The 57,671-nt window shown below is 31.3% G+C and carries 38 protein-coding genes, 1 other RNA gene and 1 riboswitch (1 of these 40 running past the window's edge); of the genes, 7 read left to right on the plus strand and 32 right to left on the minus strand.

The genetic code is table 11. From position 1 onward, the window contains the following. The first annotated feature begins 6 nt into the window (after window positions 1–6). Window positions 7–105 (plus strand): IS3 family transposase, encoded by a 99-nt coding sequence (locus Q8S45_RS13920; RefSeq protein ID WP_371132950.1) that lies wholly within the window; start codon window positions 7–9, stop codon window positions 103–105. 72 nt (window positions 106–177) lie between these two features. Here Q8S45_RS13920 and Q8S45_RS00905 read toward each other — a convergent pair whose 3' ends face one another. The 6 genes from Q8S45_RS00905 to fabG form a co-directional block, all read right to left on the minus strand. Beyond that, window positions 178–1,008 (minus strand): prohibitin family protein, encoded by an 831-nt coding sequence (locus Q8S45_RS00905; protein ID WP_305600361.1) that lies wholly within the window; start codon window positions 1,006–1,008, stop codon window positions 178–180. An 84-nt stretch (window positions 1,009–1,092) separates the two neighbouring features. Beyond that, on the minus strand, window positions 1,093–2,223 hold the full coding sequence (locus tag Q8S45_RS00910; RefSeq protein WP_305600363.1) for an efflux RND transporter periplasmic adaptor subunit: 1,131 nt from the start codon (window positions 2,221–2,223) through the stop codon (window positions 1,093–1,095). Between the two features lie 9 nt (window positions 2,224–2,232). After that, window positions 2,233–6,561, minus strand: coding sequence for a CusA/CzcA family heavy metal efflux RND transporter (locus tag Q8S45_RS00915; protein ID WP_305600365.1), 4,329 nt, complete (start codon window positions 6,559–6,561; stop codon window positions 2,233–2,235). An 80-nt stretch (window positions 6,562–6,641) separates the two neighbouring features. Then, window positions 6,642–7,022 carry a hypothetical protein gene (locus Q8S45_RS00920; RefSeq protein WP_305600367.1) on the minus strand — a complete coding sequence of 127 codons (381 nt, stop codon included), beginning with the start codon at window positions 7,020–7,022 and terminating at the stop codon, window positions 6,642–6,644. 123 nt (window positions 7,023–7,145) lie between these two features. Further along, entirely contained in the window at window positions 7,146–9,176 is a 2,031-nt protein-coding gene (locus Q8S45_RS00925) for a VWA domain-containing protein (RefSeq protein ID WP_305600369.1), read from the minus strand. A 42-nt stretch (window positions 9,177–9,218) separates the two neighbouring features. Further along, on the minus strand, window positions 9,219–9,965 hold the full coding sequence (gene fabG, locus Q8S45_RS00930; RefSeq protein WP_305600371.1) for a 3-oxoacyl-[acyl-carrier-protein] reductase: 747 nt from the start codon (window positions 9,963–9,965) through the stop codon (window positions 9,219–9,221). A 285-nt stretch (window positions 9,966–10,250) separates the two neighbouring features. On the opposite strand from fabG, the gene Q8S45_RS00935 reads away from it, so the two are divergent. Both Q8S45_RS00935 and Q8S45_RS00940 read left to right on the plus strand, forming a co-directional pair. Then, complete coding sequence (locus tag Q8S45_RS00935; RefSeq protein ID WP_305600373.1) at window positions 10,251–13,133, plus strand: TonB-dependent receptor; 2,883 nt, start codon at window positions 10,251–10,253, stop codon at window positions 13,131–13,133. 340 nt (window positions 13,134–13,473) lie between these two features. Further along, on the plus strand, window positions 13,474–13,902 hold the full coding sequence (locus Q8S45_RS00940; protein ID WP_305600375.1) for an energy transducer TonB: 429 nt from the start codon (window positions 13,474–13,476) through the stop codon (window positions 13,900–13,902). A gap of 81 nt (window positions 13,903–13,983) precedes the next feature. Here the strand turns inward: Q8S45_RS00940 and Q8S45_RS00945 are convergent, their stop codons facing one another. The 15 genes from Q8S45_RS00945 to Q8S45_RS01015 all read right to left on the minus strand — a co-directional run bounded on the left by Q8S45_RS00945 (window position 13,984) and on the right by Q8S45_RS01015 (window position 34,372). After that, on the minus strand, window positions 13,984–16,398 hold the full coding sequence (locus tag Q8S45_RS00945; RefSeq protein ID WP_305600377.1) for a glycoside hydrolase family 31 protein: 2,415 nt from the start codon (window positions 16,396–16,398) through the stop codon (window positions 13,984–13,986). A gap of 132 nt (window positions 16,399–16,530) precedes the next feature. Next, a complete protein-coding gene (gene glgB / locus Q8S45_RS00950) occupies window positions 16,531–18,438 on the minus strand; it encodes a 1,4-alpha-glucan branching protein GlgB (protein ID WP_305600379.1) in 1,908 nt (635 codons plus the stop codon). 1 nt (window position 18,439) lies between these two features. Next, on the minus strand, window positions 18,440–19,702 hold the full coding sequence (locus Q8S45_RS00955; RefSeq protein WP_305600381.1) for a glucose-1-phosphate adenylyltransferase: 1,263 nt from the start codon (window positions 19,700–19,702) through the stop codon (window positions 18,440–18,442). A gap of 6 nt (window positions 19,703–19,708) precedes the next feature. Further along, the gene (locus Q8S45_RS00960; protein ID WP_305600383.1) at window positions 19,709–21,115 is read right to left on the minus strand and encodes a glycogen synthase; all 1,407 of its coding nucleotides are present in this window, start codon (window positions 21,113–21,115) and stop codon (window positions 19,709–19,711) included. 193 nt (window positions 21,116–21,308) lie between these two features. After that, a complete protein-coding gene (locus tag Q8S45_RS00965; protein ID WP_305600384.1) occupies window positions 21,309–23,573 on the minus strand; it encodes an aconitate hydratase in 2,265 nt (754 codons plus the stop codon). Window positions 23,574–23,875: 302 nt separating this feature from the next. Further along, window positions 23,876–24,622, minus strand: a complete 747-nt coding sequence (locus tag Q8S45_RS00970) for a hypothetical protein (protein WP_305600386.1) — start codon at window positions 24,620–24,622, stop codon at window positions 23,876–23,878. Window positions 24,623–24,682: 60 nt separating this feature from the next. Continuing rightward, window positions 24,683–24,949: an acyltransferase gene (locus Q8S45_RS00975; RefSeq protein WP_305600388.1), complete on the minus strand. Its 267-nt coding sequence runs from the start codon at window positions 24,947–24,949 to the stop codon at window positions 24,683–24,685. 14 nt (window positions 24,950–24,963) lie between these two features. After that, window positions 24,964–25,266: RNase P RNA component class A (gene rnpB / locus Q8S45_RS00980), an RNA gene on the minus strand. Between the two features lie 142 nt (window positions 25,267–25,408). After that, window positions 25,409–26,533, minus strand: a complete 1,125-nt coding sequence (gene dnaJ / locus Q8S45_RS00985) for a molecular chaperone DnaJ (protein WP_305600390.1) — start codon at window positions 26,531–26,533, stop codon at window positions 25,409–25,411. A gap of 10 nt (window positions 26,534–26,543) precedes the next feature. Next, window positions 26,544–27,071 carry a nucleotide exchange factor GrpE gene (locus Q8S45_RS00990; RefSeq protein WP_305600392.1) on the minus strand — a complete coding sequence of 176 codons (528 nt, stop codon included), beginning with the start codon at window positions 27,069–27,071 and terminating at the stop codon, window positions 26,544–26,546. A 197-nt stretch (window positions 27,072–27,268) separates the two neighbouring features. Further along, window positions 27,269–28,582 (minus strand): UDP-N-acetylglucosamine 1-carboxyvinyltransferase, encoded by a 1,314-nt coding sequence (murA, locus tag Q8S45_RS00995; RefSeq protein WP_305600394.1) that lies wholly within the window; start codon window positions 28,580–28,582, stop codon window positions 27,269–27,271. Window positions 28,583–28,597: 15 nt separating this feature from the next. Then, entirely contained in the window at window positions 28,598–29,236 is a 639-nt protein-coding gene (locus Q8S45_RS01000; protein WP_305600396.1) for a DUF4290 domain-containing protein, read from the minus strand. Between the two features lie 64 nt (window positions 29,237–29,300). After that, a complete protein-coding gene (locus Q8S45_RS01005; RefSeq protein ID WP_305600398.1) occupies window positions 29,301–31,628 on the minus strand; it encodes an ATP-dependent helicase in 2,328 nt (775 codons plus the stop codon). A 74-nt stretch (window positions 31,629–31,702) separates the two neighbouring features. Further along, the gene (locus Q8S45_RS01010) at window positions 31,703–32,923 is read right to left on the minus strand and encodes a hypothetical protein (protein ID WP_305600400.1); all 1,221 of its coding nucleotides are present in this window, start codon (window positions 32,921–32,923) and stop codon (window positions 31,703–31,705) included. Window positions 32,924–33,031: 108 nt separating this feature from the next. Then, window positions 33,032–34,372 carry an OmpP1/FadL family transporter gene (locus Q8S45_RS01015; protein ID WP_305600402.1) on the minus strand — a complete coding sequence of 447 codons (1,341 nt, stop codon included), beginning with the start codon at window positions 34,370–34,372 and terminating at the stop codon, window positions 33,032–33,034. 188 nt (window positions 34,373–34,560) lie between these two features. Between Q8S45_RS01015 and Q8S45_RS01020 the strand changes: the two genes are divergently transcribed. Beyond that, window positions 34,561–35,082, plus strand: coding sequence for a hypothetical protein (locus Q8S45_RS01020; protein ID WP_305600404.1), 522 nt, complete (start codon window positions 34,561–34,563; stop codon window positions 35,080–35,082). Window positions 35,083–35,121: 39 nt separating this feature from the next. Here the strand turns inward: Q8S45_RS01020 and Q8S45_RS01025 are convergent, their stop codons facing one another. Then, a complete protein-coding gene (locus tag Q8S45_RS01025; RefSeq protein WP_305600406.1) occupies window positions 35,122–37,029 on the minus strand; it encodes a TonB-dependent siderophore receptor in 1,908 nt (635 codons plus the stop codon). Between the two features lie 84 nt (window positions 37,030–37,113). Then, window positions 37,114–37,324, minus strand: a riboswitch (cobalamin riboswitch). Between the two features lie 75 nt (window positions 37,325–37,399). On the opposite strand from Q8S45_RS01025, the gene Q8S45_RS01030 reads away from it, so the two are divergent. Continuing rightward, window positions 37,400–38,539 carry an ABC transporter substrate-binding protein gene (locus Q8S45_RS01030; protein WP_305600408.1) on the plus strand — a complete coding sequence of 380 codons (1,140 nt, stop codon included), beginning with the start codon at window positions 37,400–37,402 and terminating at the stop codon, window positions 38,537–38,539. Between the two features lie 317 nt (window positions 38,540–38,856). On the opposite strand, the gene Q8S45_RS01035 is transcribed toward Q8S45_RS01030, so the two are convergent. From Q8S45_RS01035 to ychF, 9 genes are all read right to left on the minus strand, one after another. Next, on the minus strand, window positions 38,857–40,302 hold the full coding sequence (locus Q8S45_RS01035; RefSeq protein ID WP_305600409.1) for a DUF6029 family protein: 1,446 nt from the start codon (window positions 40,300–40,302) through the stop codon (window positions 38,857–38,859). After that, on the minus strand, window positions 40,292–40,774 hold the full coding sequence (locus tag Q8S45_RS01040; RefSeq protein ID WP_305600411.1) for a TlpA disulfide reductase family protein: 483 nt from the start codon (window positions 40,772–40,774) through the stop codon (window positions 40,292–40,294). Before Q8S45_RS01040 ends, Q8S45_RS01035 begins: the two co-directional genes overlap by 11 nt. Before the next feature lie 268 nt (window positions 40,775–41,042). Next, complete coding sequence (locus Q8S45_RS01045; RefSeq protein ID WP_305600413.1) at window positions 41,043–41,615, minus strand: peroxiredoxin; 573 nt, start codon at window positions 41,613–41,615, stop codon at window positions 41,043–41,045. Window positions 41,616–41,733: 118 nt separating this feature from the next. Continuing rightward, window positions 41,734–43,200, minus strand: a complete 1,467-nt coding sequence (locus Q8S45_RS01050; RefSeq protein ID WP_305600415.1) for a cell wall metabolism sensor histidine kinase WalK — start codon at window positions 43,198–43,200, stop codon at window positions 41,734–41,736. A gap of 2 nt (window positions 43,201–43,202) precedes the next feature. Beyond that, window positions 43,203–43,904: a response regulator transcription factor gene (locus Q8S45_RS01055; RefSeq protein WP_305600417.1), complete on the minus strand. Its 702-nt coding sequence runs from the start codon at window positions 43,902–43,904 to the stop codon at window positions 43,203–43,205. A 362-nt stretch (window positions 43,905–44,266) separates the two neighbouring features. After that, window positions 44,267–45,151: a hypothetical protein gene (locus Q8S45_RS01060; protein ID WP_305600418.1), complete on the minus strand. Its 885-nt coding sequence runs from the start codon at window positions 45,149–45,151 to the stop codon at window positions 44,267–44,269. Between the two features lie 305 nt (window positions 45,152–45,456). Further along, on the minus strand, window positions 45,457–48,087 hold the full coding sequence (locus Q8S45_RS01065; RefSeq protein ID WP_305600420.1) for a DNA gyrase/topoisomerase IV subunit A: 2,631 nt from the start codon (window positions 48,085–48,087) through the stop codon (window positions 45,457–45,459). Between the two features lie 137 nt (window positions 48,088–48,224). After that, on the minus strand, window positions 48,225–50,078 hold the full coding sequence (locus Q8S45_RS01070) for a DNA topoisomerase IV subunit B (protein WP_305600422.1): 1,854 nt from the start codon (window positions 50,076–50,078) through the stop codon (window positions 48,225–48,227). 117 nt (window positions 50,079–50,195) lie between these two features. After that, entirely contained in the window at window positions 50,196–51,290 is a 1,095-nt protein-coding gene (gene ychF / locus Q8S45_RS01075) for a redox-regulated ATPase YchF (protein ID WP_305600424.1), read from the minus strand. Between the two features lie 147 nt (window positions 51,291–51,437). Between ychF and Q8S45_RS01080 the strand changes: the two genes are divergently transcribed. Further along, window positions 51,438–54,161 (plus strand): TonB-dependent receptor domain-containing protein, encoded by a 2,724-nt coding sequence (locus Q8S45_RS01080; RefSeq protein WP_371132961.1) that lies wholly within the window; start codon window positions 51,438–51,440, stop codon window positions 54,159–54,161. Between the two features lie 132 nt (window positions 54,162–54,293). Beyond that, window positions 54,294–57,245, plus strand: a complete 2,952-nt coding sequence (locus tag Q8S45_RS01085; RefSeq protein ID WP_305600426.1) for a GH92 family glycosyl hydrolase — start codon at window positions 54,294–54,296, stop codon at window positions 57,243–57,245. Here the strand turns inward: Q8S45_RS01085 and Q8S45_RS01090 are convergent. Continuing rightward, a protein-coding gene (locus Q8S45_RS01090; RefSeq protein WP_305600428.1) for a glycoside hydrolase family 2 protein crosses the window boundary here: on the minus strand, window positions 57,235–57,671 show its 3' portion. Its footprint extends 1,852 nt past the window's final position; only the last 437 of its 2,289 coding nucleotides appear in the window; the start codon falls outside the window, past its right edge; its stop codon occupies window positions 57,235–57,237. The two genes, Q8S45_RS01085 and Q8S45_RS01090, sit on opposite strands and share 11 nt — an antisense overlap.

Raw genomic sequence — 57,671 nt, forward strand, 5'->3', positions numbered from 1 at the left:
CTTGAAATCAAACAATATATAGACTATTATAATAACGAAAGAATTAAATCAAATCTAAACAAAATGAGCCCGATAAAATATCGAGCTCATTATTGTCAAAATTAATTATAAATTTGTCTAACTTTTTGGGTTCAGTCTAAAGGTTGCTTTTTTATAAATTTATTGGAATAATACTTTTTAATTATTTCCTAAAATTAAAGGTAAACCATCTTTAGAACTACCTACAATAACCACTTTACTATTTGGTGATTTTGCAAGTTCTAAGGTAGCTTCAATACCTTTATCCTGTAAAATTTTATCAGTTAATGATGCACTTAAAATGCGGTTTGCATCAGCTTTACCTTTGGCTTCGATAATTTGTTTTTGAGCTTCTTTAGATGCAGTAACTAATCTAAATTCGTATTCTAGCGATTCTTGTTCTTGTTTCAGTTTACGCTCAATCGCATCTTTAATAGTAGCAGGCAAAGTAACATCTCTTACTAAAAGTTCATTTAATTGAACGTATTGATTATCTAAAATCTTTTTAGTTTCATCAAAAATTTCACTTTGTATGACATCTCTCTTACTTGCATATAATTGTTCAGGTGTATATCGCCCAACAACACTACGAGCAGCAGAACGAAGAGCAGGCTTTATAACTCTTTCTAAATAGTTTTCACCTTTTTCTTGATGTAGTTTTCCTAAGTTATTATAATCAGGAACAAACCAAGCCGATGTTTCTAAAATAATATCCAATCCGTTTGATGAAAGAACTTTCATTTTTTCAAACAATTCTTGTTGACGAACTTCATAAACTACTACATTATTCCAAGGTGCTACCACATGAAACCCTTCTCCTAATGCTGGCTGATCTACTACTACCCCACCATCAAAACGTTTCCACAAAACACCAGCTTCACCAGCATCAATGTTAATTGTAGATTTTGAAATAAATATTATTAAAACTATCCCTAATAAAATTAAAGGCATTATAGTTTTAGGCAATTGCAATTGTCCATTTGTACTCATTTTTTTAAATTTTTAAATTTCATCAAAAATACGAAACAGAATTTACATGATGATTATGTAAAATTTATTTAATTTATTTTAATACTAATCAACTGGTAAAAAAGCTCCTTTTATTAAGATTTTTTTATTTCCAATTTCTTCCGGAATAATTACTTCAATCCAATTTTCATTTTTTACTCCGACTTCTATTTTTGTTTTTTCAAATAGATAAATACCTTTTTTTTCTTCTTTAAGCATTAAAACATAAAATAATTCATCTTTTTCTATAACAGCTGTAGCTGGCAAAGCAGTTTTTTGCACTAAATCTGTAATTATTTCAGCTTCAACAAACATTCCAACCAAAAAGTTTTCTTTTTCATTATGCAAATGTCCGTGCACTTTTACAGTTCTATTTGCATCGATAGATTTACCTACTAAATGTACTTCTGCATCATAAGTAATTGCAGATGATTCAGGAATGTTAAATTTTATAACTTGCCCTTTTTTAATTTTTAAAACATCTTTTTCAAAAACAACTAATTCAAGATGTATGTGAGTATTATTAATAATTTCAATAATAGCATCAGAGTCACTCATAAACTTTCCAACACTTCCGTAAACTGCTGTTATGCTACCACTTATTGGTGCGAAAACTGAAATTACAGATGTAATTTTACCAGCCTTAACATTAGTGGGATTGACATTTAACATTCTCAACTTTTGATCTAAACCATTCACTAATGCTCTTGCGCTTTTATAATCGCTTTCTGCTTTTAAATAACTTTTTTGTGATGTTATTTTTTCGTCGAATAATGTTTTTTGCCTTTCATATTCCGATTTTAAATACATCAATTCCTCTGAAGTTTTTAAATAATTCTGTTGAATTTCAATAAAATCAAGATTTTCAATAGTAAAAAGCAATTGTCCTTTTTGTACATTATCACCTATTAGTAAAGGGATTTTTTTAATATATCCGCCCATTACAGCACTAACCATTGCTCTATTTGCTGGCGGAACATCAATTAAACCATTGATTTTTATACTTTCAATAAAACTTTGAGTTGATACACTACCAAGTTCCATTTTTGCACTTTTAAATTGGGCTGTTGTAATTTCAATAGTTGAAGAAGTGTCTTTTTCTTGTGGAATAACTTCCGCTTTTTCCGATGAGTTACAAGCACTAAATAATGCTAAAAACCCAATAAATAGTACTATGTTTATGTTATATTTTTTCATTATTATCTATTATAAGTTTAAATAATTTATGTTTAAAACAATTTGATTGTAATTGTTTAAAGTAGTTATATAATTAATTTTTATTTGACTCGAGTTTTCGATACTTTGTATGTATTGAAAGAAATCTATCTCACCACTTTTATAGCTAATTGAAGCTGTTTTTAAAATTTCAGAAGCTAATTTTTCACCACTTTCATAAAAGTAATTTAATTCTACCTCTGTTCTTTTTAGTTCTTCTAAAAGTAAATAATACGTTGCTTTTAACTTTACGTTTACATCTATAATGCGCTCATTTGCAATATCTTTATCTATTTTAGTTGCAGCCATTTTAGATGCTTTCCCAAAGAAAAATAGTGGGATTGAAATCCCTGCTTGGTAACTATTTACAGAGACATTTGCAGCTATATCCTTACTAGAGAAATAATTAAAACTTAAATCGGGTAAAAGCTTTTGAGCTTCGAGAGAATTCACAGCTTTCAACAATCTACTGTTTTCCTTATAATAAGTAATTATAGAATTAGTGCCTAAATCAATATCATTTACTGTAACCTTTTTTAATTCAAAAGGTTGAACTTTTATTTTTTCATCTGTTTGAAGCAATAAATTTAAAGATTCATACGCCAAATTTATATCATTTTCAAGCTGAGCTATAGCTACTTTAAACTGTCTATGCTTAGATTGCGCTGTAATCATTTCTAAATAATTTGACTCTCCTAATTCGAATTTACGTTTTGCAGCGTAAGAAAAGGTTTCATACAAACTATCAACTTGTTTTAAGTACACTTTTTTAGCATTTAAGTAAGCAATCGTATAGTATTGCTTTGAAACTTCTTTTTCTAATTTATTTTTAGCAATAGTGTAGCTTATCTCTTCCATAGTTGCATTTATTTTACCAACTTTTCTTTTAGCAAAATATACTGTAGGAAACTCTATTAATTGTTCAATTCCATAGGTTTCGAAAGGCTTTCCGTCTATTCCTAAATTGGTTTCATCATTTAAATAATAAAAATGAGTTTTTGGAATATCGAACGCAGCACCAATAAGTTTGGTATTTTTAGAAACTTCCATTCTTTTAATTAAAAGCTCCTTATTATTGTCAATTGCATTAGAAATTGATTCTTCTAAAGTCAGTGTTTTTTCTTGTGAAAATCCAACAACTGGAACTAAAAGAAACAACAAAATAATAGTTGGTTTGAATTTCTTTTTCCTTTTTATTTTGAATTCTTTTGTGTCAAAAATTGCATATAATACGGGTAAAACAACTAGCGTTAATATTGTAGCTGATATTAAACCTCCAATTACGACTGTAGCTAACGGTCTCTGAACTTCGGCTCCAGCATTGGTTGAAATTGCCATAGGCAAAAATCCTAAAGCGGCTGCAGCTGCGGTTAAAATAACTGGCCGTAGTCGTTCTTTGGTACCTTTTAAAATTCGTTCATTTACATCATCCATTCCATGTTCTTTTAATTCTTTTAAATGTTCAATAAGTACAATGCCATTTAAAACCGCTATACCAAATAATGCAATAAAACCAACACCTGCAGAAATACTAAATGGTAAATCTCGAATCCATAAGAAAAGTACACCACCAATAGCCGATAAAGGAATTGCTGAAAACACCATCAATGCTTCTTTTATAGATTTAAATGCAAAATGTAATAGTATGAATATCAACAATAAAGCAATTGGTACTGCTACTTTTAATCGTGCTTTTGCACTATTTAAGTTTTCAAATTGTCCACCATAAGAAATGGTATAACCAACAGGTAATTTAACTTGATCTTCTATGATTTTCTGAACATCTTTTACCACTGATTCCATATCCCTATTTCTAACATTTACTCCAATAACAATCCGTCTTTTAGTATCATCTCTCGATATTTTTGCAGGTCCTTTTGTATATTCAATAGTTGCTAATTCATGCAATGGAATTTTATCTCCAGAAGGAGCATCAACATATAAATTTTTAAGATTATCAATATTTTTTCTAGATTCTGGTTGTAAACGAACCACTAAATCAAATCTCCGTTCGCCCTCAAAAACATTTCCTACTATTTGCCCTGCAAAAGCCATTGAAACTACCTGATTTAAATCTTGAATATTTAATCCGTAACGAGCTACTTTTTTTCTATTATAAGTAACTGACATTTGAGGCAATCCATCAATTTTTTCAACTATTATATCTGCGGCTCCTTCAATATTTGCAATTTTAGTTTTGATTTCATCAGCCTTTTTAGCCAATATTGCTAAATCCTCACCAAATATTTTGATAGCAACATCAGCCCTAACACCTGTAATTAACTCATTAAAACGCATTTCAATAGGTTGTGTGAATTCAAAATCTACTCCAGGAATAATAGATAATTTTTCTTTAAACTTATCTGCCAATTCATCTTTTGAGTTTGCTGAAACCCATTCACCTTTCGGTTTCAATTTTATAATAACATCACTTTCTTCCATTGACATTGGATCTGTAGGTACTTCAGCCGCACCAATTCTAGAAACCACTTGATCAACTTCAGGAAAGTTATCTAATAAAATTTGCTCTATTTGTGTTGTAATTTCTACAGTTCTTGATAATGAAGTCCCCGTTTTTAAAACCGGCTGAATTACAAAATCTCCTTCATCTAATGTCGGTATAAACTCACCTCCCATTCTTGTAAATAATACTCCAGTTCCAATTAACAAAGCTATAGATGAAATGATAACAATGTTTTTATGATGTAAAGCCCATTTAATAGTTGGTTCATATAAATTCAAAAAGAAGTTCATTAAACGTTGTGAAATGTTATTTTTAGAAACTTTTTCAGGTTTTAAAAAGATAGATGCAATAACTGGAACATAGGTAAAACATAAAAACATGGCACCAATTAGAGCAAAACTAAATGCCATTGCCATTGGTTTAAACATTTTACCTTCAACACCACTTAAAGACAAAATTGGAATAAATACAATTAAAATTATAAGTTGTCCAAATACTGCAGAAGTCATCATTTTAGAACTGCTCTTATAGGTAATTTCATCAATACTATCTTGTCTGTCGCTTTCAGACAACTGCATTAATTCTGTTCTATTACTGGTAATTTTAAAGGCTATAAATTCGACAATAATTACGGCACCATCTATTATAATACCAAAATCTATGGCTCCTAAACTCATTAAATTGGCATCAACTCCAAAAACGTACATCATAGATAATGTAAACAGTAATGACAAAGGAATTACCGAAGCTACAACCAAGCCAGAGCGAAAACTTCCTAATAATAGTATTACCACAAAAATTACGATGAGAACTCCAAGAATTAGATTTTCAGCAACCGTAAAAGTGGTTTTTCCAATTAATTCACTTCGTTCTAAAAAACCATTGATAAAAACACCTTCAGGCAATGTTTTTTGAATTTCAGCAATGCGCTCTTTTACTTCTTTAATAACTTTATTTGAATCGCCGTCTTTTAACATCATTACTTGTCCTAATACCTTCTCGCCTTCTCCATTTCCAGTAATTGCACCAAACCGATTTGCAAAACCAAAATTTACTTCTGCAACATCTTTAATTAAAATTGGGATTCCATCAACATTTTTTATAACAATATTTTCAATGTCTTCTATAGATTTTATCATTCCTTCACCTCGCACAAAGAAACTCTCATTTGTTTTTTCAATATAACCACCACCTGCAACACTATTATTCATTTCTAAAGCATCAATTATTTGAGTGGCTTTTATATTCATTGATTTTAATTTCTCAGGATTTATAGCAACTTCATATTGCTTTAAAAAACCACCCCAAGTATTCACTTCAACGACACCAGGAATTCCAGACAGTTGACGTTTCACGACCCAATCTTGGATAGTTCTTAGCTCCATTGCCGAATATTTATCTTTAAATCCTGGTTTTGTATCTAATATGTATTGATAAATTTCACCCAAACCAGTAGTTATTGGACCCATTTCTGGAGTTCCAAAGCCTTCAGGAATTTTATCAGCTGCTGTTTTAATTTTTTCAGCAATTAATTGTCTAGGTAAATAGGTTCCAATGGCATCGTCAAAAACAATAGTAACCACAGATAATCCAAATTTTGAAATTGACCTAATTTCTTTAACACCTGGCAAATTTGCCATTTCAAGCTCTACAGGATAAGTTATAAATTGCTCTACATCTTGTGTAGATAAATTTCTTGATGTAGTTATAACCTGTACTTGATTATTTGTAATATCAGGTACAGCCCCAATTGGTATTTGTGTAAGTGAAAATATACCGAATCCGAAAATTGCAGCAGTCATTAATAAAATGATCAATTTATTTTCAATACTTATCTTAATTATTTTTTGTAACATAATTTAATTAATTAATAATGTATATTATTGAGAAACAGATTAATGCTACTCAAATTTAATTATAAAAAAATAGAACTATGTTACTTTTGTGGTGGTTGAAAAATAAATTTACGGAATAAACTTTTAAAAGAATTTTTGTAAAAAAAGTTAGAAACAGTAATAACTATGTCATTATATTTAAATTCGATATAATTAGTAACTATTATAAAATTAAATTGAAATGTAGAATCTAATTGATGGTGTTGAAATGGAAGGTTCTGATGCTCTTTATGATCTTCTTTATGTGAATTTTCTAAAGAACCGTAATGCATTGAGATAAATTCTGAAATAGAATCACCTTTTTCTAAATGTGTTATAAAATGACTTGCTAGTGCTGGAATTTTATAATAATCATTGAACTCAACGTTAAAACTTTGAAGTAAAACGGTTATTATTAATATATAAGCAATTGCTTTTTGCACTGTTAATTTATTAGATAATTAAAATATTTTGTAAATGTGAATATATAAAATTACAATAATTTAAAATTACTATAACTAATATCAATTAAACTATTGATTAACTTTATCAGTGTGTCTAGCAAATTAAATTTTACCATAATACTTTCTAGTAAACCATTCTAAACTAAGAAAAAACAGTAATAAACCCAATAACCACTTCCAATCTATTAATGGTGTATTTTCTGTTTTGGTTGATTGGAGTCCTTTAAATCTACTATCTTCCTCCAATTCTTTTAATAACATTTCAATTTGATCTGCATAAAAGAGTTTTCCTTCGGTATTTTCTGAAAATTGTTTCAATACATCATCATTTGCATTTACAAATTGATGTTCAACTTCAAAAGGAATTATTTTAAATGTTCCATTAAATGAATCATCTTCATTTTCAACTGTTATAGAATAATTATAAATTCCAAATGGAAGATTGGGTAATTCTAAATTAAATCTGGATTCAAATAAGGAGAACGGAATTCGCTTTTCAAATTTTTCATCCACTTTACTTAAATTTAGCCATAATTTTGCTCTATAATCAAAATTATAATTATTATCCAAATAAATTGCTGAAATTTTTAGTTGATCATTTCCATAATAAAAAGGATTACTGAATACTTGTAATCTAGTGGCATTAGAATTTGAAGCTAGGTATTGAAATAAATTAGAAAAATAGGTATCAAATTCTTCAAAATGTTGATTTTTTTTGAAGCTTTCCATTCGCCATTTCCAAGAATTTTCTCCAAATAAAACACCTATTTTTTGCTCTGAATTTTCAATAGTTACAGCCAATGGTTTAGTATTATTTAAATTTATATCTTTTTGATAAAGAAGTGTTTGAGATTCTTTATTTAAAGTAATATCGCCACTATTGTCTTCTAAAGGTGGAAATTTTTCAAAACCTAAATCAGTACTTAAAAACGTTGCATAGGAATTATTATAACTAGCAAAATATATTGATGATGAAGTACCATTCTTTTTTGAAAAATTTGGTTGAATTCCATTTAAAAAAGTCCAATCTGTACTTAACCCTGTAATAATAAAATAATTTTTTTTGGTATCTTCTAAAATATTAAATATTGTCTTGAATTGCGAATTTGGCTGATATAAAATAACTAATTGATAGTTGTTTAAATTTTCTTTAAAATCTTTTATTAATGAAACAGTTACTTTTCTTTGTTTTGAACTTTCAATCGATTTTTTGAACATTCCAACATCGGGGTGATTTATTGAAGAAAGTAATATTATATTTGTTTGATCTTCTATAACATTGATGCTAAATTCTTTACTATTGTTAAGTGTATTTTTTTCATTAGTAAGAGACTCTATTTTTGCAGTATAAAATTGATTTCCTTTCATTGTCGCGTTAAGAAAGATTGAAACAGTTTTGGTATTATCTATACCATTGAAAAGAAGAATATCTGAATAAACGCTTTTATTTTTATAAAATATTTCAATTTTTTTTGAAATAATTTTTGAACCAGTATAATTCACAACCAATTCTATAGGAAATTTATTATTGATGTAAGTTACTTGATTTATATTTAATTGAGAAATTGAAATATCTTCAAGTTTAGTGGTATCACCCACAATCAATGAATAAACAGGGCTGGAATATTTGATGTGTTCTATACTTTTTCCGATGGTTTGATTACCATCAGAAATTAAAACAACTGGATTAATTCCTTTTTTATAGATTGATTGAAATTCAGTGAATGGCTTTGACAAATTGGTTTGTGATTCTTTAAAATTTAGAGAATCTAACAATTTTATGCCAGAACCGAAGGAGAAATATTGAATGTCAAATTTATCTATTAATTTTTTATTCTTCTGAAATAAGGTAATTAAATTTATAATTACGTCTTCTTTCTTAAAATATTTTATGGAAGCTGAATTATCAGCAACAATTAGTAATTTCGGCTTGGTTATTTCAGATGATGTCGATTCAATACTAGGATTAAACAATAAGATTATTACTAAAAAAATAGTGCAAAATCTTAAAAATGACAATAAATAAGCAATATTACTTTTAGCCCCAGTTGTTTTATGAAAATATTGAAAATAAGAAACAAACAAGGCAATTAAAACAGCTAATATTACTTGGAAAACAGTTGCTAATCCCATTGTTTGTTTTGAAAAATTATATCAATTGTTAAAAAAATATTTTTAAGTAAGCATCCCTCCATCAACACTTAAAGTTTGACCAGTAATATATGAACTCAAATCTGAAGCTAAAAACACACATGCATTTGCAATATCCTCAGGTGTTCCACCTCTTTTTAATGGAATAGCATCTGTCCAACCTTTTATGGTATCTGCAGGCAAACTTGCAGTCATTTCAGTTTCAATAAAACCTGGTGCAATAACATTACTACGTATGTTTCTTGAACCTAATTCTAAGGCAACTGATTTAGAAAAACCTATAATTCCCGCTTTTGAAGCTGCATAATTTGCTTGGCCGGCATTTCCTTTTAATCCAACAACTGAACTCATATTTATAATAGATCCTGAACGTTGTTTCATCATGGGTCTAATAACCGCTTTAGTTAAATTGAAAACCGATTTTAGATTCACTTCAATCACAGTATCAAAATCTTCTTCTGAAATACGCATTAACAAATTATCTTTTGTAATTCCAGCATTATTTACTAAAATATCTATTGTTCCAAATTCTTTTAAAACTTCAGTAGCTAATTCTTGAGCTGCATCATAATTTGCGGCATTAGATTGATAGCCTTTAGCTTTTACTCCATAAGATTCTAATTCTTTTTCTAATTCCATTGCAGCTTCAATTGAAGCACTATAGGTAAATGCTACATTTGAGCCTTGTTGGGCAAAAGTAACTGCAATTCCTTTACCAATTCCTCTTGTTGCTCCTGTTATTAATGCTGTTTTATTTTCTAAAAGTTTCATTTTTTATTTTCTATTTAATTTTTTAGATTTTTAGAAGTCAAATATACATAATTGTATAAAAATAAACTGCTCTCAATTTACATCAATTTTAAAATCACTAATAAACAACTAATAAATCAAGATATTCATCATAAAATCACTTTTATGAATTAAAAATAAAATTATTCAATAAAAAATGATATTCATCACATTTTGCTTTATATGTGCCAAAAAATGCATGATTATTTATTAGTTGTTAAATTTTTGTTATATATTTCCCAAATTAATTAACAAAACAACAAAAACATGAATTCAAAAAAACAATTTATTTTAGGGATTTTCTCTTTTTTTACGGTCGCTATATTTGCGCAATCGTATCAAGTCACTGGGAAAGTAACAGACTCAGATAACCAGCCAATGCCAGGTGTTTCAGTGACCATTGAAGGAACATCAAGAGGAACTACGACTGATTTTGATGGTAAATATGCAGTTATGGTACAAAGTACTGAAAACCTTATTTTTTCATATGTAGGGTATAATGAAAAAAAATTACAAATGGACGGCACAAAAATATTTAATATCGTCTTGGTTTCTGGAGTAGCACTAAAGGAAGTGTTAGTCGTTGGGTCGAGAAATCCAAACAGAACAGCAGTTGACACTTCAGTACCTGTTGATATTATTGATGTTACTGAACTAATTACAGCTGGACCACAAGTTAACTTAAACCAAATATTGAATTATGTGGCACCTTCATTTACGTCGAACACCCAAACTATTTCTGATGGTACAGACCATATAGACCCAGCTTCTTTAAGAGGTTTGGGCCCTGATCAAGTTTTGGTATTGATTAATGGTAAAAGAAGACACAATTCATCATTGGTAAATGTGAATGGTACATTTGGTCGTGGTAGTGTTGGTACCGACTTAAATGCAATACCAGCAGCCTCTATAGAACGTATTGAAGTTTTAAGAGACGGTGCAGCTGCACAATATGGTTCAGATGCCATTGCAGGTGTTATTAACATTGTATTAAAAAGAAGTACTAATGTGTTAAACCTAAATGTTACAACCGGAGCAAATTTTACTAAAAATGCAAATGACCAAACTGGTGGTGTTGATGGAGAAACAACAAATGTTAGTGCAAACTATGGGCTCCAATTAGGTGACAAAGGTGGTTTTATAAACTTTACAGGAGATTTTGACGTTAGAGAAGACTACAGCAGAATGAAAGAATGGGAAGGTACTATCTTTAACAAATATAATACTGTTGAAAGATTTGCAAATAATGCCGGGTATGATTTGTCTAAATTATTGGATGATAATGTTGCAGACGTAATTCAATATGGTAATGCAGCTGGTTTTGGTTTAAGCCCAAGTGCTACAAAAGCAGAATTACGAACTATCTTAGGAGCTGATAATACTGCTGCTGAATTAACGGCACGCGGATTGGAAAGAAGTGATTTTAATATGAGAGTTGGTCAGTCATCATTAAGAGGTGGTCGTTTCTTTGCTAACTTATCCCTTCCTTTAGATGAAAAAGGAACAGAATTATACTCTTTTGCAGGTATGAGTTCAAGAACAGGTAATTCTGCAGGATTTTATAGATTACCAAACCAAAGCAGAACTTATACTCCAGCTTATATCAATGGATTTTTACCTGAAATCAATTCTAATATTTCAGATAAATCCTTCTCTGTTGGTATCAAAGGTAAAGTTTCTGAATGGGATGTTGATTTTAGCAATACTTGGGGAAAAAATGCATTTATGTACACTATTGGAAATACATTCAATGCTTCTATGCAAAATACTTCGCCTACACTTTTTGATGCAGGTGGATTTTCATTTGCACAAAACACTACTAATCTAGACATTAGCCAGTTTTTTGATGATACAATGGCTGGTTTAAACGTAGCTTTTGGTGCTGAATATCGAATAGAAAATTATGATATTATTGCAGGGGAACAACCTTCTTACGCACAATATACTGCTGATGGACAAGCCATTACTTTATCTACACAAGTTCCATCAAAAGATTTCTTTGGAAACTCAAGACCTGGTGGAGCTCAAGTTTTCCCTGGATTTAGCCCTGCCAACGAATTATCTCGCGGAAGAAGCAGCGTTGCTGGATATTTTGATTTGGAAGCCGATGTTACTGAAAATTTATTATTAAGTGGTGCCTTGCGTTATGAAGATTATTCTGATTTTGGTTCTACTTTAAATTTTAAAGTTGCCACTAGAATAAAAGCAGGTGAAAACACCAATGTTAGAGCCGCATTAAATACTGGTTTTAGAGCGCCTTCATTACACCAATTGAATTTCAATTCTACCTCCACAATTTTTAATAACTTAGGTAACCCTGTAGAAGTTGGTACATTTGCCAATGACAGCAGACCTGCAAAAATATTAGGTATTCCTCAATTAAAAGAAGAAACCTCAAAAAGCGTTAGTTTAGGATTTACCTCTAAATTACCTGACGCTCATTTAACATTTACTGTTGATGGCTATTGGGTAGGAATTGATGATAGAGTTGTATATACTGGGCAATTTGGTGGAGCTGCCATTGCGGCAGAATTAGCTAAGGCAAATGCATCAGCTGCTTCATTTTTCGCAAATGCAATTGATACAGAATCAAAAGGGATTGATATTGTAATAACGCATGATGCTTTGATAGGAACTAATGCTAAGTTAAAATCTGACTTATCAGGTACTTTTTCTAAAACAATAAAAGTTGGCGACATTAAAGCCTCTGATGTTTTAATTAATGCAGGCTTAGTGGGAACATATTTTCCTGAAGACAGCAGGGTATATTTGGAAGAAGCTGTGCCTAGAACAAAAATTAATTTATCGAACAGTTTAACGACTGATAAATTTAATGTGTTTTTAAGAAATGTTTGGTTTGGTGAAGTTACAGAAGCAACTACAACTGTTGCCAACCAACAAGTTTTTGGATCTAAATTGGTAACTGATTTATCATTTGGATATAAAATGTCTGAGAGCACAACAATTACAGTCGGCGCAAATAACTTGTTTGACATTTATCCAGATAGAGCTACCCAAGATTTGCAGCCTGATGTGCCTCTTGACCAAAACAATAGAAGTGATGGTAGATTTGACTGGTCAAGAAGAGCGCAACAATTTGGTATTGGAGGTCGTTTTCTTTTTGCAAGATTGAATTTTATATTAAAATAATAACTAAATAAAAAGTCTTCAAAATAGAAGATTAAATTTTGAATATTTAAAACCCGTAAAGATATTTTGTTTACGGGTTTTTCATTTTTAAGAAAATTGGACTTTCAAAAAACAATTTAAAATATATTAATATGAAGGGTTGAATGCAATTAATTTTTAACGATGATTTTTCGTTACTTCGAGTGATTTTCGTTTCGTTTTACTGCACAAAAAACATTCAAATAGAACAGGTTAATATGATATTTATCAATTCAATTAACAACTATTATAGCGTATTTTTGCAGTAATTATTTTAAGCGAAATAATTTAACTCGTGAAAAGGTTATAGTTATAAAAAAATATGAAAACTACTTCAATTCTAATAATTCTGATTTTTTTAACTACACAAATCAATGCACAAAATACAATATTAAATATAAAGGATAATGCAAATTCAAGTGTTATAGAGCTTCCTTTAGCTTCAAAAATCATAAATTCTCAACCTGAATTTCAAGGCGGTCATAAAGAGTTAGCCAAGTATTTAAGCAAAAACCTTAAATACCCAAGAAATTCAAATAATTCGAGTATAAGAGGAAAGGTAATTGTAAGTTTTAAAGTTGAAGTAGATGGTGAAATTTCTGATGTAAATATAGTTGAAGGCGTTAACAAAATACTTAATAAAGAAGCAAAAAGAGTTGTTGAGAATATGCCAAATTGGAAACCTGCTTTTGAAAACGGTATTTCAGTAAGTAATGTCCTTATGATTTCTATTGTGTTTTTTAGAAATTAAAGCTTTCAGTAAGTCCATTTTATAAATTAAAAAGCTCCTCGTTTTGAGGAGCTTTTTTCTTGAGGTAATAGAGTAAAACAGTTAAATAAGAATTGTTTTTTTACCAATAATATGAAGCTCAGTAAATTCCTTTGAAATTACCAAAACATTTCCTTTAAGACTGGAACTCAAATCAATTTTAACATTATCAACTTCTACTTTTCTGATTTCAAAGGGCAATCCAATTAAATTAATTTCAAAAGTTTCATACGAAGTAATAAATTTTCCTGATCTAAATTGTTGAATGGTCAAGGAATCTTCTTTGCCCAATAAATTAAAGTTTCTCAAGCTAAATCTTCCCTTTTTGTAATCGAATCCATCTTCTGCATCCTCATAAACCTGGGATTTTTCTTGTCCGAATTTAAAAAAGACATCTAAATGAAGTTCCCCTATTTGTTTTTCCCCTACATATTGCTGAATGGGATATTTTGGGATTATGGCGCCTTCTTTCACAAAAATTGGCATACTGTCCAAATCGGCATCAACCCAAACTTCATTTCCTCCTTTTATCAAGGAATTGTCCCAGAAATTATACCAATTTCCTTCAGGCACATACATTCTTCTTCCTTTGGCATTTGGCTCGGTAATTGGACAGGCCAATATTTTTTCCCCAAAAATAAATTCATCGTTCCTATAATGCGTATGTGCGTCGGCTTGGTCATATAAAACCAAAGATTTCAAAATAGGAATCCCTTCTGTTGCATAACGCCAAAATGCCGTATATAAATAAGGCAACAATTGGTACCTGATTTCAATGAATTTTCTTACAATATCAGTAATGTTATCGCCAAAAGCCCAAGGTTCCTGGTCACCATGGTCGCCGGATGAATGCGTTCTGCAAAACGGGTGAAAAATTCCCAATTGAATCCAGCGTGCATAAAGTTCCCCGTTGGGCTGTTCTGCAAATCCGCCAATATCTGAACCCACAAATGAAAATCCGGACATGCACATTCGTTGTGCCTGTGCATTTGCAATAGATAAATGTTCCCAAGTAGCTACATTATCACCTGTCCAAGTGGATGTATATCGTTGAGTTCCAGCGTATGCGGCTCTTGTAATTACAAAAGGTCTTTTTGGATACGAAAACTTTTTTAATCCGTGATAGGTAGCTCTCGCCATTTGCATTCCATATATATTATGTGCTTTTCTATGGCTACAATGGTTCCCATCATAATCATGCCTTACGTCATCTGGAAATGTTTTACCAGGAACGTCCATAACGGCTGGCTCGTTCATGTCATTCCAAACACCCTTTACACCAATATCTTCAATTAATTCTTTAAATAAACCTGCCCACCATTCTCTTACTTTAGGATTTGTAAAATCTGGAAAATAACATTCTCCTGGCCAAACTTTACCTTTCATATAAGGACCGTCTGCTCTTTTACAAAAATAATCTTTGTCGAGAGCTTCTTTAAAAACGCTATAATCTTTGTCAATTTTTATGCCGGGGTCAATTATAGCTATAGTTTTAAAACCATTATCTAAAAGTTCTTTAACCATTCTTTTAGGATCTGGGAAATACTTCTTATTCCAAGTAAAGCACCTAAATCCCTCCATATAATCTATATCCAAATAAATGGCATCACAAGGTATTTTTAACTCTCTAAACGTATTGGTAATTTCTTTTACCTTACTTTCTGGATAATAACTCCACTTACATTGATGATAACCCAAAGCCCACAGAGGGGGCAATTGATGTGGCCTTCCAGTCAGATCTGTATAATTGGCAACAACATCTACCATATTTGGCCCGTACATAAAATAATAATTCATTTCTCCTCCCTGAGCCCAAAAACTAGTGACGTTTCTTCGCTCATGACAAAAATCAAAAAAAGATCTAAAGGTATTATCAAAGAAAATTCCGTACGCTTTTTTATCGTGAAGCCCTACATAAAAAGGAATGGCTTTATAAATAGGGTCTGTATCTCTACCATAGGCATAAGAATCTGTTACCCAATTTTCAAATCTTTTTCCTTTTAAATTATTTTGAACAGGTTTATCGCCCAAACCATAATAGCTTTCACCAATTTGAGACATTTTTGACATTTTAACAATGTCACCACCATTTTCATGACTCTCTTCCCAATGAAAACCCAACTCATCTTCACAAATTAAATAATTATCAACAGCATCAAATAAAGAGATACGCATATCCAATTTTGAGACTTTACATATTATTTTTGAAGTTTGAATACAGTAATATTTCTCATTTTCAGTAATGTCTAACTGATTAAATCCTCTACTCGCATACTTTGTAATGGCATAAGAGAAATCGTTTTCAAAAATAGAAGTTGTTGTAAATCTAAAACGAAAAATACTATCCCGTTGCACTGTAATTTGCAATACAACTCCATTTTCGCTTGTAAAATAAAGTGTATCTACATCTTTTTTGTATGATATTATTTTAGTTGGAAATAAATTTCCTTTAAGCTCTAATTCAGTATTTAAAATCATTTACTTGTATTTAAAACAAGGTGCAAACGTACTAAATTTCTTGTTTTTAATAGGTATTTTTTTAGCAAAAAAATCTATGTTTTTTTAATTTAAATACATTTTTACACTTAAATTATCCTTTTTTTATAAGTTTTATTTAAATTTAAAAATAGTAATTGCTAATGACGCAAGTTTAACTTCAGCTGAAAAGAGTTTAGAATGGTATGGTATCTCTTTTATTTTTAATTCATTTTTATTTATAAACCCACCTCCTCCGTATATTTCAGAATCACTGTTAAAAACTTCAATAAGAGTTCCATTTATTGGAATTCCTACATTATAAGCTGTTATAGAAGAAGGGGTAAAATTGCAAATAACCAATACATCATTTTCTATTTGGTTTCCTTTTCTAATATAGGAAATTACAGAATTTTCAGTATCATCATAACTAATCCATTCGAAACCTTCATTGCTAAAACCTTTTTCATACAATGCTGGTTCAGATCTATAAAACAAATTTAATGCTTTAAAATAATTTTGAGTGTTTATATGTGGATAGAAATTGAGTAAATTCCAATCTAAACTTGTTTCAAAATCCCATTCTTCATATTGTCCAAACTCACTTCCCATAAATAATAATTTTGTGCCTGGATGTGTAAACATATAACCATACATTAATCTAAGGTTAGCAAATCGTTGCCACTCGTCACCAGGCATACGTCCTAAAATTGATTTTTTACCATAAACAACTTCATCATGAGAAAGTGGTAACATGAAATTTTCAGTAAAGGCGTAGGCTAAACTAAATGTTATTTCATTTTGATGGTATTTTCTGTAAATTGAATCTTTAGAAAAATATTCTAAAGTATCATGCATCCAACCCATCATCCATTTCATTCCAAACCCTAAACCACCCATTGTAGTTGGTTTTGAAACCATTGGAAATGCAGTAGATTCTTCAGCAATTGTTTGCACATCAGGAAATGATTTATATACTTCTTCATTCAATTCTTTGAAAAATGAAACCGCATCTAAATTTTCTTTTCCTCCATATATATTTGGTTCCCATTCACCATCCTCGCGAGAATAATCTAAAAATAACATGGAGGCAACGGCATCAACCCGCAAACCATCGGCATGGTATTGGTCTAACCAAAATAGTGCATTACTGATTAAAAAGGAACGGACTTCATTTCTTCCATAATTAAAAATTAAACTTTTCCAATCTGGATGATATCCTTTTCTTTTATCGGGATGTTCGTATAAATTAGAACCGTCAAAAAAACCTAATCCGTGTGCATCTTCTGGAAAATGAGATGGAACCCAATCTAAAATAATTCCAATGTCATTTTGATGCAATTTATCTACTAAATACTTAAATTCATCGGGGTACCCAAATCGGGAAGTTGGGGCAAAATATCCTGTAATTTGATATCCCCAAGAAGGATCATAAGGAAATTCCATAATTGGCATCAATTCTACATGTGTAAAATTCATTTCTTTTACATAGTTTACCAAATCATTGGCTAATTCAACATAAGATAGAAAACGATTTTCTTCCAAATGTTTTTTCCATGAGCCTAAATGAACTTCATAAACTGAATATGGTGCGTCTAACGCATTATGTTTCTTTCTTGTTTTTAACCAATTAGAGTCTTTCCACTTATAAGAATCTTCCCAAACAATTGATGCAGTTTTAGGTGGATGTTCACATCTGCGTGCATATGGATCTGCCTTTTCAGAAATATAATTGTCTTTTTCTGAATGAATTTTATATTTATAAGAAGTCCCCTTTTTAACAAATGGGATAAATCCTTCCCATATTCCGGAAGAATCCCAACGAACATTTAATTGATGTTCACCATCTGACCAATAATTAAAGTCTCCTATTACTGATACTTGTTTAGCTGTTGGAGCCCAAACTGCAAAATAAGTTCCAGAAATGTTATTAACTGTAACTATATGAGAACCAAATTTCTCATATAGTCTAAAATGTTTCCCTGCCTTAAATAAATTTATGTCAAAATCTGTAAATAAACTATATACTTGAACGTTAGCCATATTAAATTGTAAATCCGTTTGGAATTATTGCGCCTTTTTTAACTACAACAATGCCATCTCTTATAACATAAGTATCACTTTCTGTATCTTCTAAATGTTTTCCTCCATTAATTCTAACATCATCACCAATGCAACAATTTTTATCTAAAATTGCATTTTTAATAAAACAACGAGCTCCAATTCCCATTGAAACTACACTTGAATCTACTATTTCTTTTAAAGGCTGATAAAAATCACTTCCCATCATATATGTATTAATAACGGTAGATTCCTTATCAATTCGAGATCGAATTCCAATAACTGAGTGTTCTATTTTACCTGCATTTATAATACAACCATCTGCAATTACAGTTTTTTCTAAAATGGTTCCTGAAATTTTGGTTGTAGGCAACATTCTGGCATGTGTATAAATACGTTTGGAAACATTGTATAAATCAAATTGTGGAAAATCATCTGTTAACCCTAAATTAGCTTCAAAGAAAGAATCTATATTACCTATATCTGTCCAGTAACCTTCGTACTGATGACTTATAACTTTATGTTTATCAATAGCTTGAGGAATTATTTCTTTACCGAAATCATTGGTATTAGGATTACTCATTAACTCAATAAGCAGATCTCTATTAAAAATATAAATACCCATAGAAGCAAGATAAATACGCCCTTCTGCTTTCATTTCATCACTTACTTCTGAAGACCAATCAGGCAATAATGCAGCAGCTGGTTTTTCAATAAAAGAAGTAATATCATTTTTGCTATTTGTTTTTAATATACCAAATGATGTAGCATCTTTTGCATTTACTGGTATGGTTGCGATAGAAATAGCAGCTTTCTTTTTAATATGTTTTTCAACCATTTCTTCAAAATCCATCTGATACAATTGATCTCCAGATAATATTAAAGCATAATCAAAATCATGATTTAAAAAATGGTGCATACTTTGTCTCACCGCATCTGCAGTACCTTGAAACCAGGTACTATTTTCAGGAGTTTGTTCAGCTGCTAAAACATCAACAAATGCAGAGCTAAAAAAACTAAAATGATATGTATTTTTAATGTGTCTGTTTAAAGATGCTGAGTTAAATTGTGTTAAAACAAACATTCTTTTGATATCTGAATTAATACAATTTGATATAGGAATATCAACTAATCTATACTTCCCAGCAATTGGTACCGCAGGTTTAGATCTGGTTTGTGTTAGTGGATGTAATCTTGAACCTTGTCCACCACCCAATATAATTGCTAAAACTTTATTACCTATCATAATTATCTATTTAAGAGATTTGTATAATTTAATGTATTCATTTGCTGAAGCACTCCAAGAGTGATCTATACTCATTATTTTTTTTCTTATTTTTTTAAATTTCGGGTCATCATTAAATAATTTAATACTCCTACCAACGGCATCAACTATCTGCTGTACCGTAGTTCTTTCATGGCAAATTCCAAATCCACCAATTTGGTCAATATCGGTAATGGTATCTTTCAATCCACCCACATTTCGAACAATTGGAACGGTTCCATAACGTAATGAATACATTTGATTTAATCCACAAGGTTCAACTCTTGAAGGCATTAATAAAAAATCTGCACCAGCATAAATAATATGGGATAATTTTTCATCATACCCAATAAATACATTGTATTCTCTTATAAAATTGGGTTTTAATGCCTTTAATTCATCTTCAATTTCCTTATGCCCTGAGCCTAACAATAAAATGGTGCAAGATTTTTCCTTTAGTATATTTCTAAAAGAAACTGGGAACAAATCAGACCCTTTTTCTCCAACCAACCTTCCAATAAAGGCAACCATTGGTTTTTTTTCATCTAAATTAAAATGTTTGCAAAGCCACTTTTTATTTGTTTTTTTACCAGATTGAATTGTGCTGGATTTATAATTTTTAACAATATAAGAATCATTTTCAGGATTCCATACCTCAGTATCTATTCCATTTAAAATTCCAACACATTTTTTGCTTTCATGGTTTAATAAATTTTCCAAACCATTTGCTTTTATTTTTAATTCTTCCATATAACTTGGAGATACCGTTGTTACCCGCCAAGCACATTTAATTGCAGCAGCCAAAGGATTGATAACTCCACCCCAATCTAATAATCCTACTTTAGCAAAATTAAATTCTGGAATCACATTAATAATATCATGTGAAAACCATCCTTGGTATTGAGCATTATGAATTGTTAAAACTGTAGGAATGTTTTTAAGTGATTGGTATTTGTATGACTGGGTCATCATAAAAGGAATAAGACCTGTATGATGGTCATGACAATGTATTATGGAAGGTTTTTCATTCTGTGTTAGCATCCAATCTAAAAATCCTATTTGAAAAGCCAAAAAACGAATGGTATCGTTGTTAGAATATACAAAATCTTTAAATAATAGCTTTGGCACATCTACCAAAAATAAATCAAACCCTAGATTGTTGTTTTTAAGGGTTAATATCCTACATTCAAAATCTGAATCGCCTATTGTGATTTTCGATTCATGAAGTACTGAAAATTTATTATTTCTCCGAAAGTCGTTGTTATAAAATGGCATAACAACCTGTGAGACAATAGTTGAACTTTTTTGATATTTTGGTAATGAACCAACCACATCTGCAAGCCCGCCAACTTTAGCAATTGGGTAGCACTCTGCACTAACATGATATATTTTCATGGTGATTATTTAAAAGTCAAAAATTACAAAAAAAAAATGATAAAATTTATAATTTCAATTTAAATATTAATATATTTTCCAATATAATAAGTAACTCACAATCAAAAAATTGAACTTAATTAAAATTTAAAAGAATAAAAAAGAGAGGTAAAATTACCTCTCTTTAAAATATTTACAAAAAAAAATCTAAATATTAAAAACCGTTCTGCTTTTTAATTAAATTTAATGCAGACCCTTCTTTAAACCATTCTATTTGACCTTCATTATAGCTATGGTTCAATTTAATTATTTCTTTAGAACCATTTGAATGAACAAGTTCAATAGTTAATTTTTTATTAGGGGCAAATTCATTTAAATCTAAGAAATTTATCGTATCATCTTCTTTAATTAAATCATAATCAGCTTCATTCGCAAAAGTTAATCCTAACATACCTTGTTTTTTTAAATTAGTTTCGTGAATTCTAGCAAATGACTTCACAATTACAGCAGCAACACCTAAATGACGCGGTTCCATGGCGGCATGTTCTCTAGATGAACCTTCGCCATAATTATGGTCTCCAAAAACAATCGAATAAATTCCAGCCGCTTTATAATACCTTGCAACATCTGGCACAGGTCCATAAACTCCAGTCAATTGATTTTTAACAGAATTTGTTTCAGTGGTAAATGCATTTACAGCGCCAATTAAGCAATTGTTAGAAATATTGTCTAAATGTCCTCTATATTTTAACCAAGGCCCTGCCATAGAAATATGGTCTGTTGTGCACTTCCCAAAGGCTTTTATTAATATCTTGGCTCCCTTAATTTCATTGGAAATTGGCTTGAATGGATCCAAGAGTTGTAATCTATCAGAATTTGAATTTACAATAACTTCTACTTTTGAACCATCTGCAAATGGTGCAACAAACCCTGGATCTTTAACATCAAAACCCTTTGGCGGTAATTCAAAACCAGTTGGCTCATCGAAAGAGACTTCTTCTCCATTTTGATTGATTAATTTATCCGTTATTGGATTAAAATCTAACCTTCCACTAATTGCAATGGCTGCAACCATTTCTGGAGAAGCCACAAATGCATGAGTGTTTGGGTTTCCATCAGCTCTTTTTGAAAAATTTCTATTAAACGAATGTATAATCGAATTTTTTTCTTGTTTATCGGCCCCTTCTCTTGCCCACTGACCAATACATGGTCCGCAAGCATTGGTAAAAATTTTCGCATTTAAACTTTCAAAAATATGTAACAAGCCATCTCTATCTGCAGTATATCGCACTTGTTCAGAACCTGGATTGATACCAAATTCTGCTTTTACTATTAAATTTTTATCTAAAGCTTGTTTTGCAACAGAAGCTGCTCTAGATAAATCTTCATACGATGAATTTGTACAAGAACCTATCAATCCCCAATCCACCTTTAAAGGCCAATCATTTTTTGTTGCTTTCTCTGTCATTTCACCCACTTGTGTTGCTAAATCTGGTGTAAATGGACCATTAATATGTGGTTTTAAATCTGACAAATTAATTTCAATTACTTGGTCGAAATATTGAGTTGGATTTGCATATACTTCATCATCACCTGTTAAATAGGAAGCTATTTTATTTGCTTCATCTGCAACTTCATTTCTATCCGTAGCGCGTAAATAGCGTTCTATTGATGTGTCATATCCAAAAGTTGAAGTAGTTGCTCCAATTTCGGCACCCATATTACAAATTGTTCCTTTTCCAGTTGCTGATAAAGCTTTTGCGCCTTCACCAAAATATTCTACAATACAACCTGTTCCTCCTTTTACGGTTAAAATACCAGCAACTTTTAAAATAACATCTTTTGAAGAAGTCCAACCAGATAATTTACCTGTTAATTTAACACCTATTAATTTAGGAAATTTTAGCTCCCAAGCCATACCTGCCATCACATCAACCGCATCTGCACCTCCAACACCAATAGCAATCATACCTAATCCGCCAGCATTTACGGTGTGCGAATCTGTACCAATCATCATACCACCGGGGAATGCGTAATTTTCCAATACAACTTGATGAATAATTCCGGCACCTGGTTTCCAAAATCCAATTCCATATTTATTGGAAACTGAGGCTAAAAAATTAAATACTTCACTACTACCATTAAGAGCATTTTGCAAATCTACATCTGCACCAATTTTAGCTTGAATTAAATGATCGCAATGCACAGTTGTTGGAACTGCAACTTTATTTTTACCTGCTTGCATAAATTGTAATAATGCCATTTGAGCTGTTGCATCTTGACAAGCAATTCTATCTGGTGCGAAATCTACATAATCTTTACCTCTACCAAAAGCAGCTGTAGGAGTACCTTCCCATAAATGATTGTATAATATTTTTTCAGCTAAAGTTAGTGGTTTTCCTACAACAGTTTTTGCAGCATCAACTCTTTCTGCCATTCTATTATACACACTTTTAATCATTTCTATATCAAAAGCCATATTTCTATATTTTTAAATTAATTTTATTTGACGAAGGTACAAAAAAGGTTTTTTTCATTGATTAAATACCTTTAATATGCACCTTATTTTTTTAATAGCATTTTTGAGATATCTTTTTTTTTCAATAATGTAATATTTTGAAGAAAAACTCTTGTTTTTTTGATAAAATGATAAATTTTTTATTTTAGTTAAATAATGTTTATCACAAAAATCAATTAAATAGTACCTTAAAATGTGTAGATCCATCCACCTATTCCTAGTATTTTCTATTTCTATAATTTAATATGGGTAATTCAAAATACTTATAAAGCAGTATTGAAAAAAAACATGGTGCAACTTAAAAACAATAAAATTAGGCCAAACTTTTGAAGAAAAGAAAAATTAATACTATCAAAAAATTCCCGTAACCCAAGAAATACAATGGAATAGTTTACTAAGTAAATCGAATAGGAATGCACACTTATAAATTTTACAGGTTTTAATAAAACCCCTGAATAATTTAATGCGTACAAATAAGGAAACAATAGTGCTAAACTTAAAATTACAACTTGAAGATATACAAACACATAAAAACCTAGATTTATTTCTGGAACTAGCTTAAAATTGAAGATTGAAAGGTGAACAAGAAAAAATAATAGTAATCCAAAAATAAATAATACAATTTTATGTTTATGAAGAAAATTTGTCCATTTTCGGATAGCATAAACCAGTAAAAAGCCAATATAAATGGAATCAACTCTAAATATAACTACTTTTCTAAAAGAGGAACTCCAATCGCTATCTGAAGCACTATTTGCATGTAAATAATACTTAACTTTTAATGCGGTAAAACCTAAAATTAACAAGAATGTAACCCAAATAAAAATTCTTTTTTTGTCTATTCTTTTTAACAACTTAAAACTCATAAATAATGAAAAAGGTAGTACTAAGTAAGCATATTCTTCAATGGATAAACTCCAATCTTCTGTGAAAAAATCGGGATGTGGGGTTGAAAAATTTTGAAAAAAAGGTAAATATAATAAGATCTCTTTTGGTATATTTTTATCCAATAACAATAAAATTATTACATTCAACAATAAAATAAGATAATAATTAGGTAGCGTTCTCAACTACCTTCGTTTCCAAAATCGAAATAAATCTGATAATCTTGTTTTGTTTTGATCAATTTGTTTTAAAAGAATTCCTCCTATTAAAAATCCACTTAAAACAAAAAATAAATCTACACCAATTACTCCTAAAATTTTAATCAATATTACAATCGCATGTTCAGAATAAGGAAACAGTAACAATGTGGCATGTGACATTACAACCAATAGAATTGCAACAGCTCTAATTAAATCCAATCCGAAAATTCTGTTAATTTGATTAGAATTCATTCATAACAATTTAAAAAATAAGTAGGTCTATAAGCCGGATTTTGTACTTCAAAAGAAATTCTTATCATTTATCTAGACCTTAAATTACTCTAAGGTTCCAACTGCCTACCCCTTGAAATAAAGCGAGTAACTTTAAAATTTCAATATACATGGCATTTCACCGCATAGAGTTTACCTGGTTTCACTACAGCCGAACTGTACTTGCTTTCTGTTGCACTTGTCCTCAACTTACGCTGGACGGATGTTATCCGCTATGCTACTCTTTGGTGTCCGGACTTTCCTCTTCATTAAAATGAAGCGATAAGACGACCTACTTACGGCTGCAAATGTACATATAATTAAATAAAAAACCCACTCATTAGATGAGTGGGAAAATTGCTATGAAAAAGAAAAAGTGTGTTAGAATTAATCTAACAACTTCTCAAAGATACTTTTTTAATTTAAATAAAAAAATATTTTTTACTGAAACATGTCCTTTACCTTTTCAAAAAAAGATTTGTCAAATTTAGAAGGATTTGGAACGAAATTCTCATCATTTATATTTTTCTCAAAAAATTCTTTTTGTTCTTTCGACAAACTTTGTGGTGTCCAAACATTTACGTGTACCAATAAATCTCCATTTCCATATTGATCTAAACTTGGTAAGCCTTTTCCTCTTAATCTTAAAATTTTTCCAGATTGTGTTCCCGGTTCAAGTTTAATTTTAACTTTTCCAGAAACAGTATCAATATTTTTAGTTGCACCTAAAACAACTTCAGCTAAATTTGCATACAAATCAAAATGTAAATTAGTTCCTTCTCTTTTAAGTGTTTCGTGAATTTCTTCTTCAATAACAACTATTAAATCTCCATCAATCGCATGCGTGCCAGGTGCGGCATTTCCTTTTCCATTTACTTTTAACTGAACTCCTTCAGAAACTCCTGCAGGTATTTTAATTGAAACTGTTTCTTCAGCATGGTCCATACCGTTAGCATCAGAACCTTTTCCTCTTTTATCTATAGATTCACCCGCTCCATGGCAGGTTGGACATGTACTTGCCGTTTGCATTCTGCCTAAAATAGTATTGGTAACTCTCATTACCTGTCCATTTCCATTACAAGTTGAACAAGTTTTGAATGATGTGCCTTCAGCAACTACTTTTCTTCTAACTTTTACTTTTTTCTCTACTCCGTTCGCAATTTCAGCAAGCGTTAACTTTACACGAATTCTTAAATTACTTCCTTTTACACGAGCTCTTCCTCTAGAGCCACCACTAAAACCACCAAAACCTCCAAAACTTCCACCACCTCCGAAAATATCTCCAAACTGACTAAAAATATCATCCATGTTCATGTGTCCACTTCCGTGTCCACCACCAGCACCTTCAAAAGCCGCGTGACCATATTGATCATAACGTGCTTTTTTATTTTCGTCACTTAATATTTCATACGCTTCAGCCGCTTTTTTAAACTTTTCTTCTGCTTCTTTATTGCCAGGGTTTTTATCTGGGTGGTATTTGATAGCCTTACTTCGATACGCCTTTTTTATTTCGGCAGGTGTGGCATTTTTTGCAATTCCCAATATTTCGTAATAATCTTTCTTCATGATGTTTTCTTTATTGCCCTATCACTACTTTTGGGTACCTAATTATTTTATCTCCTAATTTATATCCTTGCTCTAAAACGTCTATTATTTTCCCTTTCAAATCTTCTGAAGGAGCTGCAATTTGAGTAATAGCCTCATGTTTTTCAACATCAAACACATCTCCTGTATCAACATCCATAATATTCAATCCTTTTTGTAGCAACGCATTTTTTAATTTATTGCTAATCAATTCCATCCCTTGCAGCACTTCTTCCTCTTTGGTTTTTCTCATTTCATTTAAACCTCTTTCAAAATCGTCTAAAACTGGCAAAAGCACTGACATTAATTCTTTATTGGCAGTACTAAATAATTCTATCCTTTCTCTAGATGTTCTTTTCTTGTAATTTTCAAATTCGGCAAAAAAACGTAAAAACTTTTCCTTTTCTTGAGCTAATTCTTGTCTTAACTGGTCTTCAATGCTAATTTCAATAGGTTCTGCAGCATTCTCTTCATTTTCAATTATTTCTTTTTCTTTTTTTCTTTCTTTCTTATTGCTCATGTTTTTCACTTAATAAATTTTCATTAAAATAGGTAGCAAAAGTATTGCCATTTTTTTGAATTATGCCAATATGACATTTGAAAATATTAAAATATTAAATAATTAAACAATTGAAAATTTAATCTTTGTTGAATAAAAAATAAAAGATGGATAATTAGTGTTCGTAATTACCCATCTTATTTATATTGTTTTAAAACCTAAATTGCTCCTACCCTTGTTATTTTAGCTCCAATGGCTCTTAGTCGTTCGTCTATATTTTGGTACCCTCTATCTATTTGTTCTATATTATGAATGGTACTTGTACCTGAAGCTGATAATGCGGCAATTAACAATGAAATTCCAGCTCTAATGTCAGGTGAAGTCATTGTAGTTCCTTTTAAACTATATTCATGATTCATTCCAATTACAGTAGCTCTATGCGGATCGCATAAAATAACCTTAGCACCCATATCTATTAGTTTATCGACAAAGAACAAACGACTTTCAAACATTTTTTGATGAATTAAAACACTTCCCTTTGCTTGTGTAGCTACCACCAATATAATACTTAATAAATCTGGAGTAAATCCCGGCCATGGAGCGTCTGAAATTGTTAAAATAGAACCGTCCATAAAATTTTGAATTTCATAATTTTCTTGGGCTGGAATAAAAATATCATCTCCTTTACGCTCTAAATTAATTCCCATTTTTTGAAAAACACGTGGAATAACTCCTAAATCATCCCAGCTCACGTCTTTTATAGTAATGGAGGATTTAGTCATTGCAGCCATTCCAATCCAGCTACCAATTTCAATCATATCTGGTAAAACCCTATGCTCACAACCAGATAACTTTTTAACACCTTCAATGGTTAATAAATTAGAACCTATGCCTTTAATACTAGCTCCCATACTATTTAGCATTTTACAAAGCTGTTGTAAATAAGGTTCGCAAGCTGCATTATAAATGGTTGTGATTCCTTCAGCCAGCACTGCAGCCATCACAATGTTTGCAGTTCCTGTAACTGAAGCTTCATCTAATAGCATATAAGTTCCTTTCAATTTTTTGGCTTCAACACCATAAAAATGTTCTTCTTTATTATACCTAAAAGTTGCACCTAATTGAATAAAGCCTTCAAAATGGGTATCTAATCTTCTTCTTCCAATTTTATCACCTCCAGGTCTTGGAATGTATCCTTTTCCGAAACGACCTAAAAGTGGTCCAACAATCATGATAGAACCTCTTAATGAACTTCCATCCTTTTTAAATTTTTCGGATTCTAAATATTTTAAATTTACTTCGTCTGCTTGAAACGTGTATGTACCTTCTTTTACTTTATTAACTTTAACACCTAATTCACTTAAAATAAATATTAATTTATTAACATCTACAATATCAGGAATGTTGCTAATGGTAACCTTTTCTGGCGTTAATAAAACTGCACATATAATTTGTAACGCTTCGTTTTTAGCACCTTGTGGTGTAATGCTTCCATTTAACTTATGGCCTCCTTCTATAACAAAAATTGACATAATTGCTGTTAAATATTATTGTTGATGTTTCTTTTTATTTCTATTTCCACCTGCATTTCCTCCACCACTAGTCGGCGCTTTCTTTTTACGCAACAAATCTTTAACTTCAGAAAGGGTTTCATTTTTATCTATTAAGTCTATCTCTCCTTTAGAAAGCTCTTTTAAATGCGCATAAATTACTTCATCATCAACCGTATCTTTATTCCAATTTAAATAGCATTTTTTCATATGGTTGGCAATGGCGAAATACAATGCTTCTCTTGCTTCACCTTCTTCCCATGTTAGCGCAGTTTTAATCATTGTTTGAATATTATTTCCATAAAAACGATATTTTGAATCGTAATTTGGATATGCCAATTTTTCTGGTTTTGCCTGTAATACTTCTTTTTCTAATTTTTCGTAAGGTGAATCAACATCCAATTTAAATTCAGACATAATAAAAAGTTGATCCCACAATTTATGCTTAAAATCAGGCACATCTCTTAAATGAGGTTGTAAATTTCCCATTACATGTACTATTGCTCTGGCCATTTTGTTGCGCTCTTCAATATCTTCTAATAGCAAACAATGATCTACTAATTTTTGAATATGTCTACCATATTCTGGAATTATTAAATGAGGTCTTTCTGAATTATATTCTAAATCGAAATTCATTAATTTATTGTGTAAGTTATTTGGTGCAAATTACAACTAAATAATTTGTTTTACAATTCTAATATTAGCTTATAATTTTAAGCTTGGCAAACTGTAATAATAGTTTTTTATTACCTACAGAGGTAAACAGTATTTCCGCTTTTTGGTTAGGTCCACTACCTTCCAAACTAACAACTGTTCCATATCCAAATTTAGCATGTTCTACCACATTCCCTACACAAATATTATGGTCGGGTAAATCCGAATTTAACCCATTTTGGGGCAGAACTTTTTTTAAATTTTTAGGTGGCGTAAAATTCACTTTAGGCTCAATTTTGGATTTAATTGGTGTTCTATCTAACGGTTTTTTAAATCGAATCATATTTTTTGGAACGGTGCCAAAAATATCTTCATTTAAAAATTTATTTTGAACTGGAGCCACAAATCTTACCGTTAAATTTTCGACAAATTGTTCATCTATTTCATCCAAAAAACGGCTTGGTTCGCAATCAACTAATTTACCCCAACGGTACCTCATTTGGGCGTGTGTTAAGTATGCTTGCTTTTCTGCTCTAGTTAAAGCCACATAAAATAAACGACGTTCTTCTTCCAGTTCATTTCTAGTGCTCATTGCCATTGCCGAAGGAAAAAGGTTTTCCTCTAAACCAACAATATAAACATATGGAAATTCTAGTCCTTTCGCCAAATGAATGGTCATTAAAGAAACTCTTGGCTTGTCATCTTTTGTAATTACATCCGAGCTTGTTTCTAGTGCCGCTGTTTCTAAAAAAACGGCGAGTGAATCTGGTTCACCTTTTTCTTTTTGCTCCTCTGTAAAATTCTTAGCTTTATTTAGTATTTCTTGAATATTTTCAACTCTACTGACTCCTTCAGGAGTCCCGTCTTGTTCTAAATCTGCAATAAAACGAACTTGTTTAATAACAAATTCTGCAACTTCAAAAGCATTTTTAGTTTGAGCTTCAATTTGAAAATGTTGAATCATGGTAACAAAATTCATCAATTTGGTTTTAATCCCAGAATTTACACCGACATCAAACTGATTTAAATCTAGTAATATTTCAAAAATTGATTTTTTATGCTGATTTGCTACCACCACCAATTTGTCAATAGTTGAAGCCCCAATTCCTCTTGCAGGATAATTGATTATCCGTTTTAAGGCCTCTTCATCATTTGGGTTTATGAGTATTCTTAAATATGCGACAATATCTTTAATCTCTTTACGCTGATAAAAAGAAATTCCCCCATAAATAATATAATCGATATCCTTTTCTCTTAAAGCATCTTCTAAGGCTCGTGATTGTGCGTTGGTTCGGTATAAAATTGCAAAATCAGAATTTTTAAGTTGATCATTCATTTTATTTTCAAAAATTGAACTTGCAACAAACCTGCCTTCCGTTACTTCATTTACAGTTTGCTTTATTTTTACTTTTGAGCCATCACTATTTTCAGTCCAAATTTCTTTATCCAATTTGGTTTTATTTTTAGCAATCACACTATTTGCCGCTTGTACAATATTATTTGTAGAGCGGTAATTTTGTTCTAACTTAAATATCTGAACATTATCATAATCGCGCTGAAAATTCAAAATATTTTTAATGTTGGCTCCTCTAAACGCATAAATACTTTGAGAATCATCTCCTACCACACAGATATTTTGAAACCGATCAGCCAACGCTTTTACAATTAAATATTGAGAATGATTGGTATCTTGATACTCGTCAACCAAAATATATCTAAAACGATTCTGGTATTTTGCCAAAACAGCTGGAAAACGAGTTAGTAATTCATTGGTTCTTAGTAATAAATCATCAAAATCCATTGCTCCAGATCTAAAACAGCGATTTACGTATTCTTGATATATTTCACCAATTTTTGGTCGTTGTGCCATTTTATCGGCTTCAATTAACTCAGGATTAGCATAATAGGCTCTAACTGTAATTAAACTATTTTTAAAAGCAGAAATGCGACCTAAAACTTGTTTCGGTTTATACAACTCCTTATCTAATTGCATTTCTTTAATAATGGAAGTAATTAGTTTAACTGCATCTTGGGTATCGTAAATTGTAAAGTTTTGCGGAAAACCGAGATGCTCTCCTTCAGACCGTAAAATACGAGCAAAAATGGAGTGAAACGTTCCCATCCATAAATTTTTAGCTTCTGATATTCCAACAACGCTAGCAATCCTATTTTTCATTTCCCGTGCCGCTTTATTGGTAAAAGTCAATGCTAAAATATTAAAAGCATCAACCTTTTCACTCATTAAATGAGCAATCCGATACATTAATACCCTTGTTTTTCCAGATCCTGCACCCGCAATAATTATCATGGGCCCATTTTTATGTAAAACAGCAGCTTTTTGAGATTCGTTAAGATTGTTAAGGTAATTATTCAAAAGAAATATTTAGAGTTCAAAAATACTATTCCCTTTTTAGTTGAACAATAAAAGTTATTGACAATGGTAATTTCTCATGCTTTTTTAGTATGCAAGAATAGAGTGCTAAAAACACCAAGAATTCCTAAAACAATTACAAAACTAAAAATAAACAAAAAGAAGTTATATTTTTCAATTGGCTGAAAACCACATAAGTATAAAAATCCTTGTAAAAATAATATAACTTCTGTAAAAAGTACCCCAATCAAAAATAAAACTATTCCAACCCTTGAAAGCACTGTTGAAAATGATATTTTTTTTAATTGAGCTAAAATTAAAAATAAAAAAACACTCATAAAAGCTAACGTAAATAAATGCAAATAACCAATAATGAAAAATGTCTTTAATAATATACTTTTTTCAATGAAATACGGAAAAGAGGATAAAATTTGACTTCCTATTTTTAAACTGTAAGCGACTATCACAAAAATCAGTAATAATTTTGAAATAAAATTCCAATTTAATTTGGAGTGAACATTGCTTATTATTTTTAATAAAAACAACAAGGAGATTAGCTGAAGAATGGATGAAATAAATCCGATAACATAGAAAAATGAAGATACATTACTCCATAAAACAGATAAAAAATAGGCAGGTATACAAGCACTATTTAAATAAATAAAAAACAGCTTTTTGTATTTTTCAGAAATGTTAATATTTTGACTTTCAAAAATTTTAAATAACAATCCGAATAGTGCAAAAACAAAAAAACCATTATATAAAAAATGTAAATAAAAATATATGGTATTGTAATATAAATCTGTTTTTCCTTGAGAAATAATTACGTATACTAAAAACCACGTTGCCAAACTTGAAAGCAAGTAATAATAAATTCCATATTGAATTAATTTACTTGAAGTCCCAATTATAGTCATGTCTTTTAATATTCTGAAAGACAATACATAAGATGTTATTCCGAAAACTGCCAATAAAATTATAGAAAATGTTTTATAACCACTTGTTGGAAAACTAATAAGCATCAAAGTAACAACTATAAGTATTATGATTAAGGTTATTTTATAGGTATTATTTAATTTATTACTTGGAACAAAAAAATGAATAATGGCCCCAATAGTTGCCAAATATCCCCAACCCAAAAAGGCAACATGAGAATGGCCTTGAACTAAATGATTGTACCGACCAATTTGAAAAGGAAATGCAAAATTAAAGCGTATTAACAAACCTGTAATTCCAGATAATAAAAATAATAGAATTGCAATAATGAATAATTGTTTTGAAATAAAATTTTGTAACATTCTTGATTTTTAAGGTTACAAATTAACAAGAAAATAAAATAGATAGGTGTAATTTTTATAAAAAAAACGGCTTCTATTGAAGCCGTTCATATTTGATACTTTAAAAAATTATTTAGTAAAGGTATAAGTTACTCCTAACATAATCATATCTGTTGTCATTTCATAACCAACTTTAGTTCCTGGAATTGCACCATAAGGATTAGATGCAGAAGCCATTCTAGGATCCATAATTTTACCTTCTGTTTTTCCATCACTTGCGCCATGGTGATAAACACCATTTAATGTAAAGTTTTCGGTTAATGGATGACTAAATCCAAATTGGAATGCATTTTTAATGACTGCTGTAGCGGGAGTTGAGAAAAAGGCTAATTCTTCATCAATTGGATTGCTACTGTATGTATAACCTATTCTTAAAGGAAGTTTAGAAAATCCTTTATATTGTAAACCTAATGATAGTATTTGAACATTTTTCCATCCAAAACCTTTTACTGAACCTGTTGGATTCCATCCTTTTTCTTCAAAACCAGCAGTATTTTCGTAATCTACTTGTCTAAAATCTGCAGCAAAATCAATAATTTCATTTGAATAACCAAAACCTACAGAAATAATAGCTGGATAATCCATATTAAAAGCATTCTCAGTTGTAGCATTATTTAAATGAGTATTAGTGAATTCTAGATCACTGAATTTTTGAGCAGTTTTATAAGAAGCACCTAATTTTATTCCACCTTTTGAATGATAAAATACTCCAAATTGTGCACCATACCCTATCGCAGATGCCTTGTCACTTATTCCATAACCAGCTGCATTTGGACTAGCTGTTGGATTTGGAGCTAATTCTAATGCACCATAATTAATGGTAGGTTGTACCCCAATAGAAAAAGATTCAGAAACTTCATAAGCCCAAGTTAATCCTACTTGCAATAACATATAATCTGATTCTAAAAGACCAAATCCCATTGCTTGTTGTGGGTAATTAATTGGGTTTGAGTTTATTGTAGGGTTAAAACTTGGACTCATTGGATTATTTGCTTCTTCTGGAAAAGTAACTCCAAAACCACTAATACCAAAAGCAGATGCTCCAAAAGTGTGTTTGCTTCCTTCTTTACCCCAAACCATTGCCAATGCAGGCATAGGTGAAACTCCTCTATCATCTTTAGTAACTCCAGATACCGCAGGCGCTCCTGGTCCTAACATATTTGCAGGTAAACTTGAGCTCAATTCTGGTGAAGAAAAGAAAGCTCCAATGTTAAAGTCAATTATTTTGCTGTCGAATACCGATAACGCTGCAGGATTCCATTGAATTGCACCGCTAATATTTAATGGTTGTGCCGTAGAAGCTCCCCCCATAGACATGTTAACAGCTCCAACGCCTTGCATAATATGCCCTGCTTGGGCAAAAGTTGCAGTTGTAAAAAGTACTGCTACAAATTTTAATAAATTTCTCATAATTATTAGTTCAATTTAAATTAATGTTTTTATTACTTTGTAACAATTGTTACATATTGATTATCAATATGTTATATTTATTACATAGCAAAAATAACAGGTTTAAAACATTAAATAACTGATAAATATCATCGTTCATAGTGTTTTTTTAATTTCAAGTAATTAACTTTGGATTTTAATTTAAAATCATGAATTTACAATTATTTTTTGATATCATTTCATATACGATCCCATCAGTTATTACGGGAACCGTAGCTTATTATTTTTTTCTAACACATGTTAAAAGTGAACAGAATAGGCATCGATTTTTATTATTAAAAGAAAATCAAAAAGATGCACTACCTATAAGACTTCAAGCTTATGAGCGAATGGCATTATTTTTAGAACGAATGAATCTTTCTAACCTTTTAGTGAGAATAACTTCTGTAAATAACGATAAACAAGCGTATGTAGTAAGTATTATAAACACTATTGAACAAGAATTTGAGCACAACTTGTCACAACAGATATATATGACCGATCAATGTTGGAGTGTAATAGTAGCATCAAAAAATGCAACCATACATAGTATCAAAAAAACTGCTGAAAACGAAAAGATTATTACCGCTCAAGATTTACGTGAAGAAATTTTAAGAAATAGTTTAAATTCAATTTCTCCAGTACAGCATTCATTAACTTTTATTAAAAGTGAGGTAGCTTCTATATTTTAAAGTGATTCCTGTTAAAATCAGGAATCACTTTATATTGCATTAAAACTTAAAATCTAAACCAATTTTAAAATTTCTCCCTTTTGTAGTATAACCTATGGTTTCTACATAACCGTTATTAAATATATTATTTATTTGTGCAAAAACCAATATTTTATTTTTTATAATGGAATAACTTCCATAAAAATCAACCAAATTATAGGCCGCTAATTCAATATTTGAACCTGTTCCCCATTGATCAAAGTAAGTTCTTTGCGAAATATTCTTAAAATTCAAAGACAAGTACGTGTTTTTTAAAACTGTTGTTTCAACCATAGCTGTAAATTTGTTTTTAGGAATATAATCAAAATCAGCACTTTTGTTGGTGTAAGTATATCCAAGTTTAAAATTTACATCTTTTATTACATCAATTTTTAATTCACTCTCAATTCCTTTAGCATTTATTGTTTTGTTAGCATTTTGATACGTTATATAATCGGGTAAAATAATGGCATTGCTTATTTCTCTATAAAAGAACACGGTATTTAATTCAATTTCTTTTTTAATTGAATAAATAAAACCAGCTTCAAAGGCACTATCTTCTTCAGGTTTTAAATCTAAATTTCCGTATTGAGAAAATAATTGATACGTACTAGGCGCAATAAAAGCAGTACTATAAGAAGTTATTAAACGTAAATTATTTGAAAAATTATAAGACGGATTTACATTGTAAACTAAATGATTTCCATACTCACTATGCAAATTTAACCGAACACCCGAATTTATATTAAATCCTGAAGTGGAATTGTAAACCACCGTAAAATAAGGATCAATCGTATTATAATTTGCTACACTTTCATCAATATTGCCATACGGACTACTAGTTTTATTGTTTTGATCTTGAAAATTTACACCTGTAATTAATTGAAATTTTTCAGAGAATTTATAATCATTTACTACATCCGCATACAAACTTTCTCCTTCATATTCAAAATGATCTACCCCATTTGTCCAAGCATTAAAACTATCAAATGTTCTTTCATTTTTATTAAAAGATGCTACTAGTTTTAAGTTTCCCTTGTTGTATTTAAAGTTTGAAGTTAGTCCAAATCTATTTTGAGTGTTTTTACCTTTGTTTATATCTGAATCTGTAAAAGCACCTCCATCATAATCATACACATCTTTATCATAATTATTGAATAAGGTTACACTCCAATTGTTTGAAAAATTATAGCCCATTCTTACATAGCTATTAATTGGTTGAAACTTATCGTTTTCAAATTTTATAGCGCTTTTTTCATCACTTGCTTCTGAAAGTCCATTAATATTTGAAGCATTTACAGATACCAAATAGTTAAACTTTTTTAAACTTCCATTCAACGCTATATTTTGATTGAAATCCAATAAATTTATAGAATTCTCTTTTTGAGAATTATTAGTTCCTGCAGAAACCTGATAATGTAATGAAATTGATTTTTTTTCTGACTCTTTTAGTTTAATATTTATTACCCCTGTAGCGGCCCCAGAACCATATAAAGTGCTTGCTGCACCATTCATAATTTCAATTGATTCAATTTGAGAAATGGTGAGTAAACGCAAATCAAATTCATTGTTAATGCCTGAAGGGTCGCTTAGTGGAACGCCATCAATAAGAACCAATGTTTGGTAACCTCTACCTCCTCTTACAAAGGCACTTTTGTTTTTCCCAGCTGAGCTATTATTTCCATTAATTTGAATTCCGGCTAAGTTATCCAACACATCAGCAACGGTTTTACCTTGTAAATTAACTAAATCCTCTGCTTTAATTTGGTAAATAACTTTACCTATTTTTTCCTTTTCAATGGCAAATTTTGTTGCTACTAGTACAACTTCTTTTAATTCTTCTACTTTTTCAGTTTTTTCTTGAGCTTTTAAAGTACTTACTATTAAAAACATACAAATAACACTAACATAAAATGATCTTTTTTTCATTTTTGAATTGATTTAAATTAATAAATTAAATCAGGTAAATTTTTCAAGTATAGAAAACCATACTCAAACCTTTCGCCCGAAAGTTTGAACTATTTTGATTGTGGCAGGTCTCCTGGCTTGCGTATTGTTATTTACCTTCCCATTCACATTGAACAGTGGTTTAAAGTGTAATAACAACCATCGAAATAAATCGACAAAGCATACAGTTGCGGGAACAGCGTTGGAATTTAACCAACTTCCCTTTTCACTCTTGCATACTGAAGTATACGCGAGAACCATAATCTGGCGCAAAATTAATTAATTCAGACTAATTAGTATCATTTATTTCTATTAAATTTCTAAAATAGTACATTTGCACAAAAAATAATTTATGCGCTCTTATAGTATAATTTGTATTGTGTTAATATTAAGTAGCATAGCTCAATCATCATGCAATGATATTACAAATTCAAAGAAAAAAGAAGAAGTAGTTGGAGTTAAAACCCAACTAAAATATGCCAAAGGTTTTGAAATAATTACCTACAAAAATTACAAATTACTTCGTATAAAGGCGCCATATCAAAATGCAACTGAAACATTCGAGTATGTTTTAACTACCAACAAAACTAAAACTAATTCTGAACTAAATACCATTCAAATTCCTGTAAAAAAATTGGTGGTAACTAGTACAACGCATATACCGATGTTAGAATTATTAGAAAGCGAATCCAAATTAATTGGGTATCCAAATACCGATTATATTTCGTCTGAAAAAACAAGAAAATTAATTGAAAGTGGAACAATTACTAATTTAGGCAATGAAGAACAAATAAATACAGAGTTGTTGATTAACCTACATCCTGAAGTTGTAATAGGTTTCTCTTTATCAAGTAATAATAAAATGTTCGAAAACATTCAACAATTAGGAATTCCAGTACTGCTAAACGGCGATTGGTTGGAAGAAAGTCCGCTGGGAAGAGCTGAATGGATTAAATTTTTTGGTGTTTTGTTTGATAAAGAAAAAGAAGCAGATCGTATTTTTAATAAAATTGAAAAAAATTATGCTGAAGCAGCGTCTCTTGCTAAAAAAGCAACTACAAAACCTACCGTAATTTCTGGAGGTTTGTTTAAAGATATATGGAATTTACCTGCAGGAGATAGCTTTGAAGCCCAATTTTTGAACGATGCCCAAACCAATTATTTATGGAAAAATTCTAAAGGAAAAGGAAGCCTTACCTTAAATATTGAAAATGTGTTTGAAAAAGGCCAACAAGCAGAAATTTGGATTTCTCCTAGTTACTTTACAACCCTCAGTGAAATGGAACAAAGCAATGCAATTTATAAAGAATTTAAAGCCTTTAAAATAAAAGAAGTTTATTCGTTTGTTAAAAAGAAGGGTGCAACAGGTGGAGTTATTTATTTTGAACTAGCTCCTACCCGACCAGATTTGGTGCTAAAAGACCTTATTAAAATTGCACATCCTGAATTGTTAAAAAACTATGAATTAACTTTTTATGAAAGATTGAAGTAAGTTTATAGTTAAAAAGTCCTTTTTGTCCTCGTCATTGACGAGTACCCCAGCTCGCGCTAGCAGGGATTCTTTTAAATTCATACTGCTAATTTAACTTATTTTTTTGAATTTGGGAGTTACCATATTTGTTTTAGCCGCGTTGCAAACGCTACGTTTTATGTGCTAATTTATTAGGTACTTGTCACAGACGAGCCAGAGGGATAAAGTAAATTTATTGTTATCAAATGTAAACATTAAATCATTTCGCCAATGTTAAGTTTTTCCCTAATTATAAGGAATAACAATTGATTTTTAGAGAAAGTTGAGATTATTATAAATTAGAATCGTGTAGTCCAGCGGAGTTCGACACCTTTGTAATCTAACACTTCGTAACAAATTCCTGCATTGCAAGCAGGACCACCACGACGCTGTCCAGCAAATAATTGCAAACTATTTTCGTTGTTGATTTGATACTTGAGATTACTTCCAAACCAAGTTTTCCACGTTTTATCTGTTAAAAACGGATCATTGGATAGCTCACTAACTAAAGAGAATATCCATTTGGATTTGAAGGCGTAACCCAATGTAAGAACCTGATTTTGCACATTGATGCCTCCTCGATTGAAATGTTGAAATTCATATTCTGTTCTTAAAGATGATTTTTCAGATGTTTTCCAATCAACATAAATTCCTGATGATATACGGTTGCTTTGGTCCTTGAAAGGATCTTCGGCATAATCTACAAATAATTTGAAATCGTGATGGGAAGCTGTCGAAAAAGAATATTCAGCGAAATATTCTTGAAAAATAAAATCTTTATTTAAAGCATTTTTTGAAATAGCATTGTTTACAGTCAAAACTGAGGCGTCTGGAAAGGTATAATAGGCTTCGATTTGGTAACCAGATTCATTTATAGGTTGTACCACGTGAGTACTTCTGTTTAGCAATCTGTAACTGTGTTCTTTAATCAAAGCTGGAACTTCGTTGAATCCAGATCCGAGAAGAAAATTGTTATAGTCTTTAACTTCAGCCGTTATACCTATATTCGCAAAAGTAAAATTGATGTTTCCGTAGTAGGCGTGACTCGATGCATTATCAATATCGTTGGCAATTTCAGTATAATAATTTATTTTTGGCGAAATAACTCCAGACAAACTAAGCATTGTGTAATTGCTATTCCCTTTGTCATTATTCAGCGATAGGAATGAAGCACCCAAGGTTTGTTTTTTGAAGGTATAATCAGAATAAATGGCTTTTATTTCATCGATTCTTCGAACGGAGTTGTCTTGATTGGGTGGAAAGACGTTATTTAGAGGTTTTCCCCAAATTACTTTGGTTGTAAAGTCTTTTAGTTTCAATTTGGCACTAATTCCTTGTACATCTCTAAAAAAATAGTTTCGAGAACGATACCCTTGGTCTTCAAGTATGGCACCGGGAATCTCAAACGACCGCAATAATATTCCACGTCCTATAGTTTCGTTAAAGTTTCCTAAAGAAACATCCAGAATGTCGGAATTGTATTTTAGCGAATATTGGGTGATTTTGGTATAATTCCTTTCTTCGTAGCGGGTGTAATATTGCTCTAATGTTACGCCTGCGGTAAATCGATTATAGGTATATCCTAATAATGCTCGATCGTAGGCCGTGCCAAAATTGATTGCATCGCTAGGTAGTTTTCCATATTGAGTTTCTAATAGATTGCTGCCATAAAATTGGGCAAAACCTCGGGTTGTACAACATAGAAAAAGCATTAGAACTGCAAAAGATATTATTCTATTTTTCATTGCTGTATTTTTCGATTTGAGCAATAATTTCTTTTTCGTCACCGGAAATAAAACCTTCGTGGAACCATACAATCTTGCCTTTGGCGTTGACAATAATCAATGTTGGAAATGCCGAAAGATTCAGTTGTGTTTTGACTGTAGAATCAATATCTAATAGTACAGGGTATTGTATTTTAAGTGATTGGCTCATTGGTCCCGCCTTAGCAATACTTCTCGGTCCATCACAATTGATGCTTATAAATGAAACTCCCTTGTCTTTGTATTGTTCGTAAATTGTATTGATTGCAGGAATTGATTTTAAACAAGGTTTGCACCAAGTGGCCCAAAAATCGATAACAGTGAGTTTTTCACCTTTTAGTTCGTCAAAACTTTTAGTGCTGTTTTGAGTATCTTTTAAGCTGAAATTTTTTATCGATTGGGCTTGAAGTTGTATGCCAATGAAAAATAGAAACACTAAATAGATTGATTTCATATGTAGGTATTTATTGTTTTTTTAAAGGTCATATGTAATTCGCATATCTTCATTGGATGTTTGCGACCAATTTTAAGGTTATGCTCATTTCATACTGTTTGATTTTAAAATTTAATGTGACTTCAAATGTCTTTTGTGAAAACTTGTTTGTGGGATGGCAATAAACCGCCAAAATTCCTCAATATCCTTACATAGTGTAAAAAGAACCAAATAAGTACAGCTGTTTTGGTTGTTTTTACGAATGTATAGGGCAAAAAGGGTTTTAAATTTACTTTAAAAGTTCATCAATTTTTGCTTTGGCAGCATTGACATCTGAGCTCGCTCCTTGAGTTCCGGAAAACGCAATTTTGCCTGCTTTATCAATCACAACCAAACGGTCATAAGTAGTTTTGTAACTTGCAGCTACACTTGACCCCATTAGTAATAATGGAAATCCAACACCGGTGATCGTTTTAAAACTTTGAACTTTGGCAGCGTTGCCATCCCATTGGTCTATACCATAAAATTTAAAATTGGCATTTGAAGCATAAGGAGCATATAAATCTGAATTTATTTTTGGAGCCGCAGCTTTGCAAGAAGGGCATTCGTTGCCAAAAAAGAAAATTACAACTACTTTGTTTGGAGAATCCGATAGTTTTACTGTAGTGTTATCCAAAGAAGTTAGCGAAAAATCGGGTGCTGTAACACCATTCGAACCTGTTGGTGGTGGAGTTGTTGTGTTGTTTGAACTATCATCGTCTCCAGAACAAGAATTTAGGGCTATAAGTAATAGCGCGACTAGAGATGCTTTAAGCATATTTTGAAATATACTTGTTGCCGTTAAATTTTTAGCTGTGTTCATAAATTTTTTTTTTAAAGTTTTAAATTTATTTAATGTTTTATAAAATTCTTTGTGTTTTTATTTGTTAGATTGAGTAGAGAGTCTATTTTAAAGCTCTTAATTTTGGTTCATAAAATTGCTACACACATTTTAATTTGAAAATAAAAGAGCTTCCAGCGTTTTCTTTACTTACTAAATCTAGCGTGGATTGGTGTAAATCGAGTATTTTTTTTGCGATAGCAAGTCCAAGTCCCGTACTGTTTTTTAAATCGGTGAAATTGTTTGCTTTGTAATAGCGCGCAAAAATTTGTTCTCTGTCGTTTTCAGGTATACCAATACCATTGTCACTCACCGATATTTCCACATCATTATTGTTACTTTGAACCGTTTTAATTTCTATTTTTCCGCCGCTAGGAGTAAATTTCAAAGCATTATCAATCAGATTTTGCATCACACGCTCAATCAACGAAACGTCAGCAAATACTGGCGATAGTCCTTTATCAAGTACCGTTTCTATAGAAATATTTTTGGTTTCGGCAATAAGCTTGTATTTGTTACTTATGTCACTCACTAATTCACTAATGATGAACGGTTCTTTTTTTGCTAAAACTTGGTTGGCCTCAAGTTTAGACAATTCGAAAAGTTCATTGACGAGTTTCTCTAATTTCTCTGCGCTTTCTTTTACAGTGTTGATGTATTGTTTACGTTCTTCGACTGTTATGGTTTCTTCTTTCATTTGCAATGTTTCCACATAACCGCGAATAATCGCAATTGGCGTGCGTAAATCGTGAGAAACATTAGCAATTAGTTCTCTTCTTAGGTTTTCGACTTCATTGAGTTTATCGATATTCAATGTTAGAATATCTGCCATTTCATTAAACATTTCCCCCAATTGTCGTTCATCACCCATAGATTTAAATTCGATTCTTGCCTTTAAATCGCCTTCTCTAAATTGATTCATAACTGTGAGTATCTTCGAATAATTATTGGTTATTACTCGGATAATTAGCAACCCAATTAAAAAGGTAAAAATCAATGTGATTCCCATAGTTCTTGCGCTCAATTTCAACAAATAGCTTTCGAAAAGAGAATCGGATGCTGCTTCTTGTTTCTCTCCATTGAGTACCACGTAAATATAGGCGTACAGCATATTATTCATTGTCAGCGGTGAGGCTGAAAACACTTTTTGCTGCGATGGATTAAGAGGGTCATCTCCCTTTATAAAAGTATTTTTCTTGTCGTCTATAAAACTTAAAACAGGGGCTAAGTTTATTTGTTGTAGAGCGATTTTTCGTTCTGGTGGATACCAGGCGATGATTTTGCCTTTAGGATCAACAAGATACACTTCAAGACTTGGATTTATTGCTCTCACGTGATGAAACATTTCTTCAAGGGCCGGTTTTATAACTTCTCCGTTATAAAAAGGAGTAGAGTTTTCGACAATGTTCTTGGCAGTATCGTGATTGAGTCGCTGATTTACTTCCTCTAAATACGTTTTTGAATATTCGTGGCTTAGATACGTATACATTAAACCTACCACTGCAAGTAGTAAAAAAAATACTATTGATATTTTCCAAAATAAACTGTTAAATGTTGATTTCTTCATAATTAATTTATTTCATCAGTAAAACGATATCCAATACCCCAAGTGGTCAAAATGTATTTTGGGGTTGTAAGATCAGCTTCAATTTTGGTTCGTAATCTATTTATGTGTGAGTTTACTGTGTGTTCGTAACCGGAGAATTCATATCCCCAAACTATATTTAGTAAATTTTCTCGGGAATAGTTTTTTCCAGGATTTGACATAAATAGATACAACAAATCAAACTCTTTCGGAGTCAGTTCTACCTTATTGCCCTCCAGTGTTACCTTTCTTTTTACAGGGTCGATGACTAATGATCCACTTGTTATGATTTCTTCTGCAATCTCATTTTCCGATTTTACCATTTCGGTTCTTCGCAAAATGGCTTTTATTCTAGCAATGAATTCTCTGATACTAAATGGTTTTGTTAAGTAATCATCTGCTCCAGTTTCTAGCCCTATTATTTTATCAATTTCCTCACTGCGAGCGGTTAGCATTAAAATTGGTGTGAAAATTTTAGCTGCTCTCAATCGTCTGCATATCTCAATTCCGTCCATTTCTGGAAGCATAACATCAAGTATAATCATATCATACTTATTTTTGGTGGCCAAGTTTAAGCCTTCGGTCCCAGTATGTGCTTTGGTCAAATTACAATAAATGTCTTTTAAATGTATCGCAACTAGTTCCACTATCGAAACATCATCTTCAATCATTAAAATGTTTTTCATAGTCTATTGTTATTTAAATTTAATTCTTCGACAGAAGTTATTTTGCTTTACAAATATGAGACTTAGTTATCACAAAATAATCACGTAATTATTTTTTTTTGAAAAATTAGGCTAAAAATCCTCAATTAAAAGGTTTGTTTTTAGCCTAATGTATCATAATCCCAGAATCCGCATTAGAAATCTGCTGCATCTGAATTCTTCTTCAAAACCAAGAACTTACTCCTATTTTTAAAATCAAAATTCAAAAGTATTCCTCATCTAAAAATAGTCCGTGAGCTCTTGTTTTTATTGAATTATTCAGCTTCGTTACGATGTCTAATGCGGATTCTGGGATAATTTGCATTTTGATTGTTTTTTCTACCTTATTTTTTTGCAGTTCCTGTTGGATTGGTTGCAATGGCATTATTAGCCATCGAATATACTACGTGATCCATTGCGGTTGCTGAAATAGTGGCTAAAAGCGGCTTTAATAAAAACGGTTTTGGACTATTGTCCGGGAAAGGTTCGATGCTGATTACTGCAGTTTTGCCCGACAAATCCGTTGGAAACGTTACTCCTGAAGGTGCATTTTTTATAAAATCTTCTCCTGGAAAAGGAGGAGTTCCTAAAGCTCCACTGAATCCATTGAACGCATCTGCTCCTGAGGGAGTTGTGAATGTTCCCGTAGTTACAGGTGTTCCGTTGATGACTACCCAACCTTCATATTTCCATCCTGCTGGTAAGGTAGGTAATTCTAATCCTGCAGTTGGAGGGAGAGAACCAATAAACCAAAGTCCACTTTTTTCATTTGTATTGTCTGCGTCAGAAGGTGTAGCTAACACATATTTTCCTTTAGCAGCTGTAAAATTATTAGCCAAAGCTTCAGGAGCTCCAATAGATAGAGCGGCATTATCTGATGCAAAATCACCAGCTAGTAAATGTGTAGCCGTTGGCGCTGGATTTGAATCGGGAAAAGGTTCAATTGTCAGGATAAATTTTGAGGCTTTACTTAGATTAGTTGAAGAAATTGGAAAAGAAGTTTGCGAAAGAACGCCAGTTGAATTTACTGAAAAAGTTCCCGTTGTTACTGGACTACCATCTACCATAATCCATCCTTCGTATTTGTAATTTGGACCTAAGTCCTCTAGTCCGGTGATGTTTAATGTCAAATTTTGACTTTGAGGAGAATCATTAGAATCATTTGTGCAGCTTGCCAAAAGCGCTACCATAAAAAGTCCTACTAAGGAAAGGTTTTTTTTTGTTTTCATTTTGTTAGTGTTTTATTTAGCTTACTTCTCTTTAATGTCTTTTTTCAGCAAATTCAGACTTGTTTGTTTTTGTTGGTACAAACCTAGTTTGAAGTTATCACGAAAAGATTGCAGAGAAATAAACTTTTTTGAACGGAAATAATACAAAACAAAAATCTCACCTATCAGGGTTAAAAAAAAGGGCGGATTACAATATTTATAGTAAGCCGTGTTGCAAACGCTGCGTTTTATATGATAATTTATTAGGTACTCGTCACAGACGAGCACCAGAGGAATTAGTTAGCTTTTCTGTGGTTAGGGGGCTTTTAAAACAACTTAATTTGCCCAGCCTCATCGGGCAGATTGTCATTTTCAGAATCCGAATCTTCATCAGAAAAATGGGTTCCATCATCGATTACTTCTTCATCATTCACTTCCACTTCTTCCAAAATAGGTGCTTCATAAACAAGTGATTCTAACAACGTAACTTGTTTAATTTTATCGGTAGTTAATTGATTTCCAAGAGCCTTAATTCCCTTTATTGCAATAAATTCTTCAAAATTAACTACTATATTTTCAATAGTTCGTTTTGAATGTTGAACTTCTGCCATTGGCCTGTAATCGGTTGAAACAATTTCTAATTGAGATTTTGGATGTTCCGATATAAAAAGCTCGTCTTTATTTGGATTGTCGATCATAAATCGTTTTACAAAGTATTTTTCCTTGTCGCCATCATAATAAATGACTGAAATCGGTTTTTCAGGAATCCATTTTTCCAGCACAATCATATCGTTATCGAAATGAGTTGTTAATTCAGGTTTTACGGTTTTAACAATTCCTTTTTGATTGATTATTAGCAATCTATCTTCGCCTTTAAATTCGCCTAACAATTCGCCTCTTTCGTCAACATTCAAGCGTTGTACCGTTTCATCGAACCAAATTTTTCGAGGTTTTAGGGTTGAAACTCCTTCCGATTTTAATTCAATTTTTTTAATAGAATTTTTTGAAACAATGTTTCCTTTTGAACTTCTTCCTTTAATGGCTAAATCGGAAAAATCAATATCCCATTTCAACTTTTTAATACTACCAACAGCCCGCAAATTAATGGTAATCGTTTCGGCTTCTCCATTCGGATTTTCAGTAAAATATAATACTGACGAAGCCTTGGTACCAGCAGTTAAATCATATTCTTTATCTCGGGTAACGCCCGTAACATTAAAGCGCTTCATATAACTTGGTCCGTTTTTCCCATCGCGATAAATCATATTGTAAACGGTACGTTTGTCGTTCTTTTTAAATACGGCAACGTGAATAATATCTTTTCCAACAAATGTCTTGGCATCAACTTTTGTAATCATCATTACTCCATCGCCTCTAAAAATTATAACATCATCAATATCAGAGCAATCATCTACATATTCATCTTTTTTTAATGAAGTTCCAACAAAACCTTCTTCTTTATTTACATATAGCTTTGTATTACGCATCACTACTTTTGTAGCTACAATATCGTCGAACATACGAATTTCAGTCAAACGATCTTTTCCTTTTCCGTATTTTGACTTTAGATTTTTAAAATAGTTGATGGCATACTCTATTAAATTTGCCAAATTACTTTTTACTTCTGCAATTTTATCTTCTAAACTTTCAATGAATTGTTTGGCTTTATCAATATCGAATTTTGATATTTTTTTAATTCTAATTTCCGTTAAACGAATAATATCTTCTTCTGTAATGGCTCGTTTTAAATGCTTAATAAAAGGTTTTAAACCTTCATCAATGGCTTTAATTACACCTTCCCAAGTTTCTTGCTCTTCAATATCTCGATAAATTCTATTTTCAATAAAAATTCGTTCCAATGATGCAAAATGCCATTGTTCTTCTAATTCATTTAATTGAATTTCTAACTCTAATTTTAACAATTCAACTGTATGATCTGTTGATCGTCTTAAGACTTCTGAAACGCCAATAAAAACAGGACTATTATCGTCAATAACACAACATAAAGGTGAAATTGGATTTTCGCAACTTGTAAAGGCAAATAAAGCATCAATGGTTTTGTCGGGTGAAATACCACTTGGCAAATGAATCAATATTTCAACATTGGCAGCAGTATTATCTTCAATTTGCCTAATTTTTATTGTTCCTTTATCGTTAGCCTTCAAAATAGAATCTATTAATGAGGACGTAGTTGTTCCGAAAGGAATTTCAGAAATAACCAATGTTTTTTTATCCAGTTGAGAAATTTTTGCTCTTACTCGTACTTTTCCACCTCTTTTACCATCTCTATAATCAGCAGCATCAGCTACACCACCAGTTAAAAAATCTGGAACGAGCGTAAAGGGTTTTCCTTTTAAATGCTTGATTGAAGCCTCAATTAGTTCATTAAAATTATGTGGTAATATTTTGGTTGAAAGTCCTACTGCAATTCCTTCAGCACCTTGAGCCAGTAACATTGGGAATTTTACAGGTAAATCTACTGGTTCTTTTCGTCTGCCATCATAAGAAGATTGCCATTCGGTTGTTTTTGGATTAAATACAACGTCTAAAGCAAATTTTGAAAGTCGTGCTTCTATATATCTAGAAGCCGCAGCGCGGTCACCGGTTAAGATATTTCCCCAGTTTCCTTGCATATCAATCAGCAATTCTTTTTGTCCAATTTGCACCATTGCATCAGCAATAGAGGCATCACCGTGAGGATGATATTGCATGGTATGGCCAACAATGTTTGCTACTTTATTATACCGCCCATCGTCTAAATCTTTCATAGAATGTAATATTCTACGTTGCACTGGTTTAAAACCATCCTTAATAGCTGGTACAGCCCGTTCTAAAATAACATAAGAAGCATAATCCAAGAACCATTCTTTGTACATTCCTGTAACCTTGGTAATGGTTTCTTGAATACCAAAATCTTCGTTTATTTCTTCATTCAAATGTTCGTTATTTTCTTCCATTTAATTCACTTATAATTCCTGAGTAGGCAGGAATGTATCTAAACTTTTCAATCGTAAATTATAAATATCAAAATTAATACTCGCTATTCAAATTTTTTCAATCTTAATTCATAAATCGTAAATCGTAATTCTAAAAATTACTCTTCTAAAATATCTAATTCAATTTTTAAATTACTGATGATAAATTTTTGTCGGTCTGGGGTATTTTTACCCATATAAAATTCCAACATTTTTTCGATAGGCATTTCTTTATCCAACATTACAGGGTCTAAGCGAATATCATCTCCAATAAAATGAACAAATTCGTCAGGTGAAATTTCACCCAATCCTTTAAAACGTGTAATTTCAGGTTTCCCTTTTAATTTTTTAATTGCATTTTGTTTTTCTTCAGGAGAATAACAATAAAAAGTGTCTTTTTTGTCTCTCACTCTAAACAATGGTGTATCTAAAATATACAAATGACCTTCTTTAATTAATTCAGGGAAAAACTGTAGAAAGAAGGTAATTAACAACAATCGAATGTGCATACCATCTACGTCGGCATCGGTAGCAATTACAATATTATTATAGCGTAAATCTTCTAAAGATTCTTCGATATTTAACGCCGCTTGCAGTAAATTGAATTCTTCATTTTCATACACGATTTTTTTATTCATCCCGTAGGAATTCAATGGTTTTCCACGTAAACTAAAAACCGCTTGGGTATTTACATTTCTCGATTTTGTGATGGAACCACTTGCTGAATCTCCTTCGGTAATAAATAAGGTGCTTTCTAACCTTTTTTCGTGTTTTAAATCGTTGAAATGAGCACGGCAATCTCTTAATTTTTTATTGTGAACACTTGCTTTTTTTGCTCGTTCTCTAGCTAATTTTCTTATTCCGGAAAGATCTTTACGTTCTTTTTCGGCTTGCATAATTTTTCGTTGAATATGTTCTGCTACATCAGGATTTTTATGCAGGTAATTATCTAAATTCTTTTTTACAAAATCGGTAATAAAAGTTCTTACTGAAGGTAGCCCTCCGCCCATTTCTGTAGAACCTAATTTTGTCTTCGTCTGGCTTTCAAAAATAGGCTCCATTACCTTTACACTAACTGCAGAAACAATAGATTTACGAATATCGGAAGGTTCGTAATTTTTACCAAAATACTCTCTAATTGTTTTAACAATAGCCTCTCTAAAAGCGTTTTGATGTGTTCCCCCTTGGGTTGTATGTTGCCCATTTACAAAGGAATGATATTCCTCGCTGTATTGCGCTTTGCTAAATGTTATAGCCACTTCAATATCTTCCCCTTTTAAATGAATTATTGGAAATAATTTTGAATCTTCATCAATATTTTCATCCAATAAATCTCTTAATCCGTTTTCTGAATAATATTTTTCACCGTTAAAAACAACCGTTAATCCAGTATTTAGATACACATAGTTTTTAACCATTTTAGAAATGTATTCATTTCTGAATTTATACTTTGTGAAAATGGCTTTATCGGGTACAAAACTTACTTTAGTTCCTTTTCTTTGGTTAGATTCAACAGGTTTTTCTTCTAAAACTATATTTCCTTGCTCAAAAGAAGCAACAACGGTTAAGTTATCTCTAAAAGATTGCACTGTAAAACTAGACGATAAGGCATTTACAGCTTTGGTTCCAACCCCGTTTAATCCAACCGATTTTTTAAATGCTTTTGAATCGTATTTTCCGCCAGTATTCATTTTAGAAACTACATCTACCACTTTGCCTAATGGAATTCCTCTACCATAATCACGTACCGTAACAACCTCTTCCTTTACCGACAACTCAATGGTTTTACCTGCACCCATCACATACTCATCTATGGAATTGTCTAGAACTTCTTTTATTAAAATATAAATTCCATCATCTGGTGAAGACCCATCACCTAATTTTCCAATATACATACCTGGACGCATTCTAATATGCTCCTTCCAATCAAGTGAACGAATATTATCTTCGGTATATGCTGTTTGCTCTATCATTTATTTATGCATGCTTTTTTGGAGAGGTGCTAAAGTACTATATTGCTTTAAGAAATAAAAAAAAGTCTGCTAAAATAATTATTAACAGACTTATCAAAATAATATTAAACTTTATTTTTAAACATTAAATCTGAAATGCATCACATCACCATCTTTTACAATATATTCTTTTCCCTCAACGCGCATTTTCCCAGCTTCTTTTACTTTTGCTTCGCTACCATATTTTACATAATCTCCATATGCTATAACTTCTGCTCTAATAAATCCTTTTTCAAAATCACTATGAATAACCCCAGCCGCTTGAGGAGCAGTGTCACCGATATGAATAGTCCATGCTCTCACCTCTTTAACTCCTGCCGTAAAATAGGTTTGAAGGTTCAATAATTTATATGCAGATCTTATTAAAACAGATGCTCCAGGCTCTTTTAATCCTAAATCCTCTAAAAATAATTGACGCTCTTCATACGTTTCTAATTCTGTTATATCCGCTTCAGTTCCAACTGCCAACACAATAACTTCAGCTTTTTCATCTTTAACGGCTTCTTTAATTGCATCTACATATGCATTTCCATTTACTGCCGATTCTTCATCAACATTACAAACATATAAAACAGGCTTGTCTGTAATTAAATTTAAAGGAGTAACAAATTCTTCTCTATCTTTTGCTGAAATTTCAATTGCTCTAACAGAAATAGCAGCTTCTAATCCAATTCTAACTTTTTCTAAAACTTCTTGTTCTTTTTGAGCTTCTTTATTACCTGTTCTTGAAGCCTTTCTAACTTTATCTAATTTTTTTTCTAAAGATTCTAAATCCTTTAATTGTAATTCAATATCAATAGTTTCTTTATCTCTTATTGGATTTATAGAACCATCAACATGCACAATATTATCATTATCAAAACAACGCAAAACGTGTATTATAGCATCCGTTTCTCTAATATTGCCTAAAAACTGATTTCCTAAACCTTCGCCTTTACTAGCTCCTTTTACTAAACCTGCAATATCAACAATATCAACTGTTGCCGGTAACACACGTTGAGGATTTACTAATTCTTCTAACTTATTTAACCTTGAATCTGGTACATTAACCACTCCAATATTAGGTTCTATAGTGCAAAATGGGAAATTAGCACTTTGCGCTTTTGCATTTGATAAACAATTAAATAAAGTCGATTTCCCTACATTTGGTAATCCTACAATTCCTGCCTTCATTTTTTAAATTTTTGGAGGTGCAAATATACTATTTACTAAGTTATAAAATTAAGTTTACATGTTTAAAAAAATATTATATTGAAATTAATTAAAAATAAATAAATATCGTAATAAATTGTATATTTGATTTAAACATTAATCAAACTTATGATGAAAAAATTACATATTTTACTACTAATTCTATGTTTTATTACAAACATTGCAATAGCACAAGAAGTTATAACTGGAACTGTAACTGATACTTCCTCAGAACCTTTAGCAGGAGCCAGTATTGTTGAAAAAGGAACTTCAAACGGTACCGTTGCCGATTTTAATGGAAAATACAAAATTACAGTTAAACAAGGAACAACTTTAGTATTTAGTTATATCGGATTTCAATCGAAAGAAATTATTGTTAAATCTTCTATTATAAATGTCACTCTAGCAAGTGGCGAACAATTAAATGAAGTACAAATAGTAGGTTCAAGAAGTACAAAAAGAACAGCTATCGACACTCCTGTTCCTGTTGATGTTATTGATGTTGCAGAACTTGCCACCAAAAATGGAAATGTAGAAATTACCCAAATCTTACAATATGCGGCTCCATCATTTAATGCTACAAAACAATCGGGATCTGATGGTGCAGATCATATTGTACCCGCATCTTTAAGAGGTCTTGGACCAGACCAAACATTGGTTTTAATCAATGGAAAAAGAAGACATCAATCTTCACTGGTAAATATTTTTGGAACACGTGGTAGAGGTAATTCTGGAACAGATTTAAATGCAATTCCAGCGGCTGCCATAAAAAGAATTGAAGTTTTAAGAGACGGTGCTTCAGCACAATACGGCTCAGATGCTATTGCGGGAGTTATTAATATTGTTTTAAAAGATGATACTGATGGTTTAACAGGTGGTTTAACTTATGGAGCTTATAGTACCAAAGTCGGAGGTAATTATGCAAAGGAAATTTACGATACCCAAGGCGAATGGGAACCTGAACTTTTTAATGTTGAAGGTAAAAACAGATTAGACGGAAAAGATAAAAGTTTTGATGGTGAAACAACTAAATTAGACCTAAACTATGGTGTGAAAATTGGTGAAAAAGGATTTATAAACTTTACTACTGAACTCTTATCCAAAGAAAAAACATTACGCCCAAGTTTTGATTGGAGACAGGGCTACGGAAGTGCAGCTGTAGACGGATTTAATTTTATGATAAATGCTTCTATACCAGTTACTGATAATACAGAATTTTATACTTTCGGTGGTAGAAATTATAAGGATACCAATGCAAATGCTTTTTCAAGATATGCATATATAGATGGAAATCCTGATGATTCCGACAACCGTTCAGTTCCAAGTTTATATCCAAATGGTTTTACACCACAAATCACTTCAATTATTACTGATGTATCTATATCTACTGGTTTAAAACATCAAATGAAAAATGGTTGGCATGTAGATTTTAACAACACTTTTGGAAAAAATAATTTCCATTATTACATCAAAAATTCGAATAATGCTTCTATGAAAGATGCTTCACCTACAGATTTTGATGCTGGAGGGCATAGTTTATCTCAGAATACAACAGGAGTTGATTTCAATAAATATTTTGAAGAGGCTGCTAGTGGAGTTAATCTAGCTTTTGGAATGGAATTTAGAACCGAGAATTTCTTAATTTTTTCTGGTGAAGAGGCTTCTTATGCCTTATACGATGAAGATGGATTGCCAATTACAAATCCAGCAACACAAACTGTAGCTTATGATTCAAATGGTGAAGATTTATCTGGAGGATCACAAGGATTTCCAGGATATAGTCCCGATAATGAAGTTGATAGAAATAGAACCAATGTTGGACTTTATGCAGATGCTGAATTCAATTTAAGCGAGAGTTTTTTAGCTGCCGTTGCAGTACGTTATGAAAATTACAGTGACTTTGGAAGTACTTTTAACTATAAATTAGCAAGCAGATTAAAAGTGAATGATAATTTATCATTCCGTGGTTCGTTATCAACAGGCTTTAGAGCTCCTTCTTTAGCTCAATTATATTACAACTTAATATTTACAAATATTGTAGGTGGAACCTCACTTACTTCACTACTCTCTGCAAATAATAGCACTGTTACAAAAGCTTTTGGAATAGAACAATTGAAAGAAGAAAAAGCATTTAATGGAAGTATTGGATTCACCTTTAAAAAAGATGGATTTACAGCAACTGTTGATGCGTATTCTATTAGTGTTGATAACAGAATCATCCTAACTGATAATTTTGATGCTTCTGGTTTAGGAATACCAGGTGTTGAGGCTGCTCAATTTTTTGCAAATGGTGTAGATACCAGAACTCAAGGTGTTGATTTAGTATTTACCTACAACGCTACATTAAACAGAGAAAGTTCATTAAATATTGGATTGATAGGAAATATTAATGACTTGAAAATCAATAAAATTCATAATGGAACTTTGAATGAATTTACCTTTTTTGGACCATTTTCTCAAGCTTATTTAAAAGCCGCAGCACCAGATTATAAATTTGGATTAAACTTAGGTTATAAAAATAAAAAGTTTAGTGCAAATGGAGTGCTAACACAATTTAGTCAAGTTAAATTGCAAGACTTTCAATGGGTAGACAGTCCTGCAACTAATCAAGCAGAAGCAAATGATTTATATGCAATTGCTACTGATGTTTATAAAAAAGCAATGACTGTTGATTTAAATGTTTCATATGAATTTTCTGATGCATTAACTTTTACCATTGGTGGTAACAATATTTTAAATAAATATGCTACTCCACAATTTGATGGATGGACTGACCAAGGTGGTTTTGCAGATTCAGTACAAATGGGATCAGATGGGGCTTATTTCTTTGGTAGATTAAGTTTTAAATTGTAATTATTTTTAATTTTTAATTTAAAAAAGAAGGTGTATAAATGTAAATACACCTTCTTTTTTTTATTCCTTTAAATGTGAATTATTCTAATATTAATTTTATATTTATTAATCCTATCAATAAATATATAACCATTGAAATCAGCAATCAATCTTCACCACATTTTTATTTCAGTTTTATTTTCATTTTCAATCACATCATGTTCGGATAATTTCAACAAAAATGACAATGCTAAATCAGCGTATGATTATGTAAATCCATTTATTGGTACTGGTGGGCACGGACACACTTTTCCTGGTGCAACATTGCCTTTTGGAATGGTTCAATTAAGTCCAGATACTCGTTTAACGGGTTGGGATGGATGTTCTGGCTATCATAATTCTGATTCTATAATTTACGGCTTTTCACACACGCATTTAAGCGGAACAGGAATTTCAGATTATGGTGATATTTTATTAATGCCTTTTAATCATTCCGAAACGATTTCAATTGAAGACATTGAAAATCAGCAACTAATTCCTTCAGAATTTAGAAAAGAAACTGAAAGTGCAAAACCAGGTTTATACAACGTTCATTTAGACAAACCAAATATTGATGTTGAATTAACAGCAACAACCCGAGTAGGAATTCATAATTATATTTTTAACAAAGAAAAAAATAATAAAATACTGCTCGATTTAAATCATAGAGATAAAGTGCTGAATTTTAACATAAGTATTGAAAATGAAACTACGATTTCTGGTTTCAGACAATCAGAAGCTTGGGCAACAAATCAGCACGTTTATTTTTATATGGAGTTTTCAGAACCTTTTTTAGTTGATGAAATTATAAATAAATCGAAGAAAGAAACTGAAAAATTGTATAAAATATTGGCTTTCAACGCTGGTTTAAAAGAAATAATGGTAAAGGTTGGGATATCAGCAGTTAGTGTTGAAGGAGCCAAAAAAAACTTAAAAAAAGAAGCTGCTAGTTGGGATTTTAGCAGTTACAAAGAAAATGCAAAAACTGTTTGGACAAAAGCATTGCAAAAAATTGAAGTAAAAAGTAAAGATGAGGAAAAATTAACCGTTTTTTATTCCGCGCTATATCACACAATGATTGCTCCAAATACTTTTTCTGATGTCAACGGAAATTATAGAGGGATGGATCAAGAAATTCACAATGACAATCTAAACACAACATACAGCGTTTTTTCTTTGTGGGATACTTTTAGAGCCGCTCACCCACTCTATACGATTATTGAGCAAAAACGCACCAACGAATTTATCAATACTTTTTTAAAGCATTATAAACAAGGTGGAAGATTGCCTGTTTGGGAATTATCCAGTAATGAAACGGAATGTATGATCGGTTATCATTCTGTCTCCGTTATTGCCGATGCTTTCAACAAAGGAATTACAAATTTTGATTCAAAAACGGCTTTGGAAGCTATGATATATAGTGCTAATTTGAACCATTTTGGTTTAGAATCGTATAAAAAGTATGGATATATAAGAGCTGGAGACGAATCGGAATCTGTTTCAAAAACCTTGGAATATGCGTATGATGATTGGTGTATTGCTCAGTTTGCAAAAACTCAAAGAGATACAAAAACATACGCCGAATTTATGCTAAGAGCACAATCTTACAAAAATAGTTTCGATCCAACTACCAATTTTATGAGAGCGCGTTTAAATGGAGGCTGGTTTAAACCTTTTGAACCTTCAGAAGTAAACTTTAATTATACCGAAGCAAATTCTTGGCAATATTCATTATTTGTACCTCAAGATGTTTCTGGTCTCATAAATTTATTTGGTGGAAACGAAAAATTTGAACAACGGTTGGATGATTTATTTACAACTAGTTCAAACACCACTGGACGTGAACAGGCAGATATTACTGGCTTAATTGGGCAATATGCACATGGAAACGAACCGAGTCATCATATGGCATATTTGTACAACTTTATTGGCAAACCTTGGAAAACTCAAGAACGAGTAAAACAAATTATAGATGAGCAATATTGGAATGCTCCTGACGGACTTTCAGGCAACGAAGATTGTGGACAAATGAGCGCTTGGTTTGTTCTTAGTGCTTCTGGCTTTTATTCTGTAACGCCTGGGAAAAATTATTATGTAATTGGCGCCCCAACCTTTGAGGAAGTTATTTATAATCTCGAAAATGGAAAGAAATTTAAAATTAAAACTAAAAATGTATCAGATGAAAATAAATACATACAATCCGCTACTTTAAATGGTGAAAAATACACAAAATCGTATTTGCTGCATCAAGATATAATGAATGGAGGGGAATTGGTTTTTAAAATGGGAAAAACGCCTTCAAAAGAGTTTGGAGTTGGAAAAGCTAATATTCCAATTTCAGAAATTACAGATAATTTGATTATTTCTGTTCCTTTTATAGATGCTAAAAAGAAAACTTTTACAAAATTTTTAGAAATTAACATAGGAAGTAATTGTACCGATTGCGAATTAAAATATTACGTAGGTGAGCAAAAAAAACCTACTTGGTTGAAATATGAAAGTCCCATTAATATTACTAAAACTTCAACAATTACAGCTCTTGCAATAAATAAAGATGGGATAAAGAGTAAGACCGTTACAAGTGAGTTTTTGAAAATTAAATCTGGAAGAAATATTACCCTAAAAGCTAAATACGACAATCAATATGCAGCTGAGGGTGATGGCGCTTTAATTGATATGCTAAAAGGAAGCAATAATTTTAGAACTGGTTTTTGGCAAGGCTATCAAGATCAAGATGTTGAAGTGATAGTGGATTTAGGTAAATTAGAATCAGTTTCAAATATTTCAACAGGTTTTTTACAAGACAACCGTTCTTGGATTTGGTTTCCTAAATACGTTGATTATTATGCATCAAACGACGGTAAAAATTTTACGAAATTAAAAAATATTGTGAATGATTTCAGCCTCAAACAAGAAGGTTCTTTCACTAAAGAATTTGGTTTTAAAACAACTATAAAAACACGTTATCTAAAAATGATTGCTAAAAATTTTGGTGTTTGCCCAGATTGGCACTTAGGCGCTGGTGATAAATCCTGGATTTTTATTGATGAAATAACTATTGAATAATCCTAAAAACATCTGAAAAAACCATATAATTTGTACTATCTTTTAAAACAATTTTTAATTCAAAAATTTCTGAATTTGAAGATTCTATCAAAGGAAATTTTAGTTTAATTCTTGAAGAATATTTTACAAAAAAAGGTTGATCTAAAATTATTTTTGAAGACTGTTTTTCAACTAATGAAACCGCTATTTTACCTGTGAAATTTGAAACTAAATCAGAAATTATTTCAATTTCATTTTTCTCATAATTCAAAACAGCAATTATTGGTTTGAAATTTTCTTTTATGGTATTAAAAGCATCCTTTTCTTGACCGTAATAATCTAAAATACTCCACGAAGGTCCAGGCCAACAATCGTTTAATTGCCAAAATAGCGTTCCCATACAATGGGGAGATTGTTGTCTGTGACTTTGAATAGCTGTTTGCAACG

The organism is Lutibacter sp. (assembly GCF_030692605.1).
Classification (GTDB): domain Bacteria; phylum Bacteroidota; class Bacteroidia; order Flavobacteriales; family Flavobacteriaceae; genus Lutibacter.

What these genes read in the sequence shown, in the direction of transcription:
- Q8S45_RS00905 (WP_305600361.1), bottom strand. Translation starts at nt 1,008, where the DNA reads ATGAGTACAAATGGACAATTGCAATTGCCTAAAACTATAATGCCTTTA.
- Q8S45_RS00910 (WP_305600363.1), bottom strand. Translation starts at nt 2,223, where the DNA reads ATGAAAAAATATAACATAAACATAGTACTATTTATTGGGTTTTTAGCA.
- Q8S45_RS00915 (WP_305600365.1), bottom strand. Translation starts at nt 6,561, where the DNA reads ATGTTACAAAAAATAATTAAGATAAGTATTGAAAATAAATTGATCATT.
- Q8S45_RS00925 (WP_305600369.1), bottom strand. Translation starts at nt 9,176, where the DNA reads ATGGGATTAGCAACTGTTTTCCAAGTAATATTAGCTGTTTTAATTGCC.
- fabG (WP_305600371.1), bottom strand. Translation starts at nt 9,965, where the DNA reads ATGAAACTTTTAGAAAATAAAACAGCATTAATAACAGGAGCAACAAGA.
- Q8S45_RS00935 (WP_305600373.1), top strand. Translation starts at nt 10,251, where the DNA reads ATGAATTCAAAAAAACAATTTATTTTAGGGATTTTCTCTTTTTTTACG.
- Q8S45_RS00940 (WP_305600375.1), top strand. Translation starts at nt 13,474, where the DNA reads ATGAAAACTACTTCAATTCTAATAATTCTGATTTTTTTAACTACACAA.
- Q8S45_RS00945 (WP_305600377.1), bottom strand. Translation starts at nt 16,398, where the DNA reads ATGATTTTAAATACTGAATTAGAGCTTAAAGGAAATTTATTTCCAACT.
- glgB (WP_305600379.1), bottom strand. Translation starts at nt 18,438, where the DNA reads ATGGCTAACGTTCAAGTATATAGTTTATTTACAGATTTTGACATAAAT.
- Q8S45_RS00955 (WP_305600381.1), bottom strand. Translation starts at nt 19,702, where the DNA reads ATGATAGGTAATAAAGTTTTAGCAATTATATTGGGTGGTGGACAAGGT.
- Q8S45_RS00960 (WP_305600383.1), bottom strand. Translation starts at nt 21,115, where the DNA reads ATGAAAATATATCATGTTAGTGCAGAGTGCTACCCAATTGCTAAAGTT.
- Q8S45_RS00965 (WP_305600384.1), bottom strand. Translation starts at nt 23,573, where the DNA reads ATGGCTTTTGATATAGAAATGATTAAAAGTGTGTATAATAGAATGGCA.
- Q8S45_RS00975 (WP_305600388.1), bottom strand. Translation starts at nt 24,949, where the DNA reads ATGAATTCTAATCAAATTAACAGAATTTTCGGATTGGATTTAATTAGA.
- dnaJ (WP_305600390.1), bottom strand. Translation starts at nt 26,533, where the DNA reads ATGAAGAAAGATTATTACGAAATATTGGGAATTGCAAAAAATGCCACA.
- Q8S45_RS00990 (WP_305600392.1), bottom strand. Translation starts at nt 27,071, where the DNA reads ATGAGCAATAAGAAAGAAAGAAAAAAAGAAAAAGAAATAATTGAAAAT.
- murA (WP_305600394.1), bottom strand. Translation starts at nt 28,582, where the DNA reads ATGTCAATTTTTGTTATAGAAGGAGGCCATAAGTTAAATGGAAGCATT.
- Q8S45_RS01000 (WP_305600396.1), bottom strand. Translation starts at nt 29,236, where the DNA reads ATGAATTTCGATTTAGAATATAATTCAGAAAGACCTCATTTAATAATT.
- Q8S45_RS01010 (WP_305600400.1), bottom strand. Translation starts at nt 32,923, where the DNA reads ATGTTACAAAATTTTATTTCAAAACAATTATTCATTATTGCAATTCTA.
- Q8S45_RS01015 (WP_305600402.1), bottom strand. Translation starts at nt 34,372, where the DNA reads ATGAGAAATTTATTAAAATTTGTAGCAGTACTTTTTACAACTGCAACT.
- Q8S45_RS01020 (WP_305600404.1), top strand. Translation starts at nt 34,561, where the DNA reads ATGAATTTACAATTATTTTTTGATATCATTTCATATACGATCCCATCA.
- Q8S45_RS01025 (WP_305600406.1), bottom strand. Translation starts at nt 37,029, where the DNA reads ATGAAAAAAAGATCATTTTATGTTAGTGTTATTTGTATGTTTTTAATA.
- Q8S45_RS01030 (WP_305600408.1), top strand. Translation starts at nt 37,400, where the DNA reads ATGCGCTCTTATAGTATAATTTGTATTGTGTTAATATTAAGTAGCATA.
- Q8S45_RS01035 (WP_305600409.1), bottom strand. Translation starts at nt 40,302, where the DNA reads ATGAAAAATAGAATAATATCTTTTGCAGTTCTAATGCTTTTTCTATGT.
- Q8S45_RS01040 (WP_305600411.1), bottom strand. Translation starts at nt 40,774, where the DNA reads ATGAAATCAATCTATTTAGTGTTTCTATTTTTCATTGGCATACAACTT.
- Q8S45_RS01045 (WP_305600413.1), bottom strand. Translation starts at nt 41,615, where the DNA reads ATGAACACAGCTAAAAATTTAACGGCAACAAGTATATTTCAAAATATG.
- Q8S45_RS01050 (WP_305600415.1), bottom strand. Translation starts at nt 43,200, where the DNA reads ATGAAGAAATCAACATTTAACAGTTTATTTTGGAAAATATCAATAGTA.
- Q8S45_RS01055 (WP_305600417.1), bottom strand. Translation starts at nt 43,904, where the DNA reads ATGAAAAACATTTTAATGATTGAAGATGATGTTTCGATAGTGGAACTA.
- Q8S45_RS01060 (WP_305600418.1), bottom strand. Translation starts at nt 45,151, where the DNA reads ATGAAAACAAAAAAAAACCTTTCCTTAGTAGGACTTTTTATGGTAGCG.
- Q8S45_RS01065 (WP_305600420.1), bottom strand. Translation starts at nt 48,087, where the DNA reads ATGGAAGAAAATAACGAACATTTGAATGAAGAAATAAACGAAGATTTT.
- Q8S45_RS01070 (WP_305600422.1), bottom strand. Translation starts at nt 50,078, where the DNA reads ATGATAGAGCAAACAGCATATACCGAAGATAATATTCGTTCACTTGAT.
- ychF (WP_305600424.1), bottom strand. Translation starts at nt 51,290, where the DNA reads ATGAAGGCAGGAATTGTAGGATTACCAAATGTAGGGAAATCGACTTTA.
- Q8S45_RS01080 (WP_371132961.1), top strand. Translation starts at nt 51,438, where the DNA reads ATGATGAAAAAATTACATATTTTACTACTAATTCTATGTTTTATTACA.